This window comes from Paenarthrobacter sp. 10N417, from assembly GCF_056394745.1.
Map to the genome: position 1 here is coordinate 1 of NZ_JBFTIL010000012.1, position 57,154 is coordinate 57,154.

Genomic DNA, 57,154 nt, shown 5'->3' on the forward strand with positions numbered 1-57,154 from the left:
CGCTCGGACACGAAACTCTTTGCCTTCGCGCGGATCTCGTCGGGGCGATGGCTTCCGGTGCTCTGGACGCCGGCTACGGCTTCCCGGAGCCACCCGGCGATCTGTTCTCCGGCGCCGCCATGGTGATCACCGATGGTGAGCATCCCAGCTGCGATTCCTACCTGGATAGGATTCCCGTACGAGGCCATCATTCGCGTGACCGTGGTCGTTGGTGAGATGCCATGCTCCATGACCGAAACCATGATGGCCTCCAGGACGTGGGCCTGGCCATTCGTTGGCCACCGGCCGCTGATGAGGAGGTATGCCAGTTCACCGAAGCTGCGCTTGCCAATCATCGTGGTCAGCAGGTGGCCGCGAATGAGAACGTCGTCGTCGCGCACTTCCGCTATGTCCGTTGACCAGTCGTCAGTTGTCGACGCCATGGGCGCCTTCCTCTCCGCCAATCACACGTCACTCACCACGCGACCAGCTGCATCATCAAGAAACTAATGGAATCGCATCCACGAGCTTGATGGTATCGTATCCAGAACTGAAAATCGAGCTTGTCTTCGCGACGCTGACCCAGATGTCCTGGAGGTGTGATTGCGAAGATCCCATTAGGTCGACTTAGGCCTGAGGAAGCAGCCGAGCTAATCTCGTTCCCTTGGCTTGCTGCATTACGTACCAGTGGCAGTCAACAAGGACGTTGACACGTGAGGACATCGACTGCTGGACCTGATCGAAGTCACCAAAGGAGACTCATGATCTCGACCTGGAGCTGCCTGCCCATCGACCGCTACGGGCGGACACTGATGTGCTGTACGACCGACGGCTTGATGGGTTCCAGCACGATGAACCAGGGGGAAAAGCAGTAGGTCAGCGGGATAGCAGCAGTGCCTCGCCCTGGCCTCCGCCGCCGCACAGCGCCACGGCTGTTTTACCAGCGCCGCGGCGCAGGAGCTCGTGCACGGCGGAGACGACGACCCGGGCACCGGATGCGCCGATGGGATGGCCGAGGGCGATCGCTCCCCCGTTGACGTTGACTTTGTCCATGGTGAGACCTAACTGCTCGGCCGAGTGCAGGGCTACGGAGGCAAAAGCCTCGTTGATCTCCACGAAGTCCAGGTCTTCCACGGTCCAGCCTGCTGTCTCAAGGGCTTTGTTGATAGCGCGGGCAGGTTTGTCTGACAGAGAGGTGTCCGGGCCTGCGCACTGTCCCGGGGCACCGACGGTCGCAAGGATCCTGAGGCTATGGCTCTCTGCATAGCTGCGGGTAGTCAGGACGACGGCGGCGGCACCGTCGTTCAACGGGGAGGCGTTGCCTGCGGTAACCGTGCCGGTTTGGGAGAAGGCCGGCCGCAGACCGGCGAGCGATTCAGGTGTGCTGTCGGCGCGCACGCCCTCGTCGCTTCCTACGAGCTCGACCTCCCCGCCACGCCGGGACACCCGGACCGGGACGATCTCGGCGTCAAAGAGCCCGGCGGCCTGGGCGGCCGCGGCCCGGCGGTGGGAGTCGGCGGCGGTTTGGTCCTGATCGGCACGAAGGATACTCAAGGCATCATTGGCCCGGTCTGTCACCAGTCCCATTGCCTCTTGGTCGAAGGCATCCGTAAGGCCGTCATGGGCCGCGGAGTCGATCAGCGCAGTGTCACCGTAAAGGTGTCCGACGCGGGAACCCCGCAGCAGGTGCGGGGCGTTACTCATGGACTCCTGGCCGCCGGCGACTACCATCTTGACTTCTCCCAGCCGGAGCATCCGGCTAGCATCGATGATGGCGCTCAGCCCGGAGAGGCAGACCTTGTTGACGGTTGCTGCGTGAGCGCTCATCGGGATACCTCCTGCCACGGCAGCCTGCCGGGCAGGGTTCTGTCCGGCTCCCGCCTGGATGACATGTCCCATGATGACCGCGTCAACGGTGTCAGGACGGACCTTCGCCTTGTCCAGCGCCCCTGCTATCGCGGCGCCGCCGAGTTCAACGGCGGACAGCGCAGCGAGCTGGCCCATCAGCCTGCCTTGTGGTGTACGAGCGGCCCCGACGATGACAACATCAGTACTGCGATTCATTTTTCTCCTTGAACGGGTAGCGAGAACGCGTGCGGCGAAACCAGTGACGCTGCCAGGAAGCTGTGTTCCGGGAGTACGGCATCAACCAGGCCAAGCTCTGCTACCGCCTCTGCCGAGAGGTTCTTGCCTGCCAGTGAATCCATGATCACCAAGCAGCCACATAACGTACTTGGCGTCCATCTCGGCCACCGGAGTCCACGCCCCGCCCGCCTTCTGTGCCGCGCCCAGCAGGTGCAGGATGGCGCGGTCAAACCCATAGTTCAGAGAGCTCGATTTTCACTTCTGGATACGATACCATATTTTGGTGGATGCGATTCCAAGATTTTTGTGGCGCCTGGCAATCAAGTCACACAACTGGACCCCAACAATTAAGCACAACCAAATAGAAAACTCATGGATCAAGACGTCGTCGTTGGTGTACAGCTATCGCGAGTGCACTTCCAGGATTGGAACCACATAGAAGGTACAGAACGCCACAAGGGTGGTGGTGCTCATACCTTCTGTGGCGCGACGAGTTCACCGTCCGGGTGATCTTGGTTCTTCACCAAATAACTTTGCGGCGTCGATCCGCGTCGTAATCGGCATCTCTTCATCAGAGTGATCACTAGCAAGGAGAAAAAAGTGCGTATAGGAATTCTGGGTGCCGGCAACATCGGCACGACCCTGGCCCACCGTCTCGCCGCGGCGGGTCACCAGGTCAAGGTCGCCAACTCCCGTGGCCCCGAAACGGTGCCGGCCAACGCGCTGAACAGCGGCGCAACGGCCGTCACAGCGAGCGAGGTCGTCGATGGAGTCGACGTCCTCATCACCTCGGTTCCCTTTGCGCGGATACCTGACCTCAGGCCGCTGATCGAACAGCTTCCCGACGATGCAGTGGTCATCGACACCTCGAACTACTACCCCCATCGCGACGGAAACATCGCCGCGGTCGACGAGGGGCAGGTGCAGAGTCTCTGGGTCAGCGAGCAGTTCGGCCGCAAGGTGAACAAGGCGTGGAACGCCATCAACACTGGCTCGTTCGACTCCAAAGAAGCGCCCGTGGGTCATCCAGACCGTCTTGCCATTCCCGTCGCCAGCGACAGCGACGCCCAGCGCGCCTTGGTCATGTCGCTGGTCGAGGAGACAGGCTTCGATGCATTCGACGCGGGCCAACTCGAGCAATCGTGGCGACAGCAGCCAGGCACTCCCGTCTACTGCACGGACTTCCCCAAGGAGAAGATCGCGGAGGCCCTTGCGGCAGCCGACAAATCGCGGTCTATCCTTCGACGTGACCTGATGATCCAGGTGAACCGTGAAATTCTGAACGACCCTACCTCCGTGAGAGGTGAGGACTACATGGTTCAACTGCACCGCGTCTTCAACACCTAAAGGCGCGGTGGCCTCTTGAAGTGAAGCCATCCGCGGAGTTGCCCTGGACGAGCGCCGGGCTGCTGCCTGACGCGGCTATCTCCGATGCGTTGATTGGATCAGCGAACACTCGAATCGTGATGGCGCTGTTTGAGGGTGTCAGATTACCGGTGGATCCCGCCTGGGGCTTTGTTTGTTGATTTGGCTCTCGAAGGTGATCGTGAAGGCAATGGATGGGGGCTTCCAGCTCGTGACCCAGCGTGCCCACGTAAGCCACGCGCCGAGGCACTTCGCAGTTCTTATCGCCCTGAACCCCGTCTCCTCAAGCAGCGGTGCGGCCTCGCTGACCTTCGCCCGATCGTCCAGCTGGCTCTCGTTGGCCGTGAGTTGCTCATCCAGCGCCAGAACGTCTTTGGCCAGGCCGCACGGCCTCGAAACGGGCCATGGACAAGGAAAGCTCTTCCTCGCGGGAACGCTACTTTGAGACTTCGGTGATCTGGGCGTCTGTAAGCTTTTGGCGGGCATCGATGCCCAAGTCGTTGCCGCGCACCAGCCTTTGAGCGCGTTGTCCGACCGGGTCCGGCCCTTGCTCATGGATCCCAGCGCCGCGACCAGGATCCGCACGCTCTGGGACGCCGTCATGAAGGCGTGGTCGGGGTAGCCAGTCCACCGGCAGGAGCAGAACGGCCATGGCGATCCGGGGAGCGTCCAGGACATCTGACTTGCCCACGCCGCGGCTCCTATTGGCATACATCCCATGGGGCCGCGGCAACTGGGAACTCGTTGGTAGCCACGGTGCAGGTGAGGATCGCACCGCAGGATGCGGCTCCTTCGATGACTCAGAGGGTGTCCGCGTCAGCGTTGGTACGGCGTGCAGCCCAAGTGATGGCCCGATTGATCTCGGCTGCGGTGATCGGGAATGACTGCCTATCCAGTTGTCGCGTCGAGGATGGCGTAGACATGATTTTGGGCATGCGTATCGCCACCCACGACAAATTGATGGGCATGAGCGACGATAGACATAGCGGTCATTCGTGGGTTCACTGGGGTGCCGGCCTTCTGTTGGCCAATAGGTATTCAACAGTGCCTGGGTTGATGGTCCCGGTTTGCGTTTCTGTGAATGCAGGTTTGCGTATTGGGCCTTAAGGTGTTCCAGCGTGCGGGACTTCCACGTCCACGGCCGCCATGAACGCCTCCCTCGCGGCGCTGCGCTTTGCTGAGTTGAAGTCGGGGGCGACGCACATGAAGAGAGTGCGCCCTTCGTCACCGCCCAGGGCAACGGCAAAAACTCCGTTGGGAGCGGTGCTTACCTCATCAACGATTTCCCCGCCCTCAAGGATGCGCAATGCACGCTGATTGACGCAGTCAGCAATCCACACCGCGCCCTCGGCATCGAGTGCCAAACCGTCAGGGACAATCCTCGAAAGTTCGAGTCTTCGGGCTACGCTCGGCTCGCCGCCAAGGTCCCCGAAATTGGCGAAATCCCTGCGCGCGCCCAGAGTTCCGTCATCAAGGATGTCAAATGCCGAGATACGGTTGCCGAAGAGTTCATTCACAATGAGCGTCTGCTCGTCGGCGGAAATGACCATTCCGTTAGGGCACGAAAGATCTTTCCCCACAATTTCGCTCTCGCCATTGGGGCGGACCAGGACCAAAGTCGTGAATTCGTGATCGGCCCCGGCCATAAGATCAAAACCGAAGTTACCGACGTAGGCGTTCCCATTGGGCGCAACCACCATGTCGTTTGCGTGGCCGGGACAAAGGTCAGAAATATCGGCGTGTTCCACCAGTACCCCATCCTCTTCCATTCGCAGGACACGCTTGTCCTTCATCGACACAACGAGCATTCGGCCGTCAGGAAGCCATCCGAGGCCGGAAGGCTGCCCCTCTACCTCGCAGATCTTCTGAGTCGCGCCTGCGGCATCGACGCGATTGACACTATTCGTATAGAAATCGACGAACCACAGCTCGCCGTTGTGCCACCGAGGTCCCTCAAGGTAGGTGAAACCTTCCGCGATGGTGCGGATGGTGCGTTCTGACATGTTTACGGTCCCTTCTGTGCGCCCGATCCTAGCCGGTCAGCATGTGGCGGCGAACGCCGTACGCGCCATCTTAACCGAAACGCAGGGGCATTTGAATTCGTATTGACTAGTCTTTGACATCGTATCCAATCCGTACTACCATTACGTGGTGGAGATCACAGGGGTCGCGGGACTGACCCTGGCCACATTCGGCTCCGGGTCAGCGGTCGTGACCTCGTACCGGTACCTGCTATCAGAATTCGGGTTGAATCCTGAGCGAGACAACATCACCCTATCGCCGATGACCGACGTCGCGTCCCAGCTCGCAGCGCTGTCCCACGGAAGCATGGATGGAATCGCCAGCAGTCTTGGAGGAGCGGCGGCCGGAGCGAAAGCCCAGGGTGTCGGCGTGATCTGGGACCTGCCCGCGATGAAGGGCATCGAGGCCCTCCGGGCCGTTCCTTACCAGAGCATCCTGACCACTGCGGACACCATCAAGAATCACCCAGAGATGATTCAGTCCTTCCTCGACGCCTTCCATGAAACGCAGCAGGCCATGCTCAAGGGCTTGTCGCCCGAGGATGCGGCATCGCTGAAGAAACTTGTCGGACCAAAGATGGACGACAAGGTCTATAACGAAACGATCTCCGGCCTGGAACACCTGTTCCCGGACAGCTATCTAACTTCCGACGCATCGTCGGATGCCTTGCGCAAGGTGGCCCAAGTAAACACCCAAGGAACACTGACTGTCTCTGCCGCTGACGCCGTTGACATCAGCTTCGCCCAGAAAGTCCAGAAATAGGCATTGAATCTAAAATTGGAGACTCAGCGTGATTGAGTCGATCAGGGCATTCATAACTGAAGTAGATAGTGCCGGTATTTCCAGGTTCCGTTCGACCGACACGATAGAGCCCGTATTCGTACGAACTCCAGTCGGGGACCAGGGCAAGGAGCGCACTGGAACGCTGTGGCAGGTCTGGGGTACATCAGACGGTATCCCTGGCTTCCACGATCCCGCGGAACCAGTGGCTTCCCCCAACTTCCCAGGCCCCGGGGGACGCGCTTCCCGGTCTTCTCGCTTCCGCCTGATTCGTCGGTTACCGATGTAGCCGACCGCGAGGGTGAGTCGTCTGGAGACCTTCTCGGTATTGCAGATACGCACGAGACTGATGGTGATGCGTCATTCCACACGTCTTCCACTTATGACTACATTTTCGTCGTCGAGGGTGAGATTGTGCTTGAACTGGACGAGGGAAGGCGCGAGCTGCTCACTCGTGGCGACTGTCTGGTCCAACGAGGGACCCGCCACGCCTGGCGTAATCTATCTTCCCAGCCAGCGGTTCTGGCTTGTGTTGCTGTGGGACTAATGGCGGCCTCAAGACCGCGGTCCTCGAATAAGTATTGAAGGAGCCCGATCTGACGCCTTAGGAACAAGCCCAGGCAGCGAACTAGGTCGAGAGAATCGCGAGTTGAGGACGGAAGGACGATTTCGGGCACCCCTCGATCAGACCCAATCGAGGCTTCAGGCTCCACAACCTTCGTCGTTAGCGACCGCGCCCAACCGCGGGCTAGGGCCATGCTCCGGGTCATCGGTTACGACGCAGGTGACTACCTAAACCACTGGGGCAACCTGTCCGCGAAGGGCAACCTCCAGCGCCTGCCGAAAGATCTTCCAGCAGCAAGGAAGCCGATCAGTGGCAAGCATTCTTCCGCCTGATGAGAGCCGTTTGTCTCCACGGGACCTTCGCCGGCGGCAATGGGTGTCCAAAATTCCAATGGTGCACGTGGGCAACCAATCAATGGAGCGGTCCCTTCCCCGAAGTTACGATGTTCTTGGGTCACTCCGTTTTGAGGATCCCCACAAGCCGGAGAGCGTCGTGGTCGCCGCCGGTGAACCGTGGTTTATGGCACGGTTCGGCTGGGACTCACTATAGGCACTTATGGCATTGCCTGTGGATCCGTCTCTGGCTTTAAGTACCGTTCAGTTGCGGGCGGACCATCAAGGCAGCCTCGTGGATGAGCGGAGCGAGGAGGTGCCAGGGAAGATCCTGCGCGAGGTAAGGCTCGATGTCTCCAACGCGCTGACGCTTGGCGGCAAGTCCGCCTACTACGGCAGCGTTGATGCGACACCGAAGTTTGTCGCGTTGTTCGGTGAAGTAAGCTGCCGGAGATATGCCACCGATACCACCGCGGGCCTCATTCCCCGCGTGCGCTCTGCGAAGTTCAGGGTTACGTCTACGGCGCCTATTTACCTAGCTCCTGGATAGCGTACGACGCCGGTGACAAGGGTCTTGCGGCCGAGTACCGGGAGTTCGGGGCCGCGGCTGAAGAAGCAGTTTAACGAGCAGTTCTGGTTGCCCGACCTCCGGCTACTACGCCATCGCCGTAGACGGAAGAAGCGGCCGGTTGAAGCGAGTGCTTCCAAACATGGGGCAATGCCTGCTGTTAGGCATCATCGATGATGAACAACGCGCAGCTGGCTGAACGGCACATGTCCCCGGTGATGTTCAGCGGCTGCGGCTTACGAACCTTGGCCAGCATGGGACCTATAACGTCGCAAGGTACCACAACGGATCGGTGTGGCCCCACGAGAACGCGATCATCGCGTCCGGACTCCTTCGCTACGGCTACATCGAGCAGGTGCAGTGGATCTCCACAGCCTTGTTTGAGGCGGCCGAATACTCGGAAAGGAGGCTGCCGGAGCTGTGTTGCGGATTCAGCCGCGAGCACTTTGATGAACGCATATCTTACGCCACAGCATGCTCCCCCATGCCTGGGCTACTACCACGCCCATCATGCTGATCAAGGCGCTGATCGGCTATTACGCCGACGTCTCTCGCGGTGGCCTTTGGTTGTGTCCCGCGCTCCCCGAATCCTACGGCGACCTGCAAATCACAAATGTCCGCATGGCAGAAAGCCTGATCACTATTGACATCTCCGGTACCAAGGCAATCATTCAAGGGCTGCCCTAGGGGCATGCAGTTCCACCACGGAACCCAACTGCGGGTAACGGAAAGCGTGGAAACGGCTAACATGCGCGGAAAGGAGTAAGCGTCGAGCATGTGCTGGCCCGGCCGAGCCTTGTCCTGCACAGAATTCTTGAACGGGCCACGCCTTCTAACAAGCGAACTGCGGTTCCCGCTGGTGGCTGTCGGCACCCGGAGGCCTATGTTGTCCTTAATTCCGAGAACCAGCGCGAAAATCGGTTTGCCCCCAACGCTTCCCCGCCGCAGACCGCGTAACTCGCTTCAGCCCCAAACCGCATCCTCCTGGAAGAGTGGGCCTACGCTTGGCCCTTCCTCTCAGAAGGACTTCATCGAGCACAACAATCGGGCCAGGCCTCAAACCGCACTCAAAAGCGCCTCACCCGCCAGCCGCGTCCCAACCAACCGGTTTAGTACACCTAGGCGCCGGCAACCTCGGGCTGCGGTGCTTCCTCACCGGTCTCCAGGACCTTGACCAGATCAGACCACAGCATGTCCATGTACTCACCGCCGAGTTCCGCCGCCCACGAATCCGGAGCGATGTCAGTGATCCACTCGAACCGGCAGCGACCGTCACCGGTGTCGAAGACCCGCATGGACCCATGGTGATAGGTGCCTTTCCAGAATGACGATTCGAGCACCGTGTAAGAAGCGTACATGTGCTCAGGATCGATCGTGATGTTCAGTTCCGGCTGCTCGAGGCCTCCCCCGTTGGAGATTACGGTTCGCACAGGACCCTCGATGCGATTCTCTTCGATGAAGCTGAACACACGGATGTCGGCCCGCATGAAGCGATCCACGATGTCCCAGGCGGCCTCCGGAGAGACGCTCAGGTTTGCTGCTTTAAAAAAGATTGCCACTGGTGGCCCTTTCGATTGGCCCGCTGAGGCGGAATTGACTTGATCTGTGAAGTATTGGCTGGGGACGGACAGGGCTTCGGGTGGCTAGGGTTGGTTCTACCACTCTGCCTCCCAATGTCGTCCTGTTCCGAACGGGTGTGGTTACACTTCAGGGCTTCCCGGTCCGTCACCGCGGCGCACCCCATTTGTCACCGCATCCGGCAGTTGCTTGCCAGGCTCCATCGAGATCGTGCGGCTGTGGAGGTACTCGTCCACGGCGGTCGGGCCGTGTTCGCGTCCTATCCCTGACTTGCCGTACCCACCGAAGGGCGAACCCAGATCGGCGGTGACGGTGTTAACAGAGAAGGTCCCTGTCCGGATGCGCCGTGCCACCTCGAAGCCATGGGCGTCGTCGGCGGTGAACACCGATCCCGCGAGGCCGTAGGGGGTCTCGTTCGCGATGCGGATGGCGTCTTCCTCGCCGTCGTGCGGGATGAGGACGGCGACGGGGCCGAAGACCTCTTCGCGGGCGATTTTCATGTCGTTGTGAGCGTTGGTGATCAGCGTGGGCTCGTAGTACCAGCCCACGGACATGTCGGCGGGGCGACGGCCTCCTGTAGCCACGGTGGCTCCTTCACCACGGGCCTCCTCGACGAAGGACTCGACGCGATCACGCTGCCGAGAGGTTACGAGCGGGCCAACCACCGTGTCCGGGTCCATAGGGTCGCCGATCTTGAGGGACGAGAACGCCTGCGCGAGCGCCTCGGCGTACGCGTTGTACTGCTCGGCCGGCACGATGAACCGGGTCCGCGCAACACAGTGCTGTCCCGAGTTGGCACCGACGCTGCCACCGACCAGCGCAGGTACGACGTCCTCCAGCCGCGCATCGTCCAGAACGATTGCTGCAGACTTGCCTCCGAGCTCCAGAAGGACCGGCCGCACCAGGGCACCACAGGCTGCCGCGATCTTGGCGCCGACCGCATCCGATCCGGTGAAGCTGACCATGTCGACGCCGGGGTGCTCAACCAGGTACGCCGATTCGGCCGCCTCGGCAGCAACGATGTTCACGACGCCGGGCGGCAGACCTGCTTCCTCGAAGATCTCCCCGTAGACGAATGTGGCAAGCGGGGTGGGCTCAGGGACCTTGATCACCACGGTGCAGCCCGCGATCAGTGCTGGACCCAGCTTCTGTCCGATCGCCGGAATCGCGAAGTTGTAGGCGGGGAACGACGCCACCACGCCAACGGGCTCGCGCACGACGAGGCTGTTGCCGGCCATCGGGACCGTGGGGCCGCCTGCTGATCCCCCGGTGAATCTCGTGAGATCACTGATCCGGACTTCCTCGAGCTCTAGCGTCCGCCCCACCTCAGCGTAATAGTTAAAGCTCATCACGGGCGCTACCGTCATGTAGTACTGCGAGAGGAGCATGGAACAACCCAGCTCTTCGGAGATCAGGGGTGCCAGCTCATGCTGACGCTTCTCGATGCCAGTGGCGATGCGAATGAGGTAGTCGGCGCGCTCGGCAGGACTCATCCGGGGCCACGGGCCGTCGTCGAAGGCCCGGCGCGCTGCCGCGACCGCGTCGTCGATGTCTTCCCGTGAGGCGGCAGGGACACGTCCGACGAGCTCTTCTGAGCGCGGCGAGATCACCTCGAAGCTACGGTCTGACTTTGCGGCGCGCCAGGCGCCGTCGATGAAGAAGGAATCGCGCTCGATCATATAGATCAGTTGCCTTTCTTGACGATGTTGCCGGCGTCGACAGGAAGCGCGACGCAGGTGATGAACTTGGCGTGATCCGATGACAACCACCCGACCGCGTCCGACACCTCGTTGGACTCGATCCACGGCAGGTCAGAATGCGTTGAGGGAGGAGAAGGCACCATGCACATCGTCGACGCCAGGATTGTCAATGTACGGCGCGACCACGTTGAACAGCGCCCGGTTCATGATCAACGGCGTCTTGACACATTGCCGACGGCGTGCAAACGCCATTGACTGCGAGCAGCTCCCGTCACAAATGCGACGTCGTTCTTGAGCAAGCCCATGCCTTTTACCTCAGCCCTGTCTTATCATTCGCATCAAGACCCGCATGGCGAACCATTCCTCGAAGCGCGGCGAATAAGTCAACGACTAGTCATCATGGAATCGAATTCAGACAATCGTAACCTGACGTCGGCGCGCAAGCAAGTGTCAAGCCTGCCAGCTGTAGCCGTCAGATGTGAGATCGATGCACCCACGCGGGTATTGCATTGGAGCACCGCCTTTGACTACGATGCCAAAGTCGAGGGAATCTCTCCGGCGCGAACTTCTTCAGCGGTCGCGGTGTACCGAAAGCCGTCCTTGCCCGTGACTACGGGATGAGCCGCGAGACGGCTTGCCAGTACCTGCGTCACGCCGGGCCGGGAAGTGTAAGCGCTCCGAAGTCCGTTGCTCCACTGAACACTTCAAATTGCACGCGCATGGGGTTCGCTTCGTTGCGCAACTGACTCAAAAATGATGACTCCAGAGATTACTGGGTCCAAAAACACGGGTGGTCAAAGATGACACAATTTCTATCGGCCCAGGCTCTTGCCGGTCGATTCACTTCGTTAGTTGCACTAGTATGGCTCGGCGGCGTAACCGTAGACATCCAGTGGGGCACCCTCCCTCCGCTGGTTGGGGTGATAGCGGCAGAGTCCGGCCTTTCGGGGTCGGAAATCGGGTGGGTCTTTAACGCAATGATGGTCGGCAGTGCCATCTCTGTCGGCCTCACTGCACGTATGGGCGACATCTATGGGCATCGCAAGGTCCTTATTGCACTGAGCTTCCTAGCACTGCTGGGATGCGCCTTGGCTGCGACTGGTGATGGTTTTTGGCCCCTCGTGGCGGGCCGATTCCTTTTGGGCTTCGCTGTTACCCTTCCTCTGAGCTGGGGGCTCCTGCGCCCACGGGCTACCGCTCGGCAGATCCGAATTGTTTCGTTAGGACTCTCATTCGTGATGGCGATCTTTTCACCGATCGCACTCGTTGTGGGCGGCTTTGTTGTTGGGTTGGGATTGCCGTGGCAGAGCGTTTTCTGGGTGAGTTTCGCCCTGTACGCGGTGCTGCTGGTGCTTGCCCTTGTCTCATCTGAAACGCCCGCTGCTTCCCGTTATGTCGGTCGCTTGAACTGGTTCGCTTCGCTGGGGCTCGGCATTTGGGTCACGGCGCTGCTGGTCGGAATCAGCGAGGGACCAGCCCTGGGCTGGACTTCACCCACCGTGGTCGGCTCGTTTGGCGTGAGCGCCGTGACGTTGACTCTCTGGTCGATTCAGCAGCGACGCAGCCAGGACCCCCTGATGTCGTTCCGCAACATGGACCGACGTCAGGCCATCATCGGATATTCCGGGATCTTCTTGGTAAGCGTGGTCGGGGTGAGCATTTTTCTCGCGCTGCCGGCTAAGTTGCAGACCCCAATGTCCTCTGGGTACGGCCACAGTCTGTCTGCCCTCGACTCTACGTACGTGCTGCTCGCGATCATTCCCGGCTCCGCGCTGGGATACCTCTGGACTCGATGGGGACTCAACCGGCTGGGTCCGAAGATCGTTCTGATCATTTCCGGAACCGCCTCGATTGGTGTCTTTCTCGGTTTCGCATTCGCTAACGGCCCGGTTTGGATGTCCTGGGTGTGGGTCTTCGGCTATGCCCTCGCAACACTGAGCTGCTTGACCACCGGGTACTCACTCGTCGCGGCCGCCGGGCGCCAGGACAACATGGCGGTGACCATTGGCATGCAAAGCATTATCCAGTACGTCTCCGGAACGATACCGACCGCAATTGTGTTGAACGTACTAGTACCCGGTGCCGATGGATTCGTTCCTAAGGAAACATTTGATGGCATCTTTGTGGGGGCCGCCCTGGTTGTAGCCGTGTTTGTCCTCATTTGGGCCTCCCTTGCCCCGAAGCGCCTCACAGATCGGCACGCAATCGACACAGAAAGCGATCCCACGAAAGTCAGTATTGCCAGTCACTCGTAAGGCCAAGAGCAGTGCCGCAGCACTGGTAGCTGGATGCTTCGTCTTCGGGTTTGGATCCCTCGGCTCAGCGCTCGAACCCTCGCCTTCCGAGTCATGACCGCCAAACTCAGACTGGCCCAGTGGCTAGGTAGGTGACATAGGCGCGATGTCTATGGGTGAGGTACTCGACGTTGAACCCGCGACGACTGAGCCGCGGGACAGAAATTGCTGGTACTAGAAATTGCTGGTATTACTTGGCCAGAAGCGTGTATATCCAGCCGGTTTCCCCCAGCCAAATGAATCCAGCCCCTTGCGGGCGGTGCATTAATAACGCGCGGATACGTTGCCTGATAGTGCTTGTTCAGGCAAGACGGTGGACTGCTGGCTGCCGGTCCTATGCCGCCGCAGTGTCGCGCGAAGGGAACTTCAGCCTTCCCCGCCGATCAGTCGCTCGAGGCCCAGTAGCGCGGACTTGACAGCATCAGTCCCGTGGCGAACGGTATACCAGGATGTCCCGAGAGTAAGCACGTCCAGGAGTACCGGCAAAGGCTCCTGCGCCGGCGCTTTCTCTCCAGAACCCGAGGTGGGCTCACGGCCTCCGGTCACCGAGTGGTAGTGCTGCTCAAGTGCGTCTGCCCACTCGTCCCGCATCTCAACCAATGCGGGATAAAGTTCAGCATCGATCTGAACGCGCAACCCCATCCAGTGGTTGTCGACGAGGTCCTCCACGGTCGCGCCTATCGATTGGAAGTGCTCCTTTACACGCCCGCGCTGGCTGCCCACGCCGCGTACATCGGCCAAGGCTGAAAATGCAGATCGGTCCACCATGCGCTGGATCCCGAGGGCGCCGGCCGCTCGATAGAGGCCTGCTTTCGAGCCGAAGTAATGGAAAATTGCGCCGCTGGTCACGCCGGCCAATGTCGCGATCTCTTTCAGGGACGTCTTCCCGTAGCCGCTCGATGCGAACCGCTGCAGTGCGATCGATGCTAGGCGCTCCCTAAGTGCTGCGTCATCATCGAGTGCTTCGGATGACCTCCGCCTCTCCTCGCGCGTTTCCATGCTCCCCCGCGGCTCGTCCTCGTGGTCAGCCTCGAAGAGGGTCCCGGCAAGGAGGTCCTTGAACGCTTGGACGACAATCGGGAGTCGCTCTACGCCCTGCCTGCGCATCCCAAACAACCAGATGCCGAGGACCAGTAGTTCGATCGCGCCGACGAGCTGGCGCTCACCGTCGTTTTCTGGGCTGTGTTCTTGGAGGCCGGCGACCGCCCAATACAGACGCTGAATGTCTTCACCGATGGTCTCGCGGACTGCGAGCACCTCGGGGATATCCGCTTCAAGATCCCCGGCGAGGATGAGCCGGTGAAGTCCGATGTCGTCGCCTCCGCGATGAGCGAGGACGCTCACGAGCGTGGTCAGGCGCGCCTCCAAGGATCCCTGGTGGGCGACAACGGCAAGGATGGGTGCGATCACCCTCTCTTTGAGTCTCATCCGCGCGGTCTCAACGACAGATTGAAACAACCCACTCTTGGAGCCAAAGTAATAGTAGATGAGCGCAGAGGCGACACCAGCGTCGCCCGCCAGAGCACTCACTGCAGTGTCCCCGAATCCTCCAGTGGAAAAGCGTAAGAGTGAGGTTTCGAGGATATGGCGACGAGTTTCTTCCCAAACCGCGCCCTGTGGGCGGCCAGGTCGTCGTTTACGCGATGCCGTACGAGGGCGTGTCGTCACACCACACCCGCCTGATCCCCGCCAGGCCTGAGAGGAACACAGGAAGTCCGGCAGCGAAGGGAAAGGTGAGGGCGTTTGTCAGCAGTGCGATCCATCTTCTTCTCCAAGATACGAAGCGTTCTGGACGCGGCGGCCTAGTCCGCACGTCGCTGGCCCAATCCAAGCAAAAACCATCGTATCCCATGGCGTCGGACCAAGGGCTCCGGCCAAGTCTTCGTTAGTCGCCCAGGAGATCACCATCGATCCTGAACTCCGCGTAAGTACTGGCGCTTTATTTTGCTCGAGGGGCAACAGGCAGACCGCTGGCCAGGAGGCCGCATGACCATGTTTACCCGTTGTTTGATGCCTACCGGCAAGGGCGGGAGCAAGACGATCTCAGGTGCCATTCCGGTCATTGTTCCCAAGAGAGGAAATTCTCCTTGAGTTCCTGATCCTCACATCAAGCGAAGATACCGTCACGGCGCTTCGGAACCAAGTTGCCCTTCACCCCCCCCGGGTTCCATGGGCTTCACCATGCAGCGAGTTTGACTTCAATCGCTCATAACAGTGCCAACACTGATCGGCCTGACGAGAGCTTCGTTAGCTGCGCAAGTAAGACGCGCGGACCTCACTGTGCATTTGAGCACGTCTCGCTCACCTCCGCAGACTTAAGTCTGACATATTGCGCGTTCAATTAGTGCTGCTTTCCGCCGAGGCCCGACCTGGCTCACACGCCCGGTTGAACATCCCCGGTCCGCGATCGCAGTGCAGGGCGACAGCCAACCCGCTCGCGGGAATCTGGAAGAGTTCTTCTGCTCCACGATGTAATGCTTGTTGTACGGAGGGCGTGAAAAGGATGCGATACTCCGGCCGAAGCCATCGTTGAACATCCACCACGCGGCCAACCTCCACTGCCGCAGGAGTGCTAAGAGACAGCGGCTCCTTCTCGAAAATTGCTACGAGGCAACAAGAAGCCTTGACAAGAGACCTGGGTCACTTTACCGTTTTATATTGAACGCCCAATTGCTCGTCAAAGTGCCAAAGTCGCCTGACTGAGCTTCCGCCCCAATTCCATCTTCGCGGCGATCTATTCGATAGGGGCGACTCAAATTCAGACCAGAGGAGAGGGTTAATGAAGACCCGAAAAGTAATGAATCTACTGACGCTCACGGTCACACTTGCGGCCACGGCGCTCTCGGCTGCCGCATGCGCCCCGAGCAACGATAAGGCGTCGGCAGATGGCCCCACCGCTTTCTCGTTCCAGACATTCCCGCAGACCATGCAGACTATCCCCGTGAAAGTCGCGCAGGACCAAGGATTCTTCGAGAACAACGGCTTGAAGGTCACCGTTAGCGACGGGACTGCTGCCCCGGCAATGCTCGCAGCCCTTGCCTCCGGGAAGATTGACGCAGTCGGAATTCCGATGTTCCTGGGCACACAGTCCGTGGTCTCTGGCGTCAAGGCCAAGGCGGTCGTCGGACTCACCGCAGGAGGCGGCAGCACGGTGCTTGTCAGCAATCGCGTACCGCAATCGAGTGCGCCGTATCCCGAATCGGCCAAAGTACTCAAAGGGAGGACTGCGGCAATTGCGGCCCCTGGCGGTTTCACGGATCGCCTCTTCAAGCGGTATGTCGATGGTGCGGGCGCCCCGATGCAGTACGAGACGCTCCCGGGTGTGCCACCCCAGCGTGCCGCGATGCAGGCCGGGAAGATTGACGTCATGCAGTCCGATCTCGCAGGATCATACGGTCCAGAGAAGCAGGGACTCGGTCACATCCTGTGGGATTTCCAGACAACCGGTCCACAAGAGTTGATTGGCGCGACCACCAGCGAAGCATGGATGTCCGACAAGTTCCTGGAAGAGAAACCCGAAAAGGCCAAGGCCTTCGCCCGGTCGATCGCGCAGGCGGTCGCGTGGATTAAGAATCCGGCGAATAAGGCCGAGGCCGGCAAATACTTCAGCGAAATCGCCGGAGTACAGGTAGCAGAAGGGGACCTCGCTCCCATGATCAAGGCGCTCAGCCCAGTGGTGAGCCCACGAGATGTAGAGGTTTACAACGGCCTCTTCCCCGAAGGAACGCAGCCGCTGACAGCCTCCGCGGTACTTGCGTCGGTGGTGCCGCAGGACGATGCTGCCGTCGAAAAGTTGGTGGCGGAGAAATGAGTCTTGAAGTGGGATCCGCTCAAGCAGAGAATCGGAACATGGACACTCAGACGGTCGAGCCCAGAGCGTCGACGGCGGCCATCAGCGTGGCCAATCTCTTCCACGCCTTCCCTAACGCTCACGGTGCCGCGATGCGGGTGGTCAACGACGTATCGTTCGATATCGCGCCAGGCCAGTTCGTCAGCATTGTGGGTCCGAGCGGGTGTGGAAAGACGACTGTGCTGAACGTCATTTCGGGCTTGGAACAACAGCAATCCGGCACCATCTCGGTGCTGGGCAAGCCACCCGCGGCCGGTCGCCCCGAGATCGCCATGGCATTCGCTCGAGATGCACTGCTCCCATGGCGGGACGCGACCGACAACGTCGCCCTATCGCTGGAACTCCGAGGCGTCAAAAAAGCCGCGCGGCGGGCCCGCGCAGCCGAAATGCTCAAGATAGTCGGGCTCGGGGACTACCTCCATGCCTACCGAGGCCAGTTGTCGCAGGGCATGCGTCAACGCGTAGCCCTGGCCCGGGCACTGGTGACCCGTCCCAAGCTGCTGCTTCTGGACGAACCTTTCGCCGCACTGGACTCACAGACCCGTGTGCTCGTCCAGGAAGAGCTGCTTCGCATGCTGGACGCTCAGGAGGAACCTGTCACGACGGTCATGGTGACTCATGATCTCGCTGAGGCAATTGCCCTTTCAGACGTGATCCTTCTCATGTCGCGCCGACCGGGCACTATCCGTGAAACATATCGGATCGATATTCCGCGCCCGCGCGACGCGGTGGCCCTTCGGGCCAATAGCCATTTCAACGAGCTGCATGAGACTATCTGGCAGACTCTCGCAGAGGAGGTGCGGGAGGCATGAGTATCAGTACTGCTACGCCGACCGAGCAAGTTTCGGCAAAGTCCCCCAATAATTCACGCCCGCTTTGGAAGTCGCCCCTTGCACTCCGCATTCTGATCATCGCCTTGATCCTGGCCGCGTGGGAGTTGAGTGCGGCCAACGGATGGGTCGATCCGCTCTTTGCCAGCCGGCCGACGGACGTCGCCCAGGCACTCCAGCGCATCCTGCCAACGTCACAGGTGTGGACTGATGCCGGCTACACGCTCACTGAAGTTGGGATCGGCTACTCGATCGGCGTCACCTTAGGAGTGCTTATTGGAGTTGCCCTCGGCAGCTCGAAGCTCCTGCGTGAGGCTTGCCAGCCGGTACTCAACGCTCTCAACTCCGTGCCGCGCATCGCACTTGTGCCGCTCTTTGTTGCCTGGCTCGGGCTCGGGATGGGCCCCCGGATTGCTATGGCCGTTACCGTCGTCGTCTTCGTGATGGTGACCACGGTGCTGACGGCAATGTCCCAACCGGACCGCGACTCCATGCTGCTGGCACGGAGCCTTGGAGCTTCAAGGCGGACAAGGCTGGTCAAGTTTGAGCTGCCGCGCGCCGTCCCAGTGATTATCTCCGGGCTTGAGCTGGCACTCATTTATTCCTTCCTCGGCGTCATCGCCGCCGAGATAGTATCCGGCAGCAATGGTCTCGGCTCGCGAATGACCTATTACGCAAACCTGTTCCAGGCAGACAATTTCTTTGCGGTACTGGTGGTCCTAACAGCGTTCACCACGCTGCTGACTGCCGCCATCCGACGCATCGAGAAGCGCCTTCTTCACTGGCATAAGTTCGAAGACCGCTGATATCCGAACAACAAGAACACTTTAGGCAAGTACATCTAGCTCCTGACGTTCGTCTCGAGCTAGATGTACTTGCGCATTGCAATACCGCCCGAACAGATAGGAATGAAGCCAGTGGCTAATCAAATCTCCGACGACATCCGAGCAGGGAGCCTAGACGTACGATGGCCGACCGAAGATGACGCGACCGCGGATGCGGACAGGGGATTCATCGGAACCATCGATCCGCCAATAATTAAGGCGGCCGACGGTCGTGTTGTTTGGAGAGTGGACGATTATGCATTTCTAGAGGGAAAGCCACCAGCGAGTGTCAACCCAAATCTTTGGCGTGTTTCCAAATTGAACACGCGGCATGGGCTGTATCAAGTCGCAGACGGCATATTTCAGGTGCGCGGATTCGATGCAGCGAATATGACGGTTGTGGTTGGAGCCACTGGATTCATCATCATCGACCCACTGATGAGTGTGGAAACAGCTGCAGCTGCACTTGCCCTCACGCGCTCCCACCTCGGGGACCGGCCTGTGACGGCAGTCATCATTTCACACAGCCACGCCGATCATTTCGGTGGTATTAGAGGCGTTGTTAAGGCCGATGAGGTCGAGAGCGGCCAAATCCCCTTAGTGGCTCCCGCAGGCTTCTGGGAGCATGCAGTCGGCGAAAGCCTATATGCAGGCCCAGCCATGTTCCGCCGCGCCGGACATCAGGCTGGTTTTTCTCTGCCGCGCGGTCCGCAGGGGGGTGTGGGCACAGGATTGGGGGCAGGAGCGTCCACAGGGACCATGACGCTCATAGAGCCAACCGTCTTTATTGACGACGTGCGCGAGATGACTCTGGACGGTGTGCCGTTTGAGTTTCATTACACTCCAGACACGGAAGCGCCAGCAGAGATGATCTGCTATCTTCCCCGGCACCGGGCGCTGTGCATGGCCGAGATCGTCAGTCAGTCGATGCACAATATCTATACCCTGCGTGGTACAGAAGTTCGTGACGCTCTGGGCTGGAGTCGGGCCATTGACGACGCCCTAGCCAGCTTCGGGGATCGCTCGGACGTCATGTTCCTCACTCACCAATGGCCGGTGTGGGGAACGGCTAAAGTCGTCCAACACCTTGAGCTGCAGCGTGATCTCTACCGCTATATCCATGATGAAACTCTGAGGCTTGCCAATCACGGCTATGGCATGCTCGATGCAGCAGAGATGATCGAACTGCCGGATTCGCTGGGAGAGTTCTCCCCCAATCGGGGCACTTACGGCGCACTGAATCAGAACGTCAAAGGCGTCTGGCAACGATACTTGGGCTGGTTTGACGGCAATCCGGCAAACTTGCACTCACTACCGCCAGCAGCGATGGGCCAGAAGTATGTCAACGCTATAGGTGGTGCTGCCGTAGTTCTGGAACAGGCGGAGACTGCCCTGGAGGCCGGAGACCTGCGATGGGCCGCAGAGCTGCTGAAACAACTACTAGCTGCCGCCCCTTCGCACTCCGCAGGACGCGCATTACAGGCCAGGGTCTTCGAGAGGTTGGCATACCTGTCGGAAAGTGGCGTCTGGAGGAATTTCTATCTCAGTGGTGYGCGTGAACTGGGAGATCCATTAGCCCGGCAGCGTCCCGTCGCGGGGCACGCCAGGGACGAGCTACTTGCAGCTATTAGTACAAAGATGTCTCTGGACTACATGGCGATTCGCCTCAATGGGCCAAAAGCGCAGGACTTCGCCCTTACTATTGCGTTGTCCCTCACTGATTCCGAGGAAAGCTTCAGAGTGTCTGTCGGGCGCGGCGTGTTGACTTATCGGCAAGTAACAGGTCCCAACGACTGTGATCTGAGCTTGCGCATGGCCAAACTCGACTTCGCCAGACTCGCTTCCGGCGCTACTACCCTGGTGGATCTTCAGGCGCAGGCATCGCTCGAACATCAAGGGGACCTAGCTCGTCTGGAAATCCTTATGTCCCTGATGGATGATTTCAACTGAACGCATTCACGAAGTAGAAGTGTAATAGTAGCCGCCGCGCTGCTGGCTGACGCAGCTCTGGTGGAGTCCGCCGCCAGAGCTGCTCGGTTCCGACGGTCGTAGCTTGAGGCTTGCTCCTCAGCGCGGCGATTGGCTTGACACTGCCCTAACGCACGACTCTGGACGGATATGTAGCGGGAGCCTCTACCTCCCCCCTACATATCGTCTAGGTGTATTGCCCACGGAGGTTGGTGACGCGGCTGGCTGGTGGCTGACCTTTGAGTGAGGTGTGGCCTCGATGATGATTGTAGTGATGGAGCCAGTCCGCGAAGGCGGCAACACGCTCGGTCTCTGATCGGTACGGGCGGGAGTAGGCCCATTCATCGAGCAGGGTGCGGTTGTAGCGCTCGACTTTGCCGTTGGTTTGGGGACGGTAGGGCCGGGTGCGTTTGTGCTTGATCTCCGGGCCCAGGGCGTCCTTGAACGCGTAAGAGCGGTAGCAGGAGCCGTTATCGGTCAGGACGCGTTTGACCGTGATTCCGCAGGATTCGAAGTAGGCGTTGGCGCGTTCCCAGAACCCKGCAGCGGTTTCCTTCTTCTCATCGGCCAGGATCTCCGTGTAGGCCAKCCGGGAGTGGTCATCGACGGCGTTGTGCAGGAACGCGTAGCCCGGTCGCCGGTTCGCCGCGGCACCTGTCTTATTTCGGTTTCCGAGGCTCCTGCCGACGCTGCGGTGGCCGCCGCCGTCAGGGATCCGCCCGAGTTTCTTGATATCGACGTGGACCAGGTCCCCGGGATGGGCATGCTCGTAACGGCGGATCACCYTGCCGGTGGCACGGTCCAGCCACGACAACCTCGCCAGCCCGAACCGGGACAGGACCCGGTGCACGGTGGASGGGTGGATGCCCAGCAGAAAGCCGATCCTGGCTGGTCCCCAGCGGCGGTTGACCCGGATCGCGATGATCCGCCGCTCYCGCCGCGCCGGTGTCCGCTGAGGGGAGTTGACCGGCCGGCTGGAACGATCCTGCATGCCTGCCTCACCGTGCTCACGGTAGCGGGCTGCCCACCGCGCCGCTGTCGTGACCGATACCTGGAAACGTTCAGCGGCCCGCCGCAGCGGCAACTTTCCATCGACAATGCACTGAGCCAGCCGGAGCCGGCCCTTCGGCGTCAAGATCGCGTTAGCATGGGACATTGAAGACCTCCTTGTGAAGCGGACTCTTAGACAAGCCCCACTCCACTCGGAGGTCTTCTTTTTGTCACCTAACCACGCCGAGTGTCCCTAACGTCCATGGTCAATACAGCTAGCCATCGAATCGGGCGACTCGCCACGTTGCAGTAGGCTCGCGGAATGACTCAACTCGAGACGAAGGCCCGGCTCCTCGCAGCCTATGATCAGCAGCTTCGTACCGATGCGGAGACTCCGAGTGCATTGGAGGTCACTAAGCACGGACCCCTCCGTCTGGCGACGTTCCTTGGCGGACGCGGGTTCATCACGTACCGGGACCTGGGCGATTCGGATGAGCAAAGCGTCAGGCGGCTCGTCGAAGAGGCGATCGCGTACTTCCAAGCCAAACCCGAAATCCTCAAAGTCGAATGGAAAACCCGCGGACACGACTTTGCTCCAGGTTTGCACGAGGCTCTGTTGCACAATGGCTTCACTCAAGACGATCCGGAATCGATCATGATCGGCGAAGCCCGGGCGTTGAGCGTCGATGTGCCTCTTCCCGACGGCGTGACGCTGCGGCAAGTGACGGACGAAGCCGATGTCCGGGCAATGAGCGCGATGCAGGACGAAGTGTTCGGCGAACCGGTGTCGGATGAGATGGCCGACGCCCTATTGCGCCGGCTCTCTCTGGACGACAGCATGGAGCTGTGGGTGGCAGAGGCGGACGGTCACATCGTCAGCGCCGGACGTCTGGAGCCCGTCCCCGGCACCGATTTCGCGGGGATCTGGGGTGGCGCGACGCGCGAAGAATGGCGCGGCCGAGGAATCTACCGGGCGCTAACAGCACGCCGTGCCCAGTCCGCGCTCGCCAAGGGTAAGACGCTCATCCACAGCGACTCCACCGAATTTTCGCGCCCAATTCTGGAGCGCTCCGGACTGCTCAAGGTCTCGACGACCACCCCGTACCGCTGGGCGCGTGGCTGACGAATCAGTCTGTGGCCAACACGTTTAAGCACCCCGTGCCTCCTCCGGACGGATCTGGAGGAGGCACGGGTAGTGACAAATCGTGCCTACTTCCGCTCGGCGAAGTAGGTCACGCACTCGCCCTGATCACCGAACACCGGCGATGGACTCGTCTTCCATCCATTGCTCTTGCACGCGTCCTTACCGGTGGAGAACGTCAGCCGGTACTCCTTCGTGGTCCCATTCGGCGCTGTCACGGTGACGACCGCCGTCGGGTTCTCAGCGGTGGGCTGCTGGACCGTAACCTTCGCGTTGGTGTCCAGCGGGTAGCCGACGACGGCGGGAGTCGCCGACGTCGACAACACCCGATAGTCGCTGGTTCCGGCAGCAAAACCCACGACCGAGGCGTGGTTCACGAGGAGCCTGCCGAGATCGGCGAGCCCGGCATCCGCCAAGCGGGAACCGGCGATGGCCACCTCAGCGACCTTCGTGTACGAACCCGTGGTCACGAACGAAACCCTGATCCCACGTGTGGTCACGGGGTCGAAGCGTACGGTGACCGGTGCCGTCGTCGAGAGTCCCGTGATGGTTCCGGCGGACGTGTCCTTCCAGATGCCGGYGGCGTCCTGGTACTGGATCTTGAGGCTCTGTGCAGCTTTTTCCGCAGACGTCACGGCCACGGAGGAATCGGTGTAGTCCCGGCTGAAGGCGTAGCTCAGGCTGTCACCGGCCCGGCCACCGCTTACCCAGTTGGACCAGCGGGTGGAGGCGTTGGCGTCGCACGTGTTCTTGGCGATGTAGGAGCCCTCGGTGTAGCTGGCGGTTGCGCTTGTTGTGGGGTCGTCCTTGCAGATGTTGCTGCTCGGAACACGGTCCACCACCACGACGGTGAGGGTCGCGGACAGGGAGCCGGCCTTACCCGGAACGGTCACTGAACCTGTGGATTGCAGCGCTGAAGCATCAAAGGAAGACCAGTCCCACGCCACGGGCAGTGGATTGCGGGCAGGACCGTCAGCGATCTGGCCGGGGACCGTGCTCGGCGCTGCCGCTTGGACCGAGGCCAAAGTGGAGCCGACACCAACAGTCACAGACGCCGGATCCGTTGCCACGTACTGCCCTACAGTCACAGTCAAGAGAGCATCACTGAATGTCTGGCCGTACGGATCGACACCTGAACCGTGGAGTGCAACCTTCCCTTCCTTCTGCCACGCTGCTGGATCTACAGGGGACCACGTGACTGCAAGCGGTTTGCCCGGGCCGGCTTTGTAGAGCGGAGTCACCGTGCTGGGGAGGACAGGTGCGACGCCGGTGAGCGTGCTGAGCTCCAAAGGCTGAGTGCCCAGAAGTTTCAGGTCCGCGATGTCCGTGAAGGCCCAGGACTGGTGCGGGCTACCTGTTGCTGTAGCTGTGGTTCCTGTTGAGGACGCCAACGCCACAGACGTTCCGGCCGCAGTCTGGTTACCCGACACCTGCAGGGCAATTGCAGCGCCGGCGTTCACCAGCGACCACTGCTTGCCGTTTTCGGTCGTCACTATCCACTGTGCAGCAGGAGTCGCCTTGGCTTGGTCCAAGGTCAGGGAAGCAAGCGAAGCAGCACCGGATTGACTGGCGTTCAGCACACCACCATTGCCTGTGAGCACCTGGCCGTCCTTGTTCGTCAGGACCCAACGGCGATCATTCGCGAACTCATCGTCAGCATTCACTGCGTTGAACGTCCAGATCTGCGGAGCCACGCCCGCAGCGTCCGTACCCAGTTCTTCGATCGAGGAAGAACTGTCCGCACGAGCCGTCAGGTACTTGCCGCTTGCCTCACCGGTGAGGTGATAGCTGTGGCCGTCCTGCACAGGCGCGGCGTCGTCTGAAACTCCGCTGACGCCGTCGACGACGAACGTCACTACTGAGGCGGCAGGAACCTCAAGCGTGGCGGACTTTGACGTGGTGTTGACGGCGACAGGCGCACCTTTCACCAGCGCGTTCTTCTCGATGTCATCCAGCGGGGACTTGGTGGTGACCACCGGCGTGACCGTAGAGCCTGGCGCGATGCTGCTAAAACGGCTCAAATCGATGGTGACCTTTTCCGGCGTCGGGGTGTCATTGAAGTGGACCAGGGTGGCGCCGTTGCCGTCCGCGCGGAGGGCGCTGGCGGTCTTGGCGTTGTCGTTCTGGATGAGGAAGTCGCCCGGGCGGATGTAGTGGGTGAAGTTGCGGGTGGTGTTGTACTTCTGGTTGGTCAGGACCTTGCACTTGGCTTGGTCCTGAGTGGCTCCGTCATTGAGCCGGCGGTTGGAGAAGCCTTCGCGGCCCTCGTAGTTGCAGTCGAAGTCGACGTAGATGGAACCCCAACCCTTGTCCGCCTTTTCCTGTTTGTAGGTGTCCTCCACAGGCTGCCAGAAGACCCACGCGTCCGGTTCGAGTTCGCGGAGGTCGTTCACCATGCGCCCTGCAATGCCCAGGCCGTTGGTGATGTTGGAACGGTCCCAGCCGCTGGTGGAGTCGCCGAGCGCCGGGTTGCCCGTCCAGAATCCGCCCACTTCGCTCATCCACAGCGGCTTGTCCGTGGAGTTGGCGAGGTCGCGGACCCTGCGGCGGTCGTTGGTGCCGTAAGTGTGGACATTAAGCTGCCCGACCGCGTCCTTGGCCTCCTGGCTGTAGCCGTTCCAGTTGGTCATGAACTTGGTGGGATCCGTCTCGTCCATCGCGGAGATGACGGCATCAGTGCTGCCCTTCCCCAGCTCCGCGGCCAGGAGTTTGGTGACGCGATCCTGCGCGGCAGGGTAGATCAGGGCACCCTCCTGCTTTTGCGTGTACGTCGTCGGCGGCTTCCCCGTGACGGCGTTGATGTCCGTGCCCCAGTAGCCCGAGTTCGGCTCGTTGAACGGATCGATAGTGTCCACCTTGATGCCACTGCCCTTTTCGAGAAGCTCGACGGCGTGCCTCATGTAGGCGGCGAACTTACCCTCGGCTTCGGGTAGCAGATTTTCGCCTTTGCTGGTGTTGACCTGGCCGGATACGTACCCGCTCTTGGTCATGAACCAGGGTGGGGAGTTGCTGAAGGCCTCCCAGTGGGTGATTTGCTGGTCGGAGGCGAGGCGCTCCACCCACCACCGTTGGTTCTGATCGGCGTCGGGGTTGTACGACGCGGGGTCGTCCGGGTTCCATTGATTCAGGAACGCGAGCTTGTTGGCCTGTGTTTTGTCGACTGTCCCGTCGGGGTTGTAAAGGTTCGACGGCGCCTGGCCGGCTTGCGCGTCGGTGACCGGCTTCCACCATCCCTCCACAGCGCTGCCGTCGTTGAGATAGTTGGCTACGTCCGAGGCGTTGCCGCCGCCCACGTTGTAACGGGCGATGTTGAGGTTGAGGCCGTCCTCGCCGAAGACCTTCTGGTACAGCTCTTCACGCAGCTCGGGGGAGTAGCCCGCCGTCGCATTCGCAAACCACACCAGACTTGTTCCCCAACCTTCAAAGGCCTTGCCCCGGCTGGCGGGGTTTGGGGTGATGGTTACGGCTGTTGCATCGTCCGCTGTTGCTGTCGTGGCTGTTGCGGGCATGAGTGCAAGGCTCGCGGCCGCAGTGACAGCTGCCGCCAGCACGGCTACTGGCCTTCGGATTCTTCGCGCGGTAAACGCCATGGGTGGACCTCATCGTCGGTTGTCTTGGGTGCTTGGCCCGGCTTTTGGAAGGCTGGGCAATGCGACACTATGAGGCCCTTGAAGTGGCAACAAGGCACTCGAACAGGTTCGAACGGGGTTGGTCAGAAGTGGTCACCTCCATTCAAGCAACGCGGGGTCACATATGGCCCATGTTTCGCCTCGGAAGGGGCCATAAGTGACCCCGGGTTGCTTCTGGTTTGCTCACCATTCCCACGGGTTGTATAGATGTATACAAGTACACACCCACATCCGAGTCGAGCCGAGGCAGCAGCATGGCAGATCCACAACCACGGAACACAGGTGCGCATCTCGTTTATAACGAGCTCAAACGTCGCATCCTCAGCCTGGAGCTCAAACCAGGCGAGCGCATCTACGAGCCGGCGATGGCTACCGAGCTACGCGTCAGCCGCACGCCTCTGCGGGAAGCAATCCGGCGCCTGATTTCCGAGAGCCTCCTGGAGCAGCAAGCTACTGGGGGAGTGGTGGTTCCGATGCTGGATGAGACGGCGATTTCCGAACTGTACGACGTCCGGGCTGCACTGGAATCGCTGATGGCCCGGGAAGCGTGTGCCAAGGCGACCGTGGAGGATATTGAGAAGTTGCAGGGGATTCTTGATCGCAATGCAGCCATGGTGGGATTCGCTGATGAAGCCATGAAGTATGGCGTGACACTGCACGCCACCATCGCAGCTATAGCTGGTAACTCGTGGGCTCAACGGTTCCATGACCAGATCTCAAGCCAGGTTGAGCGCTACCGGCATTTCACCAACAACTCCCCTGACCGCCGGGAAGAAGCCCTTGCGGACCACCGGGTACTTGTGGAAGCCATAGCTTCCAAGAAGCCGGACAAGGCAGCAAAAATCGCGTTCGACCACGTCATCGCCGCCCGGGATGAGACGCTGCGCGCCATTTCAGGCGCCGGTCTCGTGATCGGATGATTGGCGAACTGGGGCGACGCTCGTCCATTGCACTTCTGATCCACTCGGCCCTCATCCAGGCCGTCACCTTTCTGGTCCGGCCAGCCACCAGCTACAGGGCGTTGGAACTGGACGTCCCCGGGTTTGCGCTCGGTCTTCTCGCTGCAAGCTACGCAGTCTTCCCGCTACTCCTCGCGCTGCCCATCGGCGGACTCGTGGATCGCCTTGGTGAGCGTCGGCTCATGGCGATCGGGTCCGCCGTCGTGCTGGGTTGTTCCGCTTTTCTGCTGTTCTTCGGAACGTCGATTCCTGCACTGGTGGCCGGCACTGCGCTTCTTGGCGCCGGGCAGCTCGCTTGTGTTGTGGGGCAGCAGGCGGTGGTTGCGAACAATGCAGAATCGGCGCGCTTGGACTCCGCCTTCGGATATCTGACGTTCGCCGCGTCGCTGGGTCAGGCACTTGGGCCGTTGGCCATTTCCTTGGTGGGCGGCGCCTCTGTCCGACCGGATACGAACGCGATCTTCCTTCTCGCGACGGCCATGAGCCTGGTGCTTTTCGTGACTACTTTTGTGGTCTCGTCGAAGGTCAGCCAGAGAAGACGCATGTCCAAGGGATCCGCTGGTGGCAAGGGCGGCGCCATGGCACTGCTCAAAACCCCTGGTGTGGTCCGGGCGTTGGCAACGAGCGCTACCGTTCTGGCAGTAGTGGACCTGACCGTCGTCTATCTGCCCGCCCTTGGCGCAGAGCGGGGCCTGAGTGCGGCAACTGTTGGCCTGATGCTGACTGTCCGCGCGGTGTTGTCCATGGTTTCCCGGCTGGGGCTTGGCAACATGTCCCGGAAACTGGGACGGATGAGACTGCTGGTCCTGAGCCTTGCGGTTTCCACCGTGTCGCTGGCAGTAGCTGCCATTCCGATGCCCATGTGGTTGCTCTTCGTCGTCATGGCGTTCCTAGGCCTAGGCCTGGGAATCGGCCAGCCGCTGACCATGTCCTGGCTCTCAGCCCAGGCACCCGAAGGCCAACGCGGACGTGCGCTGGCCTTGAGGCTCGCCGGCAACAGGGTGGGCCAAGTTGTCCTGCCGAGCGCGATCGGAGTTGTGGCCGTCGGACTCGGCGCGGCTGGCGTCTTCCTGGCTTCCGCAGTGGCTGTTGGCGGAACGATGCTGTTGCTGCGTGGGGTGCGGCTGGACGACTAGCGCTCCCAACTGACTGGCATTAGTGGTTGTTCCCAGAGCTGGGAACAACCACTAATGCGAGCTAGTTTGGGGAGATTATTCGGCGAACAGCGCCGCCAGGTCATCCGCCGTCAACGAGCCACCAGCCAGCGCGTCGCCTTCCATCACATCCGCGAACAGCTGCGACTTCTTGGCCTTCAGCGCCATGACCTTTTCCTCGATAGTGTCCTTCGCGACCAAGCGGTAGACCATGACGTTGCGGGCCTGTCCGATGCGGTGGGTACGGTCCACAGCCTGCGCCTCGGACGCGGGATTCCACCACGGATCCAGCAGGAACACGTAATCCGCCTCGGTCAGGTTGAGCCCGAAGCCACCGGCCTTCAGTGAAATCAGGAACACCGGAGCAGCACCGTTCTTGAACTCGCTGACCACATCGCCGCGGTTTCGGGTGCTGCCATCGAGGTAGCAGTACTCCACACCCTCGGCGTCCAAACGCTCACGCACCTTGCCCAGGAATCCCGTGAACTGGCTGAAGATCAGCGCCCTGTGGCCCTCGGAGATGAGGTCCTCCAGCTGCTCGAACAGCACATCGAGCTTGGATGACCGCACCCCTGACAGCGACGAATCCACCAACGACGCATCCAAACTAAGCTGTCGCAGCAAGGTCAGTGACTGGAAGATCGTGAAACGGTTCTTGTTCACGTCATCGATCAGCCCCAGGATCTTCTGGCGTTCGCGCTGCAGGTGCGTCTGGTAAACCTTCTGGTGCCGCGGGTTGAGCACCACCTCCAGGACCTGCTCCTGCTTGGGCGGCAGGTCCTTGATGACCTGCTCTTTCGTGCGGCGCATCATGAGCGGACGGACACGACGCCGGAGCTTGGCCAGCTGCGCCGAGTCGCCGTTCTTCTCCACTGGCTTCTGGTAATTTTCCGCGAACCGCTTGGGACTCGGGAACAGGCCGGGCGCCACGATCGATGTCAGCGCCCAGAACTCCATGAGGTTGTTCTCCAGCGGAGTGCCCGTGATGGCCAGTTTGAACCGGGCCGGCAGCTTGCGCGCGCACTGGTATGCCTTGGATTGGTGGTTCTTCACGAACTGCGCCTCGTCCAGCATCAGGCCGGCCCACTGGAATGTTGCGTAGGCATCGTAATCAATGCGGAACAGGGCATAGGACGTAATAACGACGTCGGCACCCGCCAACGCGTCGACGGGTGACAGGCCGCTCTTCGCAAAAGTTTCACCCACGGTCCGCACCACAAGCCCGGGAGCGAAGCGCTGCGCTTCCGCGGCCCAGTTGCTCACCACGCTGGTGGGGGCCACCACCAAGAACGGAGCGCGCGTTGAGGAATCAGCCGTAGCAGCAGCCAACTCCTTGGCCGCACAGATCAGTGCGATCGCCTGCACAGTCTTGCCCAGGCCCATGTCATCGGCCAGCACGCCGCCCAGGCTGTGCTTGAACAGGAAGCTGAGCCAGTTGAAGCCCTCAAGCTGATACGGACGCAGCTCAGCGTTAAGGCCAGCCGGCAGCGGAAGCCCGGTGACGCCGTCGTCGAGCAATCCGCCCACGGCCTCACGCCACGCGGCGGCCTGCTCGTCGACGATCCCCAGCTGTGCGAGCTCGTCCCAGAGTCCGGCCTGGAAGCGGCTGATCTGCAGGGTGCCGTCCTTGTTATCCGGGTTGTCCTGGAGGGACCTGGCTTCGTCGATCAGTGCGCGCAGCTGGTGCAGCTCGGGCAGGTCGAGCGAGAAGTAGGCGCCGCTGGGCAACAGCATGCGGCTCATTCCGGCGGCAAGGGCGGAGAACACGGCGGCGAACGAGACCGGTTCGCCTTCGAGTGTGATGACGATGCCGAGATCGAACCAGTCGCCGCTCGCCGTTTCCTTCGTGGAGATGGAGACAACGGGAGCTTCGGCGGCTTCGCGATAATCTGCGATGTCGCCGGAGGTTTCGACCACGACGTCGGGCAGGTCCTTGAGCGCTGGCAGGATCTCCTCGGTGAAAGCCAGCGTGTCCAGCCCGGAAAGCTCAGCCGAGGCAGCGAGCCGCGGAGCGCCCCAGCCGCCAGTAGCGGATTCCGCCAGCGCAGGCACCACGTCCCACGGCCGGCCGATCGAATCCAGGATCCGGGCTTCCTCGAGGTCATCGCGGTAGCCACGGTCATCCGGATGCCGCCACAAGGGCTGCGCGGTGACCAACGTGCCGGACTTGTAGTGCCACTCCCAGTGCAGCCGGACCTTGTGATCGGTGCCGTAATTGGCGAGCAGGGACAGCGTAGGGACTGCCAGCGTCGGAAGTTCCACCGATTCATCCGCTGCCTTGACGGGCGTCGACTGCCGCAGCTTCGGGTAGAACGAGGTCAGGAACCGGCTCTCGTCCTCGGCCGGAATCTGAAGCGTTTCGCCCTCGGTGACAAACTCGAGCAGCTCGTCACTGATGCCGCCTTCAATCGGCGCGAGCGTGATCAGGTTGTTCTGCTGCGGCACTCCGGGCAGGGCTTCGGCGCCGGAATGCGTGAAGAAAATCCCGTACGCGGGCTTGCCCAAAAAGCCCACAGTTCCGGCATCAATCTGCTCGCCGTCTACCGTCACCGACGGCGCAAGCTGCAGGCCGCCGTCGGGCGTTTGCTTCCCGTCTTTGGCGCCCAGCGCTTCAAGGCGCGCCAAACTGAGTCCGACGACGGCGGGTTGGGTCTCGACGTGGACAGGCTCGCTACCAGCGGCGTGAATGAGGGGAATGCCGGCTTTAGTGGCGTCGGCGAGGAGGGTCCAGAGGTTCTTGGCGGCGAAGTCGTTCAGGCTCAACCACATGGCGCCGGATGGTTGCTGGCGGCCGTTGCTGGAACCATGCGCAGCGAGGAAAGTCTGAAGCCACTCGACGTGGGCCTCATTGAATTCGCGGCGGAAACTGACGTAGCTGAGGTTGTTCCAGGAGACGTCGCCGCGGATCCATTTGCCCTTGGCGCCCATCATCACGGGGCGGGCCTTGAGCTGCCGGACACTGCGCATGGGGTCACGGCGGCCTGTGTAGGAGAAGTGGGCGGCCGGTTCCTCCACCTCGAACTGCAGGGCGAGCGGAATGCCGGCAGTGCTCGGTGCGGTGCCCGGCTTCGCGATCAGCCTGTTGAGGGCTTGCTCCCAAGCCGGCCGCCCGGAACCGCCCTGCTCGGAGGACCCAAGGCGCGAGGTCTGGATCCCCGGTGCCTGGGACAGGAGCTGGGCGCGAATGGTGGGGTGGTCTTCAGCCGTGAAAAGCAACGCGGCCACATGCTTGCAATCCTTGCGGACCGGGCAGCTGCAAATACCTACTGTGCAGCTCCAGCCGCTGGGCTTGCGAACCAGCTTTGCCGACGTCGAATACGGCTGCGGACCGGTGCCGCGGACCTTGCCAAGCAAGAGGCCGGTGGCCGAATCGAAAGAAATTCCGCTCACGCGGCTGCCCATGGCATAGGCCAGTCCGGCCGCCAAAGAGCGGTCGTTAATGGCAGGAGTCTGAATGGCCAGTTCCCAGGTTTCGTCTGTGTGGGACGGCATGCGTCGGGCTACTTTCGGCAGGAGGTTATCTGCTCAATCTTAGTCAGCAGAAAACGGCTCCCAAACTTCGCCCTCCGTTAACCTCTACCTCGATTGCCGCGCCGCTCCCACGCGTACGTTGAAAGGGTCCGGAGCACCAACAGCTTTCAGCAGTGAGGATTTCCCATGACTACCAACGAGTACCCCGTCGTCCTGAACAAAACCAGCTTCGAAGCAGGCAATGCAGACGTAGTGGATTCCAACGTCAATGTCGTGAACCAGATGTACGCGGAGCTCCTCAACAGCGACGAAATCGCGCCCGCTGCGCTCAACAGCTACTTTGTCGATTTCTACCTGACCCAGGCACTGGCTGGTGGATTCGCCCAGTACGTGTTCACCGCCCCGGAGCGTGAAGAAGTGGACGCCTACGTGCGTGCCGGTTTGGAAGGCATGGGCGCCACCCGGCACCTTGACCTGTTCAACCGGACGGCAGCAGCTTTTGATGCGTTGAGTGAGGACGACGCCGAGGCCTACCTCGACGGCGAGCTGGACGAATCCGAAACGCCTCTCGTGGCCGTAGTTGTCCTGGACGAGCTCGACGGCGAATTCGAGGCATTGCTGGAAGAAGAGGACATCATCGACCTCAACGCCGCCTACCTTCGCGGCTCGTCCGAACTGCTGGTCCTCTCGGATGAGGAGCTTGAAGCGCACATTGCTGAGCGCGTCGCCCTGATTCCGGACCTTGCAGAGCGCCAGGCCGAAGCAGACGAAGAAGCCCTCGCCAACGCTCCGGAGTTCGAGGTCATCATCCGGGAACTGTGCGATGTGGCTGGCTACGCGCTGCAGAAGATCACCATGGGAGACCCCAACTACGAGCACGACGGCGTGAAGACCCTCGCCTGGCACTTCGCCACCGACCACGGTGACTACATCATGGTGGAAGACGATGACGAAGCTTTCATGATCCACCCGGAGACCAAGGAAATCATCGCTGCCGTGGAGTTCGAAGAGTCCGAGGAGCTCGCGGACGCGTAATTCGCTCGATCGTTCGGCTGGACGGCCGACATCCTCCGCGTGTACCCCACCGTCCCCCTGGCGGTGTGGGCCCACTTTGCGCTTTGACGCACGCTTCCGGATGCCTGCCGTCCAGCCGTTGCCGCGCTTTTCCGGCGATTTGGCTGCCACCCCTGCGATGGACGTCGCCACTTCGCTCGATCGTAGCCCGGCCGTTCTCCTGACTTCGCTGAAAACGTGCGCGTTAGCGGGCAAAGTTCCGGCGTATTCGCATCGTTCCCGGGGCCTCGGCACTGGATGTCCACATAGCGTGGCGCACCCCTTTAAGGACTGGATGTTTCGTCGGCATGCTAAGTCCATGGATCCAAGATCATCGCTTGAAAGCACCGCCCCGTTAGTCCATCCGCTTCCTGTGCGCGGGTACATGTGGAGAACCGACGAGTTACTCCGTTTCGGCCTGAACAGTCGAAAGGTCAAGGCACTGGTGGACTCCGGTGAGCTGCACCGCTTGAGGTACGGCTGCTACATCAGGGGCAGCAAGTGGAATGCGCTGGGTCCGAGGAGGCAAGCCAAGGAGAGGATCCTGGCACATGCGCATGGGACGCTGACAACGTCAACAGGCGGATTGGTCTACAGCCATTTGTCGGCTGCACGACTCCACGGTCTGTTCGTGTGGGGCGCGGATGACAAGGTTCACGTCCTGCACACGGCACGGCCATCCTCCGACCGCTGGGGCAAGGACGTTCGCGGACACACAGAAAGCTTCACTGAGGACGATGTCATGCAGGTTCAGGGCTTACGGGCGACCACACTCGAACGCACCATCTGCGACAGCGCCAGGATGCTCAGCTATCCCAAAGCACTGGTGATTATGGATCATGGACTGCGCCTCGGCGCTGATAGAAGCAGGCTGACTTCCTTGGCCGCGGTCTCCTCAGGGAAGCGGGGTATCCGCACGCTGCGCAAGGCTTTGGACAACGCAGACCCCCGCTCCGAGTCTGCTGGTGAGACATTGACCCGTGAGTTGATGCAAAGGCTCAGCATCAGGCCTCCACAGCCACAATTCGAGGTGCAGTCCCGCTTGGGTCGCCACCGTATGGATTTCGCTTGGGAAGAGGAAAGACTGGCTCTGGAGTTCGACGGTCGAACCAAATACTTCGACTTCAAATCCGACTGATGAGGTCATCTTTCAAGAACGACGGCGGGAGAAGGCACTCGTCGAGGTGGGGTGGCGGTTCATCCGGATCGAGTGGAAGGACCTGTTTCAAGAACGCGCGTTCAAGGAACGCATCCTTCGGGCACTCAGGTGATGCGGCCTGAACGCGAGTTCGTGGGAACCCTGCCTGTTCGCACGGAACATTTCGGCGATATGGCAGGCTTCCCGCGATCTCGGCGTCACGCTTTAGTAGCCCGCTGCGGCCCCCTTGATCATTTCTCCACTGGGGCTCACCAAGTACCAGACACTTTGGACGCCTTGGCCGGTGACATCGCCCGGAGCCTTGTCCTTTGCGTAGTAGTACAGCGGCATGCCATTGAGGGTGACCTGCTTCTTCCCGTCAGGGGTCGCTATGGTTCCCACGGTGCCCGTGACGCCTTCAACGGTTGGCTTGTCCGACGTCGTCGTGAACACTGGCCAGGCCGTCAGGCAGGCGCCGGTGCACGCGCTGGTTCCCGAATCCTTGACGTCCTTGGTGAAGAAGTACAGGCTCATGCCCTTGCTGTCCACCACGATCTGCCCGGCACTGGACGAGGCAACCTTCATTTCGGCACCGGCCGCGGCAGGGCTGGACATGGCGTCCGTACTCGGTGACATGGAGGTAGGTGCCGTCGAGGAAGTGGCGGTCGTGGGCGCGGCAGAGGACGTGGTGCTTGTCCCGGGGCTTCCGCCGCAACCGGCAAGAGCCACGGCGAAAACCATTGCGCCGATCCCAACGCTGAGTCTATTTCTCATGTTTAGCTCCTTTGACGGGCCGGCCGGGATGGGTCGGCGCTAACCCCTACGACGCCAGCGGGGGAAGAATGGTTCAAGGAGCTGAACCTTTTTCCCACGCGCGCCGTCGTATGGGGGTAGGGCAGCAGGAAACAGTGCGAAGGAGGTGGCTATGCCGCTGGACGAGGACGTGGTGGCGGCAATCTACCGCGATCACGGCACAGCCTTGAAGCGCTTTGTGCTCAGCTGCACTTCGGACACGCACTTGGCCGACGACGTCGTGCAGGAAACCATCCTCAAGGTCTGGCAGCACGCCCCGCAGATTACGGGCAGCCTGCGCAGTTACCTTTTCCGGACCGCCCGCAACGTCATCATCGACAACTACCGGAAGGCTCAGAGGCGTCCCGTCGAGGCAGGCGAGCACGACCTTCCAGACCATGTCGCGACGGAACGTGTTGATGAACTCTTGAACCGCGTCCTCATGGAAGAGGCGCTCCTACGGCTCAGCCACGAACACCGAGAGGTCCTTGTGGCCCTGCATTACCAGCGGTTCACCGTCAGCGAGGCAGCCCTGCAGCTGAACATTCCTGCCGGCACTGTGAAATCCCGGGCTTTCTATGCTGTGAAAGCCCTCCGAACGATCCTTGATGAAATGGGGGTGGAACGATGAACGGCAACCCCGTCCACCAATTGCTGGGCGCCTACTTGCTGGGCGGGCTCGACCCCGAGGAAGCTCGCACTTTTGAAGAGCACCTCACTGGATGTGCTGCCTGCCGCAAGGAACTCGAGGAGTTGGAAAGCCTCCCCGCGCTGCTCGACGCCGTTCCGTCCGCCGACGCCGTCGCGCTCACCGTGACGGGTACCGCCGGTGCACTCTCACCTTTGGAACCGAGCCGGGAAGCATTGCCGCAGAAGATCCTGGTTGACCTTTCGGCACGCAGGAAGAAATCACGACGGCGGTGGGCGGCTTTCGTGGGGGCAGTCGCCGCTGCGTGCCTGGCACTTGGTTTCCTTGGGGGCCCGCTGTTGAATCAACCACCAAAACCCGATGCCAGCTACTCGGTGCAGTCCGAAACAGGCCTGCAACTGACAGTAGGCATGGTCAAGAAGACCTGGGGCACGGAGCTTGAGGTCGAGGGCAAGAGCATGCCGCTCGAAGGAACGCTCTACCTTTGGGTGAAGGGCCGGGACGGGGCGGAAGAGCGCACCTGCGGCTGGACGGCGACCCCGAGTGGTCGCATCAAGATCACTGGCGCTACGCCCGTGCAGCTTGGCGGCATCGCCGGAGTGGAACTCCGGGATGAAGGGGACAAGACAGTGGCCTCAATTTCAGTGCCGTAGATGTCAGCGCCCTAGATTTCAGCGCCCTTGATTTCAGCCTAGGAGGTTTGCCCGCAGCTCTGCGACGAGGACGGGGTCCTCGCAGGCCCGGGCAAATGCTTCGATCCGGCGTTCGATTTCGCGGCCCAACAACCAGCTTCCGATTCTCTCGGCCACGGGCTTGAGCCAAGCCGGGCGGCAGGAAAAGGTGTACTTCCAGACTGCCCGGGTGCCGCCGTCGTCCGGGGTGAACCGCCAGCCACCGCCGAAGTTCTCAAAGAACCACGGCCCGGACACCATAGTCATTCCGACATTGCGGGGCGGGGTGTACGAGACGTACTCACTCACCATCTTCAGGCCCATCCTGGAGACGGTTCGTGTACGAACTCCCTTGCCCGCTCCTTTGGCTCCGTCAACGAAGCTTTGCGCCGAAATGAACGGATCCCATCTGAGCCTGAACTCGCCAGTGGTCTGCGAGAGCGCGAAGGCTGTCTCGGCATCCAGGCGGATGAATCGTTCAGCACGAACCTGGGGCATTCAGGACCCCTGCCCTGAACCGAGCACCAGGAGAACCATGAAGGTGACGCCAAAGACGTTGACCGCCATGATCGCCAGTCCGATGATCCCCGTAAGACGTCCGGCGTTCATGCGCCCAGCCCGAAATACAGCAATCAGCCCACTGACCACAGACACAATGGCAAGTACCACCGCAACCAACGCCAGGATAAGCGCACTGAACCACCAGACGTCGTTGCCCGGGTTGTAGCGGCTCATCGCCGAAGCAACGGCCGCGACGCCCAGGGGAATGCTGACCACAGCAGCGATGGGCGAGAGGACTGCCGAGACAATGCTTGTGATGCCGGCAGCCAACCCAGGCGTCCTGGACCGTTGCTGCTGATGGTAGTACTCAGCCGGTGGCTGATAGCTCATGATTCCCCCAAGTGCTTCGGCTAGATCTTGCGATACGTGAGGTCGAAGATCATACGCCCGGCCTCGTGGGCTTTGTTTTCAAAGCTCGTGCGGATACGGCCCTCGAACCGGGGAGCCCAGCCGCCTTCCTCGTCCACACCCTCGTTCGGACCCGTGTGCTCCGTGCTGACAGGTGCGCGGCCTTCCCGCACCGGCGCGCCTCCCACAACAGACTCGACGCCGGATTGCCACACTTGCGTCAGAGGGCTCTCCTCGCCACTGCGCTCGCCTTCGTGCATGTTCTCAAATTCCGTTGAGCCTGCCAGGACCTCACGGACGTGTACAGCGTAGTTGGACCAGTCGGTGGCAATGCGCCAGTAACCACCCTTTTCCAGCGCCTTGGCAGCCACAGAGGCGAAAGCCGGCTGGATGAGGCGGCGCTTGTGGTGGCGTGCCTTGTGCCATGGATCGGGGAAGAATACCCAGAGTTCACTGACAGAACCGGCAGGAAGCATCGACTCCAAAACCTCGGGCGCATTGGCTTCCACCACCCGAACGTTGGTCAGGCCACGGCTGTTGATCTTGATGATGGTGTTGGCCAAACCGGGCGTGTAAACCTCGACCGCCAGAAAGTCCTTGTCCGGATTCTGTTCGGCGGCGTGCACTACGGCGTCGCCCAACCCGGAGCCGATTTCGACAATCAGCGGAGCTTTGCGCCCAAAGACTGCCTCGGCATCAAAGGTGTAATCGGGGTGCACCGAAGTGTTGGCGACGTGACGCGGAACCTGGACAGCCCACCGCTCGGCATGCTCTTCCCAGGCGGCCTGCCTGCGGCCCTGCAAACGGGTGCCGCGGCGCACGAAACTGACCGGCCGGCCACCGTAGGTTCCAAAGGAAGCCTGGCTGCCTGGCGTGACTGGTCGCGGGGAATCTGGGGTTTCACTCATCCTTTCCAGAATACTTTGGTTCCGGCGGGCAGATGGCTGGCTCAGACGAGGCTGAATCCGTGCTCCGGCGTCAAAACAGGATCATGATGCGACCCGTGGTGAAAATCCAGGCAGCAACAATTGCAACGTCCAGCCCGAGAACGCCCAGACCGGCAATTCCTGTGAACCACGCCTTGGTGTGCCGCCCGGTTGGCGTGGGTCGTCGAGCCAGCGCCACCGATGCCGTGCCGAGTACCAGGGAAACTAGGCCGCACAGGGCCGGGAGGCTCCACAATACGGTCGGGGCAATCCAATCGTAAGGTCCCGCCTCAGAGGGTGACCTGGTGAAAAACGCCGCCAATAACGCCACAGGCAATGTGACTCTCAGGTATAAGAGCGCAGCAACGGCAAAGACGAGGCTGCCAATTCCTGTGTTGAGCCCAGGAGGCTGCTTCGGCGGGACAAGAACATATCCGATCGGCGACTCCGCCTTGTCCGGGTTCGATGACGTAGGCGAGGGCAAAGAAGTTAGGTTCATGCTCTCAACGCTATGGACGCCGATGCGGCACAGACAGGTGCAATCCTGCGTATGTGGACAACCCGCAGACGCCCAGATCCCGGTCACATCACGCCCATGGGCAGCGGATCAGACACGGCTGACAGAATAGGACGTGTGACCTCCTCGAACAGACCCGGCGTCGCAGATGCAAGCGGCCAGGCAGACCCGATCCGCTACAAGGCCGTTCGCCCTGAAATCGCTGTGGATGCCGAGATCGACGACGTCCCGCCCGCCCTACCTACGCAGCTGCGCTCCAAGAGGGCCCTGATCTACCTCGGCATTTGCCTCGTCCTGATCGGCCTGAACCTGCGGACGGTCTTCTCGAGCTTCTCGGCTGTCCTTCCGGAAATAACGTCCGACGCCGGGCTGCCGGGTTGGGCTGTGGTGGTCCTGACCACCGTTCCCGTGACATTGCTGGGCATTTTCGCGCCCCTTGCCCCAATCCTTGCCCGCCGTTTCGGCGCCGAACGGGTCCTGCTGGGCGCGATGGCGGTGCTCACAGCAGGGCTTTTGGTGCGTCCGAGCGAAATCCCGGGAGTAGGCCACCTGCCAACGCTTCTGGCCGGAACGGCAGCATGCGGAGCAGCGATCGCGCTCTGCAACGTCCTCCTGCCAGGCGTGGTCAAAAGGGACTTCCCGCACCGCCTCGGGCTCATGGGCGGCCTCTACACCACTGCGATCTGTGCTTCCGCGGCGCTTGGTGCCGGGTTCACATATCCGGTGTTTACGGCAACCGGCCAGTGGACTTCGGCGCTGTGGTCCTGGGCGCTGCCTGCCGCCGTCGTGCTTTTACTCTTTCTTCCGCTGGCCATCCGCCAGCCATCGGTAAAGCACCAGGCAGTCCGCGGCGGCGTGAACGTGTGGCGATCCGCGGTCGCCTGGCAGGTCACGCTCTTCATGGTGCTGCAGGCCATGATGTCGTTCAGTGTGTTTGCGTGGCTTGCGCCGATCCTGCGGGACCGGGGCATCGAGGGCGGGACGGCTGGCCTGATTGTGTCGGTGTCGATCGTGCTTCAGATGCTGGGTTCACTCTTCGCCCCTGCCCTGGCCACGCGGTTCAAGGATCAGAGGGTGATCAACACGGTGGTAGCCCTGATGACCGGCGGCGGCTTCGCCCTCAGCATCTTCGGGCCCACTGAGCTGATTTGGATCTGGACCGGACTGCTGGGACTGGGACAGGGCTCCCTCACGGCGGTTGCCCTCACGATGATCATGGTCCGCACCCGTGATGCCCACACCGCCGCCCACCTGTCGGGAATGATGCAGGGTGTCGGTTACGGAGTGGGCTCGGTGGGCACTTTGCTCGTGGGCCAACTGCACCAAGCCACGGGTGGATTCACCGCCGCGGGCATCCTGTTCCTGGTGGTCGGAGCGCTGGCTGCGTTCTTCGGCTACCGCGCGGGCCGCAACAAGTTCGTTTAAAAACGGGCCTCACAACGGGAACCTAGACCGTCAGGTCCTTGCCCTTGGTCTCCGGGATCGAGAAGGCGAACGCGATGCCGATCACCAGCAGGATCACTGCGTACACGTTGAACAGGTAGCCCTGGCCAATGGTGCCCAGCCAGGTCTGGAGGTACGGAGCCGTGCCACCGAAGGCTGCTACGCAGATGGAGTACGGGACGCCGACGCCAACGGTGCGGATGTGCGTCGGGAACAGCTCGGCATAGACGGCCGGGACAATCGACGCGCTACCAGCGATGAAGAACAGCATCACAGACATGGACACAGTCAGCTGCCATGGTGAATCCTTCAGCAGCCACGTCATGGGGAAGTGCATGATCATGGCACCGATGGACGAGCCGATCAGCACAGGCTTGCGACCAATGCGGTCGGACAGCTTGCCCCAGAACGGGAGTGCGGCGATGAACACAACATTGGCGATCACGCCAGCCCAAAGTGCTGCTCCGCGGTCCATCTTCAGCGTGGTGGCTGCGTAGCTCGGTGCCACGACACCCCAGATGTAGTAGACCACCGTGAGGCCAACGGTAAGGCCGATAACCTGCAGGGCCTGCTTGCGGTACTTGACGATCTGCGGCCACATCGGCAGGCGCTTTTCCTTGGGCGTCTCAGCCTCGAATGCGTGGGTTTCCTTCATCTTGGCCCGCATGAACAGCGCGTAGATGCCCAGCGCGCCACCGATGAGGAACGGAATACGCCAGCCCCAGGCACTCATGTCGTTCTTTGACAGGACAGCAGTGAGGATCGCGCCAAGCAGTGTTCCGGCCAGAATGCCGGCGGTGCCGGACGTGTAGATGAGTGTGGCCCAGAAGCCGCGCTTTTCCTTGGGTGCCATCTCGGACAGGTACGTTTGCGACGACGGCAGCTCACCACCGTGGGCAAGGCCCTGAATCAGTCGGGCGAGCAGGAGCATCACAGATGCGAACGCGCCAACGGCCTGGAACGTCGGCGCGATGCCGATGAGGAGGCTGCCGAGAGCTCCAAGCGCAACGGCTACCGTCATGGAGGTCTTGCGGCCGATGCGRTCGCCGATCCAGCCGAACACGAAACCGCCGAACGGGCGGGCAACAAACCCGACGGCGAAGATCGCCAAGGTGGACAGCACAGCAGACGTAGGGTCGGCCTGGCTGAACAAAGCACTCGCGATGAACGGCGAGAACGTGGCGTAGATGGCCCAGTCGTACCATTCAACGGCGTTGCCGATGCCGGTCCCGACGAGCGTGCGCAGATGGGACTTGTGGACCTTGACTTCGGTGGACGTTCCAACGGTGGCGGTCATGTGATTCTCCAAGGTGGGATAGGGCTGGGAGTTAGTTGGCGGCGAGGGCCGCGATGCGGGACACGGCGAGTTCTGCGTACAGGGCAGCGCCGTCGGTGAGGACGCCGTCGTCGAAAGTTGCGTACGGCGAGTGGTTGAAGGGCGACGTCGCGTGGTCGGTGCCGGGGGCAACGGCGCTGAGCCCCACGAATGTTCCCGGGACCTCTGCCAGGACACGGGAGAAGTCCTCGGAACCACTCAGGGGAGTGGCCATGCGGGTCAGCCGGGATTCACCGAACATGCCAGCGATGACCTTCTCCGCCGTGTTGGTTTCGTCCTCGTCATTAATGGTGAGCGGGTATTCCTGTTGGTAGTCCACATCAACCTCCAGTCCGTGGGCTGCGGCAATGCCTTGGAGCAGCTTGGGTACTACTTCCATCATCTTCTGCCGTGACTCTTCGGAGAAGGTCCTGATGGTGGCTTCGATACGCGCGGTCTCGGGGATCACGTTCCGTTTGGTTCCTGCGTGCAGCACACCAACGGTGAGGACAACGGGATCGAACATGTTGAACTGGCGGGTCACCATGACCTGAAGGGCGGTGACCATTTCGGCTGCTGCGGTGACGGGGTCCTTGGCTGAGTGCGGTGCGGAGCCGTGTCCGCCGGCGCCAAGCACGGTCACCACGAGCCCATCCGAAGAACTGAGCATCACGCCATTCTTGGTGACGAACTGGCCGTGCGGTTCCAGCGAGGAGAAGACGTGCATTCCGTACGCCGTATCTGCCCGGCGGCCGGCAGCATCCAGGACACCTTCGTTGATCATGTAGCTGGCGCCGTCGAAGCCTTCCTCGCCGGGCTGGAACATGAGGACGACGTCGCCGGCCAGCTTGTCGCGACGCTCTGCCAGCAGGGTGGCGGCTCCGGCCAGCATKGAGGTGTGGAGGTCGTGGCCACAGGCGTGCATTGCTCCATCTACGCGGGAGGTGTAGTCCACTCCGGTGGTCTCCTGGACCGGAAGGCCGTCCATGTCTGCACGCAGCAACACCACGGGCTTCTCAGCCGAGGCGTAAGCCGCGCCCCCACGCAGAACTGCAGTGACCGACGTCGTGTCCTTGCCCAGGGTGATTTCGTATGGGAGTCCGTCGAGTGCCTTCAGCACCTTTTCCTGTGTGCGGGGCAGTTGCAGGCCGATTTCCGGCTCACGGTGGAGGTTGTGGCGGAGGCGGACGATGTCGTCCTGCAGTTCCTTGGCGTCGGCGGCGATGGTCATGTGTACTCCTGGTCTCGCTTGGCTACGGGGTTCTTCCAGCAATTCTGTGGTGACTTAACTCACAATCCTGAAAACATCTACAAAAATGCAGGGAAGCCGCAGAAATGCAGGATTCATGCACAGTTGAGAGAATGTACGCATGGAACTCAGCGAAGAGGATCTACGCCTCGTTAATGCCCTGCAGATTTCTCCCCGCATCAGCTGGTCCGATGCCGGCGAGGTCCTGGGCGTCCATGCCACAACCCTGGCCGCGAGGTGGGACCGCCTGAAAGCCGCAGGGGCGGCCTGGACTACGGCGCATCTCATGGGCGACCCGAAGAACATGTGCCTTGCCATGGTGGACATCGACTGCGAGATGGACCTCCGGCCCGACGTTGTCGCTGCGCTCGCAGAGCTCCCCGAGGTCATCACCGTGGAAGAAGCCGCCAGTAACCGCGACCTCACGCTCACCGTTATCACGCAGGACCTCGATCAGTTCAGCACCAGCCTGTTGCCGCGGCTCAAGGAAATCCGTGGGCTTACCAAGTACCACACGTCGCTCTGCACCCGCATCCATACCAGCGGCTATGCGTGGCGGTTGAATGTGCTCACCAAGGGGGAACAGCAGGCGCTCCGGGCGATGGCCGGGCCCGAATCGGCCAACCCCTCCGCTCCGGACGCCATCGTCGTGCCGCTGCCCGAGAGCCATCTGGCGCTTATCCCGTTTCTGTCCCATGACGGCCGGGCCTCCGCTGCTGAGATAGCGCGGGCTTTGGGGCGGCATCCCGCCACCGTGCAACGCCAGTTGGGGCGGGTGCTGAACAGCAGGATGCTCTCCTTTCGCTGCGAGATCGCCCAAAAATTCTCCGGTTATCCCATCACAGTCCAGTGGTTTGCGAACGTCCCCGCGGGACAGCACGAGGCCGCGGCCACTGAACTGCGTTCCATCCGGAATGTCAGGTTTTCAGCGTCAACCACCGGCCGGACCAACTTCACCATGATCATGTGGCTGCGTTCGCTGGCGCAGGTCATGGAAATGGAACTCGCCATCCAGCAGCGGATCCCGGGCATCGAACTCGTGGAGAGCGTCGTCATGTTGAATACGGCCAAACGGGTTGGCTGGATGCTGAACCCGGACTCAACAGCCACAGGGACAGTGGTGGCACCGTACGGGGAACTGCTGCCGGAAACAGCGTGAGTTTTTCGCCGGAGTTGACGACGACGGCGTCACCCCGCTTGGGCGCGGTTCCCGCCTCTATCAGGCGTGCTTCGTTGCCCGGAGGACCGTGTCCACAACAGTAGCCGGTTCGCCCTCCGGACCCGTGACGGTGCGTTCCCGCGAAGTCAGGACGTTGACGAACCACGGCTCGCGATCCAGGCGGAGCGCGCCAGCCAACTGTTCCGGCGAGAAGAACATGCCCGTTTCACGGTGGTGGCTCCAAGGAGCGAGTCCATGCGGGTGATGTCCGACCACCAGCAACGTGCCGCCCGGGGCTACTGCCGCTGCCGCGGAAGCTACAGAGTCGCGCCACGGCAGGAGGGGGCTGTGGAGGAACTGTGCTGATACGAGGTCAAAGATGGGTTCCGGCTTCCATTCCGCCAAGTCCTGCTGCTGCCACGTGATCCGGTCAGCGTAACCGGAGTCCACGGCATGGGCTGCTGCACGTTCAAGCGCGACGGCGGACACATCCATTGCTGTGACCTTCCAGCCCTGCTCTGCGAGCCAGATCGCGTCTGCACCCTCGCCACAGCCAAGGTCCAAGGCCGTTCCAACACGAACGCCCGCCACTTCGGCGACCAACTGAGGATTCGGGTTCCCGCTCCAGACCTTTGGACGCTCCTTGTACATGCCGTCCCACATGTCGGCGGCGTTGTCAGCGTCCTCGTGGAGATTGAGCCCGCCATGCCTCGGCTCGCTGTGGTGAGTATCGCCGTCGTGCGTGTGTTCAGTCATATGCCAAGCGTGCCGTGAGGCTCGGCGCAAGGCAATCCCTGTTGCTGCTTCGGCAAGTTCCACACATACGAACAAAACAATCTGGTTTTTCCATTTGATGGTGACTAGCGTTTGATCCAAGCGCTGGACACAAGTCACTGGCGTCTGAAACGGGGGATTCATGATGTTCGGGACGTCTATATTCAGTGCGCGTGCTGCCTTTGTGGCCTTGGCTGCGGCCTTTACGCTCGTGGCTTCCGGGTTACCGGCCCAGGCCAATCCATTGAAGCCCGACGCCGTCGCGGCAGGCACTGCACCAACCATCACTGCGCCCATGGCGACTTTCGGGACGCCGTCCAGGATCGAGGTTCCGAGCCCACACTTTGTTGAACCGAGCCCCGACGGGAGCAAGCTGTTCACAGTGTCCGCATCCGGGGCCTTCGCCTCGATCGATGTTGCCACTGATACCGTGACTGCGAGCATCGATGTCCGGGATGTTACTGCCATGGAGGTCAGCCCGGACGGCGCCAAGGTGTTCCTCGCAACAAGCGAGCTCCAGGAGCATTTCCTCACCGTGGTGGACACTGCCGCGATGACGGTCGCGGACATACCCGTGGACGGCCCGGTCTTCAGCCTCGCGTTTACTCCCGACTCGGCCAGTGTTTACGCGGCTGTGTACGGCACCCCCGCAGATACGGGCTCGACGCCGGGATCGGTTGCGGTCATCGATGTGGCGGCGGCGTCCTTGGTCTCCTCGGTTCCCGTTGGTCGCGAGCCAACACAGATTCTTGTGACGCCTGATGGGGCCAAGGCCTTCGCACTGAATCTCCTGGACCAATCGGTCTCCGCCATCGAGACGTCTACGAACACCGTGACCAGCACCATTCCCCTCGGCGGGACGTCAACTGGAGGGTCCATGTCCCCGGATGGATCCAAGCTGTACTATCCCAAGCTGGAAGGCGGCATCGCCATCGCAGGCGTCACCACGAATACCGTAATCGGGGAAGTGATGACCCAAGCCGTGGCCACCGCACCAAGCTTCACTCCAGACGGATCACGAGCGTTCGTCGTTGACCAGAGGCCGAATGACTATTACGTTGCTGAAGTCAATCTGCAAGGGAATTCACTGACGCCGATCAGCCTCTCGGACGGCCCGGTCATGAACATGGGACCTCTCACGGTCCAAGTCAGTCCCGACGGTGGGCGACTCTATGTGTTGGGCCACAGTATCAACGTGCTCAGCCTGCCGACGCTCAAACCAGCAGGTGTAATTCTGTTGGAAGATGGCTTGCTTCCCCGCCAGTTCGTCATGCTCCCGGACGCCTCCAAGGGGTACGTCGTTCCGGGCAACCAGGGCGATTACCTCTTGGCTGTTACCACGGCAGGACTGGAGAACGTGTGGAAGGACTACAACTCCGACGGCGCCACGGACGTTCTGGCACGCGACTCCGCCGGCGCCCTGTGGCTGTATCCCGGAAACGGCAACAAAGGATGGCTGCCCCGTTCACAGGTTGGTTCCGGCTGGAACATCATGAACCTGTTGATGGCGTCGGGCGACTTTGATGGTGACGCCAAACCGGATGTTCTGGCACGCGACGACACTGGTGATTTGTGGCTGTATCCGGGTGATGGCAATTCTGATTGGCTGCCCCGCTCCAAAGTCGGCGTCGGCTGGAACGCGATGACCGCCGTCGTTGCCCCGGGAGACTTTGACGATGATGGCAAAGCCGACGTCCTGGCCCGGGATAGTGCCGGTGACCTCTGGCTGTATCCGGGCAACGGCTCGGGTGGGTGGCTTCCCAGATCGAAGGTGGGTACGAACTGGAACATGATGACAGCCATCATGGGCCCGGGGAATCTTCGCTATCCGGGGCGCGACATCCTTGCCCGCGACACGTGGGGCACGCTGTTTCTCTACGAACCCGACGGCTCGGGAGGTTGGTACCCACCGTTGCTGGTTGGCATCGAATGGAACGTCATGTCAGCCATCGTCACGCCGGGCGACTTCGACAGCGACGATGTGCCGGACATCCTTGCCCGCGACGCGAGCGGCACTCTGTGGCTCTACCCGGGGCAGGGCTTCGGGGGATATTCGCCGCGCGTACAGGTGGGAACGGGCTGGAACGTCATGACGGCGATCATCTGATGGGATTATCCGGGCTGCTTCCAGCGCTGGGCTCCTGCCCCGGTCGCCCCCAGTTCGTCGGCAGGGTTCTGCAGGGTGCACGACTTCAGGCTCAGGCAACCGCAGCCGATGCACCCATCCAGGTCATTCCGCAGGTGTTGCAGCGCGGCAATTCGCTCGTCGAGTTCCCTGCGCCATCGCGACGACAACCGCGTCCAATCCCGTTTGGTGGGCGTTCGCCCATCCGGCAGGGAGTCCAGCGCCTCACGGATGTCCTTTAGAGGAAGGCCAACTCTTTGCGATGTTTTGATGAATGCCACCCGACGCAACGTTTCGCGCCGGTACCGGCGCTGGTTGCCGGCCGTGCGGTCAGCTGTAATGAGCCCGTTGCGTTCGTAGAAGTGAAGGGCCGACGGCGATACTCCGCTGCGCTCGGAAAGCTCACCGATGCTCAGGGGCCGGTGGGCGCTGCCTGGAACTTGTGGCATGGCTGGTCCTCCGGTGGTGGGCGTGGTGGATTGACCTCAACATTAGTTGAGGTTCTAGGGTAACGTCCATGACCTCTGATACTTCAACGGCCGGGATACTCCGCCGCCCTTACCTGCTGGCCACCGTCGGTGCTTGTGCGCTCGTTTTCCTCAGCGCCTTCGAGTCCCTGGCGGTAACCACCATCATGCCGCTCGTCAGCCGGGACCTGGACGGAGCCGGCCTTTACGCGCTCGCCTTCGCCGGCCCCCTGGCGACTGGCGTGATGGGCATGGTGGGGGCAGGTAACTGGTCCGATCGTCGGGGTCCGGCGGCGCCGCTGTACGCATCGGTGGCGCTGTTCGTCACCGGCCTGCTGATCGCAGGAACARCCGGCAGCATGGAGGTCCTGGTGCTGGGAAGGCTCGTGCAGGGACTCGGCGGCGGTGCCATGACCGTTGCCCTGTATGTGTTGGTGGCACGGGTCTACCCGCCGACTCTGCATCCCAAAATCTTTGCCGCCTTTGCCGCATCCTGGGTGATCCCTTCCCTGGTGGGCCCGTTTGCCGCAGGGATCGTGGCACAGCTCAGCAGTTGGCACTGGGTGTTCCTTGGCGTTGTGGGGCTGGTTGTTCCGGCACTGCTGATGGTGGTTCCGGCTGTACGCGGGATGGCACCCGACTCCGAAGCAGATACCCAGCGTGTGCCGTGGGCCTTCGGACGCATGGGCTGGGCGGCGCTGGCCGCGCTGACCGTCCTTGCGCTGAACCTGTCCGCAGAGGTGCCGGGCATGGGCGGGGTGATTGCCGTCGTCGCGCTTGTCCTTGCAGTGGTGGCGGTAAGGCCGTTGGTCCCGCGCGGAACACTGGTTGCCCGTCGAGGCCTTCCCAGTGTGATCCTCACCCGCGGTTTAGCATCGGCAGCGTTTTTCGGCGCGGAGGTTTACCTGCCGTATCTGTTGACGGAGCAGTACGCCTTCACGCCGACGTTTGCCGGGCTCACGCTGACCGGCGCCGCGCTCGCATGGGCAGGAGCGTCCGCTTTACAGGGCCGGTTGGGTTCCAAGCTGGCCGATGCTCTCGCCGTGAAAATTGGTGCTGCGCTGGTGCTGGTGGCCATAATGCTGGCCCTGGTGACCGCGGCCTTGGCGCTGCCGGCGGGTATTGCCATTGGAGGGTGGATCCTTGCGGGCGGTGGCATGGGACTCATGTACCCGCGGCTGTCCGTGATGACGTTGGCGCTGTCCAATGAGGAAAACCAGGGCTTCAACAGCGCAGCGATGTCCATCTCGGACTCTCTGGGCGGCGCCTTGTCCCTCGCCGCCACGGGACTCGTCTTCGCAGCATTTACGACGACGAACCCGTTTGCGGGGGTCTTTGCACTGACGGCGGTGATCGCCGTCGTCGGGGTCCTCATAGCGCCGCGGGTCGCCACCCGGGCGGGTGTCTCCACCACGCGGGAAACCGAACCTGAGGCATCGCTCCACAAGTAGCCCGACGCTCACCAAGCCCAAGTAAGTACCAGTTGAGCGCGTTTTGAGCGTCCAAAACGCGCTCAGCTGCTACCCAGTTGGGGCCCCACAACGCGGGCCCGAACCAGCCCGATGCGGGGCTCGAGGCCGAACACTGCTAGACTGGGAGCACTTGATGTGCGGTGACGCCCTGAAGCAGGTGGCCCAACAGGCTACGTGACGGGGCATTTTTCATGTGAGAGGCACATCCTGCGTCGATGAACGCTTCCATTTGGTCCCGGCCAACGCTCCAGCAGCGAACCGGTAGACCACCTGACTTTTCCTCGGCGAACCCCTGGCCCAACCGGCGTCGGGGGCCGATGTCCGCAACTGGACACCGCCCGAAAGACATAAGTACATGACTACTTTTGCTGCCCTTGGCACGCCCAAGGCTATTGCTGATTCCCTCGCCGCAGACGGCATCGAAGAGGCATTTCCCATCCAGGTGAAGACCCTCCCGGATACGCTCGCAGGCCGCGACGTCCTGGGCCGTGGCCGCACCGGCTCCGGCAAGACCATCGCTTTCGCCATCCCGCTCGTGGCCCGCTTGGCCGAGCGTGAAGCCAAGCACTTCCGCAAGCCGGGCCGCCCCATGGGTCTCGTCCTTGCACCGACGCGTGAACTCGCAACCCAGATCAACGCCACCATCGAGCCGTTGGCCAAGGCCATGGGCCTGAACACCACGGTGATCTACGGCGGCATCTCCCAGGCACGCCAGGAAAAGGCGCTGCGCGCCGGCGTCGACATCGTCATCGCCTGCCCGGGCCGCCTCGAAGACCTGATCCGCCAGCGCATCCTGACCCTCGAAGCCGTTGAGGTCACCGTGCTGGACGAGGCAGACCACATGGCTGACCTCGGCTTCCTCCCGGTGGTCAAGAAGCTCATGGACATGACCCCCACCCAGGGTCAGCGCCTGCTCTTCTCGGCGACGTTGGACAACGGTGTTGACAAGCTGGTCAACCGTTACCTCTCCAACCCGCTAACGCACTCCGTGGATGACCCGCAGGCTGCCGTCACCACCATGGAACACCACGTCCTGGTAGTCAACGATCAGACCGTGAAGAAGCAGCTCATCGTCGAACTGGCCTCCGGCGCCGGCCGCCGCGTCCTCTTCATGCGGACCAAGCACCACGCCCGTAAGCTTGCCAAGACCCTGACGGACGCCGGAATCCCCGCCGTCGACCTTCACGGCAACCTGTCGCAGAACGCCCGCGACCGCAACTTGGCCGAGTTCTCCAACGGTGACGTTCGCGTCCTGGTGGCCACCGACGTCGCAGCCCGCGGCGTGCACGTTGACGACGTCGAACTCGTCATCCACGTCGACCCGCCCACAGAGCACAAGGCGTACCTGCACCGCTCAGGCCGCACGGCCCGCGCCGGTTCCGATGGCACGGTTGTCACCCTGACGCTTCCGGAGCAGCAGAGCGACGTCAAGAAGCTCATGAAGGCTGCGGGCGTCGATGTGTCGTTCGAGCGCGTCACTGCCAACTCGCCGCTGGTCGCCGAGCTCGTGGGCGACATCGCAGACAAGGTTGATCCCCGCACTCGTGCGGCCCTCCTCGCGGCGAAAGCCCCGCAGGGTGGTGGCACGTCAACTGGCGCCAACGCCCAGCGAAAGCGCGCACGCCGTACCGGCGGCCAGGCCGCACCCACCACGGGTGGCCGTGGCGGTCGCGGCGGACGCGGCAAGGTGGCAGCTGAGCCGGTTCGCACCGACATCAACCGCGCTGACCGTCGCGCAGCAATGAACGACGACGTCGCCCGCAGCTCACGCGGCCGCGGCAAGGCTGGTGCCACGCACCGCAACGACGTTCCCGGCTCGCAGGGCCAGGGCGCCCGCAGTGGCCGTCCGGCTTCGGGCCAGCGTGCCGCTACCGGTGGCCAGCGCTCTGCTTCGGCTCCGCGCACCGCGTCCACCACGAGCACCCGCACTGGCGGAAACAAGGCTGTTTGGTCTTCCGCGACGGGCGCTACATCCGGCGGATCCTACGGTTCGGGCTCCGGTGCTTCCGGCAACTCCGGTCGCGGGGGCTCCGGCGCCGGTCGTCCGGCACGCAGTGGCCCGCGCCGCGCATCGGCACCGGCTTCAAACGAGCGTCGCGGCCGCTAATACCCCACCGGCACCCTCGCCTCGCAAGCTCGGCCAGGGAACCCTGCCGGCGTGGGCCCGGGTTGGAAGGCCCGCTCTGCGCACTGTCCCCAAGGAATAGAGCTCAGAGCAGGCCCCGCAACGCATGGGTTACCAGCCGCGGGCGCGCCACTCCTCAAGGTGTGGCCGCTCGGCTCCGAGGGTCGTGGGCAATCCATGGCCCGGGTGCACCACGGTCTCGTCCGGGTAGGCGTCGAACAGCCGCTCTTTCACGTCGTTCAACAGTGAAGTGAAACGTGAAGGATCGCCCTGTGTGTTGCCGACGCCTCCTGGAAACAACGAGTCCCCACTGAAAATGTGGGCAGGCCCGTCCGGATCCTGGTAAACGAAAGCGATCGAGCCAGGGGTGTGTCCACGCAGGTGGACCGCCGTGATCTCGAAGTCGCCGAACCGCTCGACGTCGCCGTGACCAAGCCGGACATCCACCGGTACGGGCAGCGCATCGGCGTCGTCCGCTCCTGCAGAAGTGCTCGCGCCGGTAGCTGACACCAGCTCACCCAAGGCGCGGATGTGGTCCCAATGCTGGTGCGTGGTGGCGATTCGGACGAGCTTCGGCACCTCGGAAGTATCCGTTTCGCTGTCCTTCAGGAGTTGCTGAATGGCTGGAAGGTCGTCGGCGGCGTCGATCAACAGCTGCACGCCTGTCGACTTCGAGGTGAGCAGATACACATTGTTGTTCATCTCGCTGACCGAGATGCTCCGGATGGTGACGTCCCGCGATGAGTGAATAAGCGAATCCATCGGCTCAGTCTATGCAGTGGTCGTGTTGGCTTCGCGGCCTTGCGACACCCAGTTGGGGTCGGCAGAACGTGAACCCACGACGGCGTCCGCGGTCTGGTCGAGCACCTCAAGTTGCGCTGTTCCCAGTTGCAGGGACAACGCGCCAAGGTTCTCGTCGATGCGGTGCGTTTTGCGCGTGCCGGGGATGGGGACCACCGGCAGTCCAAGGCGCTTGCCTTGGGCGAACAGCCAAGCCAGTGCTACCTGGGCTGGAGTTGCACCCAGGTCATCGGCTACCTTGCGAACCGCGGCCACTACGGCCTGGTTTGCATCGAGGGCCTCGCCACCAAAGCGGGGAATCTTGTGGCGGAAGTCGTTTTCGCCCAAGTCGCTCGCGCTAATGGTTCCCGTGAGGAACCCGCGGCCGAGCGGCGAATAAGGCACAAAGCCAACACCGAGTTCCTTCGCTGCGGGAACAACGTTTTGCTCAACATCCCTGCTCCAGATTGACCATTCACTCTGGACCGCGGCAATGGGATGGACGGTGTTGGCCTGCCGGAGCTCCTCGGCTGTCACCTCAGACAGTCCAAGGTGCCGAACCTTGCCCTCACGGACCAGCTCCGCCATGGCCTCCACGGTTTCCACTATCGGAACGCGGAGGTCCCGGCGGTGCAGGTAGTAGAGGTCAATCACGTCAGTGTCCAGGCGGCGGAGGCTAGCTTCTGCCGCCTGCCTGACGTAGGGCGCATCGCCGCGAACTCCCGTGTACCCGTTCGCGGCGTTGCCCTCTATCCCGAACTTTGTTGCCAACTGGACCTCGTCGCGCCGGCCCTTCAGGAGCTTGCCTACCAACTCCTCATTGCTTCCCGCGCCGTAAACATCTGCGGTGTCGATGAACGTAATTCCCGCATCCACCGCATGCCTAAGTGTCTGCAGGGCTTCCTCGGGGTCGATTCCCCCATACACCGGCGTCAGGGCCATGCCGCCAAAGCCGAGGGGGCTAACAGAAAGGCCATCGCCGAGTTGAACTGCAGTCATGAACTTCTCCCATGCGTGTTGGTATTCGAAGTGCCCTTTGTTGGCGTGAACTCCATGGACGCGATGGGTATTCCTGCGCGAGGCTGCGGTCCTTCCCAGTTGCTCGGGTCCTGACGAACTCCAAAGCCCGCACAGCCCCCGTGTTTCCGGGGTTTTGCCGGCACTGGGGCAGGTGCGAGTGGAGGTAACTGGGAAGGAGCGTGGCTACTCGGCTTTGGCTACAGGTTTCTCAGCCGGCAACGCCTTCAAACCGGCAGCACAACCCACGATTCCGGCGATGAAGAGCAGCTTCAGCGGGCTGGCGGGTTCCACCCCTGTGACCATGGCCCACCCAACAGTCAGCGCGGCGCCGATTCCAACCCACACCGCGTAGGCGGTGCCCAAGGGGATCCGCTTTACGGCGATCCCGAGTCCGAGCATGCTCAATGCTGCCGTCACCGCGAAAACCACAGTGGGTAACAGTTGGCTGAAACCGTTGGAGAGACCCAGCGCGGTGGCCCACACGGCTTCGAGGACGGCGGAGGCGAGGAGAACCAGCCAGAAGACGCCGTTCTTCGCAGACTTCTGGGTATTGGTGGTTGTTGCAGCCATGGCTACGCCACCACCTTCAGGCCGACCACGCACGCGCCGATTCCTGCGAGCAGCAGCAGCCGGGCCGTCGTCGCGCGTTCCACCTTGGTGACCATGGCGTAGGCCGAGGTCAGGACGACGCCGACACCCACCCACAGTGCATACGCCGTACCGGTAGGAATGGATTGCATGGCGATCGCCAGGCCGCCGGTGCTGGCGATGACGCTCACCAGGAAGACGACTGTGGGGACGGGCTTGCGGAAGCCCTTTGAGCGGTGCAGGGCTGCAGCCCAAACGGCCTCGAGCGCGCCGGAGAGAATGAGAATTAACCACGACATGACAGATCCTTTGGCCAGTCTTGTCGCGTGCCGGGTACTGAACCGTCGTCCGGAGGTTCCAGAGCGGAACCTTGATTTCAGGCTAGCAACTCCTGCAGAGGGTGGCCACTTCTGGTGGCCAAAGTCACCAGCTCAGGCGTTTGCGGGGTCCACTTTGTCGATGGAGATCACAGCAACAAAACCCCGGCCCGAGATCTCGGGACTCCGCGTATCCGAGCCCACCACGGCGTCGTAGCGATTCAGCTCAACCGGTTCGGTCTCGGTGGGAGCCGGGCTGGCGCCGTCGGACTCTTCCCCCACAGCGGCGCCTTCCTCCGGAGCCGCGCCGGGCGCGACCGTCGCCTTGCCTTCCAGGAGGACCGCCAACTGGCCCTCGAAGACGGGGTGCGCGCGTTTCTTGGAGATCTCGACGATGGACGTGTACCCCTTGAACGCGCTGGCGCGAGCGATGACGTTGAGGTCGCGGATGTCCCCGGTGGGCAGAGTGGCCGACGAAGCTGCCTCGCCGGAGAAACGGAACGGGCGATACTTCTCCAGCGGGTGCTCCTCGCCGTCGACGGTCAGCAGCAGCAACTCACCGTCAATGATGGTGATGACCCGTTCCATGCCCGGAAAATTGGAGAAGTCCCCAGCCTTGGAGACGTCGGCGATGCTGACGCGCCAATCCCATGCCCCATCCTGGGCCGAGGCGGCCTTAGGGTGGCTGGCGAGTTCGCGCGTCACCCCGCCTCCGTTGCGCCACGGTTCGGGGTGGATGTCGGCAAAGCGGATGATCTCCATCCGACCAGCCTAGTGGTGGACACAGCTTCTGCGTTGTCAGCGTGGCTTTGCTAACGTCATATGTGGAAAACGTTGTGAGTACGGCTGGAGGCGCGGAATGTTCGTCAAAGTGTGCGGCTTGAGCACGCCCGAATCCGTGCGCACCGCCGTTGACGCCGGCGCGGACGCCGTCGGCTTCGTGTTGACTTCCAGCCCACGTGAAGTCAGTCCTGACCAGGTGCGTATCCTGCTGCCGCTGGTGCCCGCAGGCGTTCATGCTGTGGCTGTGTTCCGGCATGAGCCTGCCTCCGACGCCGTTTCTGTTGCGCGAGCCGCGGGACTCACCTGGGTTCAACTGCACGGCACCCGGGCTGCTGAGGACGTCAAAACAGTGCACGACGCCGGGATGCGGCTCATCCGAGCCGTCACCATGGGTGCCGCGCCGGACGAGTTCAGTGATCTGGGCGAGGATCTGCTCTTGATCGATGCAGCCGTGCCGGGCTCGGGGGAGTCCTGGGACTATGCGTCCGTGCGGGCCAAGGGACTGGGCGACCGGGAGTGGTTGCTCGCAGGCGGTCTCGAACCCGGCAACGTCGCCTTTGCTGCCGCTGCGGCGGATGCCTGGGGCGTGGACGTTTCCTCAGGTGTGGAGTCGTCTCGGGGAGTGAAGGACCTGGCGAAGATCCGCGCGTTCGTGGAAGCTGCAAAGGCCTGACGTTCTCTCACGTCCTGCTGCTTTTGGCGCGTTCCTCTCTCACGTCCTGCTGCTTTTGGGGCGTTCCTCTCTCACGTCCTGCCGTGTTCGGCGCGTTCCTCTGTCACGTCCTGCCGTGTTCGGCGCGTTCCTCTGTCACGTCCTGCCGTGTTCGGCGCGTTCCTCTGTCACGTCCTGCCGCTTTTCGGGCGTTCTTCTCTCACGTCCTGCCGCTTTTGGGGCGTTCCTCTGTCACGTCCTGCCGCTTTTCGGGCGTTCTTCTCTCACGTCCTGCGGCTTTTGGGGCGTTCCTCTGTCACGTCGTGCTGCTTTTCGTTCGTTCCTCTGTCACGTCCTGCCGGCGGACACCCCCGAACGGTTCATGATGTGAGAGAACGTTGGGGAATTCGGGTGATGATGTGAGAGAGCATCCGACTTAGCGCTGGCACACCCTAGACTCGCTCACGACGACAGGATTCACTGGAACACGCCACTGGACTTACACGCGGAACCAAACACGGAACCAAACACGGAACCAAACACGGAACCAAACAATCGGACCAAACGAGGAGCCCAAGCAATGAGCACGGAACAGCACACCCTGACCCTGATCCGCGAGTTCGACGCCCCGCGTGATCGGATCTTCGATGCCTGGATGGACCCGGATCAGCTCACCAAGTGGTTCGGGCCCGTGGAAGTGGATGCTCCACGCGACAAGATCATCGTGGAGCCGCGCGTGGGCGGAATCTGGCAAGTGGTCATGGCATGGACGGACGACGAGGGGGAGCAGGAAGCACCCATCGAAGCTGTCATCACGGAGCTGGATGCACCCGCGCTCCTCGTAGCAAGGGCAAAGGCTGCTCCCGATGCCGATCATGAGTACGAGGAAATGCACCTCGAATTCGAAGACCTCAACGGACGCACCCGGATGCATCTCACCCAGGGCCCCTTCGCATCGGAAGAATGGGTGGAAATGACGCGGGACGGCTGGGGAACATCGTTCGACAAGCTGGACGCGTTGCTGGACTGAGCTCCTCCAACACCGTCGTCAAACTCAGGGCCGATTCAGGGCAGACCCTGAGGCTTAATGTCTGTCCGGCAAGGGAGAATTGAGACTATGAAAACGCTGCTCAACATCATTTGGCTGGTCTTCGGTGGTTTCTGGTTGGCACTGGGCTATTTCGCAGCAGGCATTATCTGCTGCGTGCTCATTGTGACCATTCCTTGGGGCATCGCTTCGTTCCGGATAGGCGCTTATTGCCTATGGCCGTTTGGCCGGATGGTGGTGGAGAAGCCCGGCGGAACGGGTGTCTTCGCACTTCTGGGCAACGTGATTTGGTTGCTGGTGGCGGGTATTTGGATTGCGATCGGCCACGTGGTTACGGCTTTCGCAATGGCCATCACCATCATCGGTATCCCACTGGCCATCGCGAACCTGAAGCTGATCCCGGTATCGCTGATGCCTCTCGGCAAGCAGATTGTGCCGACAAACCAGCCGTTCGTCAGCACCTATCGCTAGCTCGCCGGTCTAATCGGTGGCACCGACGCCCTGAAAAGCCCCATCCGTCAGCAATGCAACCACAGTGCTGCCATCCAACTCGGCGGCAATTGCCACGTCTTCAATGAAGCCCCCATCGATTAGTTCCCGCCCGCTGGAGCAACCGCGCAGCACCGAGGCCAGCTTGGGCTCGGCGGCGTCGAAGGCCGCCGCCGCAGATCCGGCTTCAGGTGAGAAATTCCGGCGCCCCGATCCTGCCAATCCGGCGATGAACGCTCCCGCTCCGAGCTCGTCCTCCAACGCTGGCCGCAGCGAGCCATTGGTCCACTTCTCACCTGCGGCGATCACAGCAATCACCGCATCCGCAGGCAGTGTGGCATGGACCCAGTCGGCGGTCGCCGCGGCGTTGCGTAAGCACACAGCCACTACTTGTCGTGCGGAGTTGGCGAGCTCATGACTCAGCGTCGAGCCGTTGGGTGACGGCAGGACTACACGCTCAAGATGCGGCGCATGACGCAGGCTCGCCGGAGACAAACTCAACCCCTCCCCGCCACGCGGTCCGGCCAGCGCAGCCTGATGATGAGCGGCGAACTCACTCGCCGCAGCATCGCGCATCGGGTAGGGAAAAACGGCCGCCCCACGATCCAC

Annotated in this window: 50 protein-coding genes, 1 pseudogene and 1 riboswitch (1 of these 52 cut by a window edge); of the genes and pseudogenes, 25 read left to right on the plus strand and 26 right to left on the minus strand. The window is 61.8% G+C overall.

Annotation, left to right across the window (positions count from 1 at the left end):
* The 3 genes from AC1DCM_RS15145 to AC1DCM_RS15155 form a co-directional block, all read right to left on the minus strand.
* A partial coding sequence (locus AC1DCM_RS15145) for a citrate/2-methylcitrate synthase (RefSeq protein WP_477518836.1) occupies positions 1 to 422 on the minus strand: 422 nt, incomplete at its 3' end.
* Between the two features lie 433 nt (positions 423 to 855).
* Entirely contained in the window at positions 856 to 2,043 is a 1,188-nt protein-coding gene (locus tag AC1DCM_RS15150) for an acetyl-CoA C-acetyltransferase (protein WP_477518837.1), read from the minus strand.
* Positions 2,040 to 2,186 carry a hypothetical protein gene (locus AC1DCM_RS15155; protein WP_477518838.1) on the minus strand — a complete coding sequence of 49 codons (147 nt, stop codon included), beginning with the start codon at positions 2,184 to 2,186 and terminating at the stop codon, positions 2,040 to 2,042. The genes AC1DCM_RS15150 and AC1DCM_RS15155 overlap by 4 nt, the downstream gene beginning before the upstream one ends.
* Before the next feature lie 478 nt (positions 2,187 to 2,664).
* Here AC1DCM_RS15155 and AC1DCM_RS15160 point away from each other — a divergent pair, with 478 nt between their 5' ends.
* On the plus strand, positions 2,665 to 3,411 hold the full coding sequence (locus AC1DCM_RS15160) for an NADPH-dependent F420 reductase (RefSeq protein WP_477518839.1): 747 nt from the start codon (positions 2,665 to 2,667) through the stop codon (positions 3,409 to 3,411).
* A gap of 454 nt (positions 3,412 to 3,865) precedes the next feature.
* Here the strand turns inward: AC1DCM_RS15160 and AC1DCM_RS15165 are convergent, their stop codons facing one another.
* Complete coding sequence (locus AC1DCM_RS15165; RefSeq protein ID WP_477518840.1) at positions 3,866 to 4,120, minus strand: hypothetical protein; 255 nt, start codon at positions 4,118 to 4,120, stop codon at positions 3,866 to 3,868.
* 412 nt (positions 4,121 to 4,532) lie between these two features.
* Entirely contained in the window at positions 4,533 to 5,432 is a 900-nt protein-coding gene (locus AC1DCM_RS15170) for an SMP-30/gluconolactonase/LRE family protein (protein ID WP_477518841.1), read from the minus strand.
* Positions 5,433 to 5,676: 244 nt separating this feature from the next.
* Here AC1DCM_RS15170 and AC1DCM_RS15175 point away from each other — a divergent pair, with 244 nt between their 5' ends.
* The 4 genes from AC1DCM_RS15175 (at position 5,677) to AC1DCM_RS15190 (ending at position 8,383) form a co-directional block, all read left to right on the plus strand.
* A complete protein-coding gene (locus tag AC1DCM_RS15175) occupies positions 5,677 to 6,213 on the plus strand; it encodes a substrate-binding domain-containing protein (RefSeq protein ID WP_477518842.1) in 537 nt (178 codons plus the stop codon).
* 165 nt (positions 6,214 to 6,378) lie between these two features.
* Positions 6,379 to 6,816 carry a cupin domain-containing protein gene (locus AC1DCM_RS15180; protein WP_477518843.1) on the plus strand — a complete coding sequence of 146 codons (438 nt, stop codon included), beginning with the start codon at positions 6,379 to 6,381 and terminating at the stop codon, positions 6,814 to 6,816.
* A 535-nt stretch (positions 6,817 to 7,351) separates the two neighbouring features.
* On the plus strand, positions 7,352 to 7,678 hold the full coding sequence (locus AC1DCM_RS15185; RefSeq protein WP_477518844.1) for a hypothetical protein: 327 nt from the start codon (positions 7,352 to 7,354) through the stop codon (positions 7,676 to 7,678).
* 492 nt (positions 7,679 to 8,170) lie between these two features.
* Positions 8,171 to 8,383, plus strand: a complete 213-nt coding sequence (locus AC1DCM_RS15190) for a hypothetical protein (protein WP_477518845.1) — start codon at positions 8,171 to 8,173, stop codon at positions 8,381 to 8,383.
* Positions 8,384 to 8,814: 431 nt separating this feature from the next.
* Here AC1DCM_RS15190 and AC1DCM_RS15195 read toward each other — a convergent pair whose 3' ends face one another.
* Both AC1DCM_RS15195 and AC1DCM_RS15200 read right to left on the minus strand, forming a co-directional pair.
* Positions 8,815 to 9,255, minus strand: coding sequence for an SRPBCC family protein (locus tag AC1DCM_RS15195; RefSeq protein WP_477518846.1), 441 nt, complete (start codon positions 9,253 to 9,255; stop codon positions 8,815 to 8,817).
* A gap of 141 nt (positions 9,256 to 9,396) precedes the next feature.
* Positions 9,397 to 10,953, minus strand: a complete 1,557-nt coding sequence (locus AC1DCM_RS15200; RefSeq protein ID WP_477518847.1) for an aldehyde dehydrogenase — start codon at positions 10,951 to 10,953, stop codon at positions 9,397 to 9,399.
* Between the two features lie 821 nt (positions 10,954 to 11,774).
* On the opposite strand from AC1DCM_RS15200, the gene AC1DCM_RS15205 reads away from it, so the two are divergent.
* Entirely contained in the window at positions 11,775 to 13,229 is a 1,455-nt protein-coding gene (locus tag AC1DCM_RS15205; RefSeq protein ID WP_477518848.1) for an MFS transporter, read from the plus strand.
* Positions 13,230 to 13,634: 405 nt separating this feature from the next.
* On the opposite strand, the gene AC1DCM_RS15210 is transcribed toward AC1DCM_RS15205, so the two are convergent.
* Entirely contained in the window at positions 13,635 to 14,936 is a 1,302-nt protein-coding gene (locus AC1DCM_RS15210; RefSeq protein ID WP_477518849.1) for a TetR/AcrR family transcriptional regulator, read from the minus strand.
* Positions 14,937 to 16,047: 1,111 nt separating this feature from the next.
* Between AC1DCM_RS15210 and AC1DCM_RS15215 the strand changes: the two genes are divergently transcribed.
* The 4 genes from AC1DCM_RS15215 to AC1DCM_RS15230 all read left to right on the plus strand — a co-directional run bounded on the left by AC1DCM_RS15215 (position 16,048) and on the right by AC1DCM_RS15230 (position 20,722).
* On the plus strand, positions 16,048 to 17,079 hold the full coding sequence (locus tag AC1DCM_RS15215) for an ABC transporter substrate-binding protein (RefSeq protein ID WP_477518850.1): 1,032 nt from the start codon (positions 16,048 to 16,050) through the stop codon (positions 17,077 to 17,079).
* 38 nt (positions 17,080 to 17,117) lie between these two features.
* Entirely contained in the window at positions 17,118 to 17,930 is an 813-nt protein-coding gene (locus tag AC1DCM_RS15220) for an ABC transporter ATP-binding protein (RefSeq protein WP_477518851.1), read from the plus strand.
* Complete coding sequence (locus AC1DCM_RS15225; RefSeq protein ID WP_477518852.1) at positions 17,927 to 18,754, plus strand: ABC transporter permease; 828 nt, start codon at positions 17,927 to 17,929, stop codon at positions 18,752 to 18,754. Before AC1DCM_RS15220 ends, AC1DCM_RS15225 begins: the two co-directional genes overlap by 4 nt.
* 111 nt (positions 18,755 to 18,865) lie before the next feature.
* Positions 18,866 to 20,722: an alkyl/aryl-sulfatase gene (locus AC1DCM_RS15230; RefSeq protein ID WP_477518853.1), complete on the plus strand. Its 1,857-nt coding sequence runs from the start codon at positions 18,866 to 18,868 to the stop codon at positions 20,720 to 20,722.
* A 205-nt stretch (positions 20,723 to 20,927) separates the two neighbouring features.
* Here AC1DCM_RS15230 and AC1DCM_RS15235 read toward each other — a convergent pair whose 3' ends face one another.
* Positions 20,928 to 21,896, minus strand: coding sequence for an IS481 family transposase (locus AC1DCM_RS15235; protein ID WP_477518854.1), 969 nt, complete (start codon positions 21,894 to 21,896; stop codon positions 20,928 to 20,930).
* Positions 21,897 to 22,052: 156 nt separating this feature from the next.
* Between AC1DCM_RS15235 and AC1DCM_RS15240 the strand changes: the two genes are divergently transcribed.
* Positions 22,053 to 22,853, plus strand: coding sequence for a GNAT family N-acetyltransferase (locus AC1DCM_RS15240; RefSeq protein WP_477518855.1), 801 nt, complete (start codon positions 22,053 to 22,055; stop codon positions 22,851 to 22,853).
* A gap of 86 nt (positions 22,854 to 22,939) precedes the next feature.
* On the opposite strand, the gene AC1DCM_RS15245 is transcribed toward AC1DCM_RS15240, so the two are convergent.
* Entirely contained in the window at positions 22,940 to 26,461 is a 3,522-nt protein-coding gene (locus AC1DCM_RS15245) for a discoidin domain-containing protein (RefSeq protein ID WP_477518856.1), read from the minus strand.
* 293 nt (positions 26,462 to 26,754) lie between these two features.
* Here AC1DCM_RS15245 and AC1DCM_RS15250 point away from each other — a divergent pair, with 293 nt between their 5' ends.
* Together AC1DCM_RS15250 and AC1DCM_RS15255 are read left to right on the plus strand one after the other, a co-directional pair.
* Complete coding sequence (locus AC1DCM_RS15250) at positions 26,755 to 27,420, plus strand: GntR family transcriptional regulator (RefSeq protein WP_477518857.1); 666 nt, start codon at positions 26,755 to 26,757, stop codon at positions 27,418 to 27,420.
* Positions 27,417 to 28,595: an MFS transporter gene (locus AC1DCM_RS15255; protein WP_477518858.1), complete on the plus strand. Its 1,179-nt coding sequence runs from the start codon at positions 27,417 to 27,419 to the stop codon at positions 28,593 to 28,595. Before AC1DCM_RS15250 ends, AC1DCM_RS15255 begins: the two co-directional genes overlap by 4 nt.
* 75 nt (positions 28,596 to 28,670) lie before the next feature.
* Here the strand turns inward: AC1DCM_RS15255 and AC1DCM_RS15260 are convergent, their stop codons facing one another.
* Positions 28,671 to 32,105, minus strand: coding sequence for a DEAD/DEAH box helicase (locus AC1DCM_RS15260; protein ID WP_477518859.1), 3,435 nt, complete (start codon positions 32,103 to 32,105; stop codon positions 28,671 to 28,673).
* 165 nt (positions 32,106 to 32,270) lie between these two features.
* Here AC1DCM_RS15260 and AC1DCM_RS15265 point away from each other — a divergent pair, with 165 nt between their 5' ends.
* Together AC1DCM_RS15265 and AC1DCM_RS15270 are read left to right on the plus strand one after the other, a co-directional pair.
* Positions 32,271 to 33,119 (plus strand): DMP19 family protein, encoded by an 849-nt coding sequence (locus tag AC1DCM_RS15265; protein ID WP_477518860.1) that lies wholly within the window; start codon positions 32,271 to 32,273, stop codon positions 33,117 to 33,119.
* A 337-nt stretch (positions 33,120 to 33,456) separates the two neighbouring features.
* Positions 33,457 to 34,408: pseudogene (locus AC1DCM_RS15270) on the plus strand (type IV toxin-antitoxin system AbiEi family antitoxin domain-containing protein).
* A 92-nt stretch (positions 34,409 to 34,500) separates the two neighbouring features.
* Here the strand turns inward: AC1DCM_RS15270 and AC1DCM_RS15275 are convergent.
* Complete coding sequence (locus AC1DCM_RS15275) at positions 34,501 to 35,049, minus strand: COG4315 family predicted lipoprotein (RefSeq protein WP_477518861.1); 549 nt, start codon at positions 35,047 to 35,049, stop codon at positions 34,501 to 34,503.
* Between the two features lie 151 nt (positions 35,050 to 35,200).
* On the opposite strand from AC1DCM_RS15275, the gene AC1DCM_RS15280 reads away from it, so the two are divergent.
* Complete coding sequence (locus AC1DCM_RS15280) at positions 35,201 to 35,698, plus strand: sigma-70 family RNA polymerase sigma factor (RefSeq protein WP_223934624.1); 498 nt, start codon at positions 35,201 to 35,203, stop codon at positions 35,696 to 35,698.
* Positions 35,695 to 36,369, plus strand: coding sequence for an anti-sigma factor family protein (locus AC1DCM_RS15285; protein WP_477518862.1), 675 nt, complete (start codon positions 35,695 to 35,697; stop codon positions 36,367 to 36,369). The genes AC1DCM_RS15280 and AC1DCM_RS15285 overlap by 4 nt, the downstream gene beginning before the upstream one ends.
* A 33-nt stretch (positions 36,370 to 36,402) precedes the next feature.
* Here AC1DCM_RS15285 and AC1DCM_RS15290 read toward each other — a convergent pair whose 3' ends face one another.
* The 4 genes from AC1DCM_RS15290 to AC1DCM_RS15305 form a co-directional block, all read right to left on the minus strand.
* The gene (locus AC1DCM_RS15290; protein WP_477518863.1) at positions 36,403 to 36,885 is read right to left on the minus strand and encodes a type II toxin-antitoxin system RatA family toxin; all 483 of its coding nucleotides are present in this window, start codon (positions 36,883 to 36,885) and stop codon (positions 36,403 to 36,405) included.
* Positions 36,886 to 37,278: a hypothetical protein gene (locus tag AC1DCM_RS15295; protein WP_477518864.1), complete on the minus strand. Its 393-nt coding sequence runs from the start codon at positions 37,276 to 37,278 to the stop codon at positions 36,886 to 36,888.
* A gap of 20 nt (positions 37,279 to 37,298) precedes the next feature.
* A complete protein-coding gene (gene trmB, locus AC1DCM_RS15300) occupies positions 37,299 to 38,204 on the minus strand; it encodes a tRNA (guanosine(46)-N7)-methyltransferase TrmB (protein ID WP_223946999.1) in 906 nt (301 codons plus the stop codon).
* 70 nt (positions 38,205 to 38,274) lie between these two features.
* Positions 38,275 to 38,721, minus strand: a complete 447-nt coding sequence (locus tag AC1DCM_RS15305; protein WP_477518865.1) for a hypothetical protein — start codon at positions 38,719 to 38,721, stop codon at positions 38,275 to 38,277.
* Between the two features lie 135 nt (positions 38,722 to 38,856).
* Between AC1DCM_RS15305 and AC1DCM_RS15310 the strand changes: the two genes are divergently transcribed.
* Positions 38,857 to 40,164 (plus strand): MFS transporter, encoded by a 1,308-nt coding sequence (locus AC1DCM_RS15310; protein ID WP_477518866.1) that lies wholly within the window; start codon positions 38,857 to 38,859, stop codon positions 40,162 to 40,164.
* 22 nt (positions 40,165 to 40,186) lie between these two features.
* Here AC1DCM_RS15310 and AC1DCM_RS15315 read toward each other — a convergent pair whose 3' ends face one another.
* Entirely contained in the window at positions 40,187 to 41,479 is a 1,293-nt protein-coding gene (locus AC1DCM_RS15315; protein ID WP_442003303.1) for an MFS transporter, read from the minus strand.
* Between the two features lie 31 nt (positions 41,480 to 41,510).
* Positions 41,511 to 42,728, minus strand: coding sequence for a M20 metallopeptidase family protein (locus AC1DCM_RS15320; RefSeq protein WP_477518867.1), 1,218 nt, complete (start codon positions 42,726 to 42,728; stop codon positions 41,511 to 41,513).
* Between the two features lie 139 nt (positions 42,729 to 42,867).
* On the opposite strand from AC1DCM_RS15320, the gene AC1DCM_RS15325 reads away from it, so the two are divergent.
* On the plus strand, positions 42,868 to 43,905 hold the full coding sequence (locus tag AC1DCM_RS15325; protein WP_477518868.1) for an Lrp/AsnC family transcriptional regulator: 1,038 nt from the start codon (positions 42,868 to 42,870) through the stop codon (positions 43,903 to 43,905).
* Positions 43,906 to 43,965: 60 nt separating this feature from the next.
* On the opposite strand, the gene AC1DCM_RS15330 is transcribed toward AC1DCM_RS15325, so the two are convergent.
* Complete coding sequence (locus tag AC1DCM_RS15330; RefSeq protein WP_477518869.1) at positions 43,966 to 44,661, minus strand: SAM-dependent methyltransferase; 696 nt, start codon at positions 44,659 to 44,661, stop codon at positions 43,966 to 43,968.
* 160 nt (positions 44,662 to 44,821) lie between these two features.
* Between AC1DCM_RS15330 and AC1DCM_RS15335 the strand changes: the two genes are divergently transcribed.
* The gene (locus tag AC1DCM_RS15335; RefSeq protein WP_477518870.1) at positions 44,822 to 46,786 is read left to right on the plus strand and encodes an FG-GAP-like repeat-containing protein; all 1,965 of its coding nucleotides are present in this window, start codon (positions 44,822 to 44,824) and stop codon (positions 46,784 to 46,786) included.
* A gap of 5 nt (positions 46,787 to 46,791) precedes the next feature.
* Here the strand turns inward: AC1DCM_RS15335 and soxR are convergent, their stop codons facing one another.
* On the minus strand, positions 46,792 to 47,253 hold the full coding sequence (gene soxR / locus AC1DCM_RS15340) for a redox-sensitive transcriptional activator SoxR (RefSeq protein ID WP_477518871.1): 462 nt from the start codon (positions 47,251 to 47,253) through the stop codon (positions 46,792 to 46,794).
* Positions 47,254 to 47,321: 68 nt separating this feature from the next.
* Between soxR and AC1DCM_RS15345 the strand changes: the two genes are divergently transcribed.
* Positions 47,322 to 48,722: an MFS transporter gene (locus tag AC1DCM_RS15345; RefSeq protein ID WP_477518872.1), complete on the plus strand. Its 1,401-nt coding sequence runs from the start codon at positions 47,322 to 47,324 to the stop codon at positions 48,720 to 48,722.
* A gap of 376 nt (positions 48,723 to 49,098) precedes the next feature.
* A complete protein-coding gene (locus AC1DCM_RS15350) occupies positions 49,099 to 50,850 on the plus strand; it encodes a DEAD/DEAH box helicase (protein ID WP_442016065.1) in 1,752 nt (583 codons plus the stop codon).
* Between the two features lie 129 nt (positions 50,851 to 50,979).
* On the opposite strand, the gene AC1DCM_RS15355 is transcribed toward AC1DCM_RS15350, so the two are convergent.
* The 5 genes from AC1DCM_RS15355 to AC1DCM_RS15375 all read right to left on the minus strand — a co-directional run bounded on the left by AC1DCM_RS15355 (position 50,980) and on the right by AC1DCM_RS15375 (position 54,335).
* The gene (locus AC1DCM_RS15355; RefSeq protein ID WP_477518873.1) at positions 50,980 to 51,630 is read right to left on the minus strand and encodes an MBL fold metallo-hydrolase; all 651 of its coding nucleotides are present in this window, start codon (positions 51,628 to 51,630) and stop codon (positions 50,980 to 50,982) included.
* Between the two features lie 9 nt (positions 51,631 to 51,639).
* Positions 51,640 to 52,647, minus strand: a complete 1,008-nt coding sequence (locus tag AC1DCM_RS15360) for an aldo/keto reductase (protein WP_477518874.1) — start codon at positions 52,645 to 52,647, stop codon at positions 51,640 to 51,642.
* Between the two features lie 204 nt (positions 52,648 to 52,851).
* Complete coding sequence (locus tag AC1DCM_RS15365) at positions 52,852 to 53,238, minus strand: DMT family transporter (protein WP_477518875.1); 387 nt, start codon at positions 53,236 to 53,238, stop codon at positions 52,852 to 52,854.
* A 2-nt stretch (positions 53,239 to 53,240) separates the two neighbouring features.
* Positions 53,241 to 53,555, minus strand: a complete 315-nt coding sequence (locus tag AC1DCM_RS15370; RefSeq protein WP_477518876.1) for a DMT family transporter — start codon at positions 53,553 to 53,555, stop codon at positions 53,241 to 53,243.
* 9 nt (positions 53,556 to 53,564) lie between these two features.
* Positions 53,565 to 53,630, minus strand: a riboswitch (guanidine-III (ykkC-III) riboswitch).
* 57 nt (positions 53,631 to 53,687) lie between these two features.
* Positions 53,688 to 54,335 (minus strand): HutD/Ves family protein, encoded by a 648-nt coding sequence (locus AC1DCM_RS15375; protein ID WP_477518877.1) that lies wholly within the window; start codon positions 54,333 to 54,335, stop codon positions 53,688 to 53,690.
* 97 nt (positions 54,336 to 54,432) lie between these two features.
* On the opposite strand from AC1DCM_RS15375, the gene AC1DCM_RS15380 reads away from it, so the two are divergent.
* From AC1DCM_RS15380 to AC1DCM_RS15390, 3 genes are all read left to right on the plus strand, one after another.
* On the plus strand, positions 54,433 to 55,029 hold the full coding sequence (locus tag AC1DCM_RS15380; protein WP_477518878.1) for a phosphoribosylanthranilate isomerase: 597 nt from the start codon (positions 54,433 to 54,435) through the stop codon (positions 55,027 to 55,029).
* Positions 55,030 to 55,588: 559 nt separating this feature from the next.
* Positions 55,589 to 56,038, plus strand: coding sequence for an SRPBCC family protein (locus AC1DCM_RS15385; RefSeq protein WP_442003289.1), 450 nt, complete (start codon positions 55,589 to 55,591; stop codon positions 56,036 to 56,038).
* An 87-nt stretch (positions 56,039 to 56,125) separates the two neighbouring features.
* Positions 56,126 to 56,527: a YccF domain-containing protein gene (locus AC1DCM_RS15390; protein WP_216926600.1), complete on the plus strand. Its 402-nt coding sequence runs from the start codon at positions 56,126 to 56,128 to the stop codon at positions 56,525 to 56,527.
* 9 nt (positions 56,528 to 56,536) lie between these two features.
* On the opposite strand, the gene AC1DCM_RS15395 is transcribed toward AC1DCM_RS15390, so the two are convergent.
* Positions 56,537 to 57,154, minus strand: partial view of a 2-phosphosulfolactate phosphatase gene (locus tag AC1DCM_RS15395; protein WP_477518879.1) — the 3' portion only. Its footprint extends 147 nt past the window's final position; only the last 618 of its 765 coding nucleotides appear in the window; its start codon lies off the right edge, out of view; it ends in the stop codon at positions 56,537 to 56,539.

Bases quoted from the DNA above. Each gene is read 5' to 3' on its own strand.
- AC1DCM_RS15150 (WP_477518837.1), bottom strand. From the start codon at position 2,043: ATGAATCGCAGTACTGATGTTGTCATCGTCGGGGCCGCTCGTACACCA.
- AC1DCM_RS15155 (WP_477518838.1), bottom strand. From the start codon at position 2,186: ATGGATTCACTGGCAGGCAAGAACCTCTCGGCAGAGGCGGTAGCAGAG.
- AC1DCM_RS15170 (WP_477518841.1), bottom strand. From the start codon at position 5,432: ATGTCAGAACGCACCATCCGCACCATCGCGGAAGGTTTCACCTACCTT.
- AC1DCM_RS15185 (WP_477518844.1), top strand. From the start codon at position 7,352: ATGGCATTGCCTGTGGATCCGTCTCTGGCTTTAAGTACCGTTCAGTTG.
- AC1DCM_RS15190 (WP_477518845.1), top strand. From the start codon at position 8,171: ATGCTCCCCCATGCCTGGGCTACTACCACGCCCATCATGCTGATCAAG.
- AC1DCM_RS15200 (WP_477518847.1), bottom strand. From the start codon at position 10,953: ATGATCGAGCGCGATTCCTTCTTCATCGACGGCGCCTGGCGCGCCGCA.
- AC1DCM_RS15205 (WP_477518848.1), top strand. From the start codon at position 11,775: ATGACACAATTTCTATCGGCCCAGGCTCTTGCCGGTCGATTCACTTCG.
- AC1DCM_RS15215 (WP_477518850.1), top strand. From the start codon at position 16,048: ATGAAGACCCGAAAAGTAATGAATCTACTGACGCTCACGGTCACACTT.
- AC1DCM_RS15220 (WP_477518851.1), top strand. From the start codon at position 17,118: ATGGACACTCAGACGGTCGAGCCCAGAGCGTCGACGGCGGCCATCAGC.
- AC1DCM_RS15225 (WP_477518852.1), top strand. From the start codon at position 17,927: ATGAGTATCAGTACTGCTACGCCGACCGAGCAAGTTTCGGCAAAGTCC.
- AC1DCM_RS15240 (WP_477518855.1), top strand. From the start codon at position 22,053: ATGACTCAACTCGAGACGAAGGCCCGGCTCCTCGCAGCCTATGATCAG.
- AC1DCM_RS15250 (WP_477518857.1), top strand. From the start codon at position 26,755: ATGGCAGATCCACAACCACGGAACACAGGTGCGCATCTCGTTTATAAC.
- AC1DCM_RS15255 (WP_477518858.1), top strand. From the start codon at position 27,417: ATGATTGGCGAACTGGGGCGACGCTCGTCCATTGCACTTCTGATCCAC.
- AC1DCM_RS15260 (WP_477518859.1), bottom strand. From the start codon at position 32,105: ATGCCGTCCCACACAGACGAAACCTGGGAACTGGCCATTCAGACTCCT.
- AC1DCM_RS15265 (WP_477518860.1), top strand. From the start codon at position 32,271: ATGACTACCAACGAGTACCCCGTCGTCCTGAACAAAACCAGCTTCGAA.
- AC1DCM_RS15275 (WP_477518861.1), bottom strand. From the start codon at position 35,049: ATGAGAAATAGACTCAGCGTTGGGATCGGCGCAATGGTTTTCGCCGTG.
- AC1DCM_RS15280 (WP_223934624.1), top strand. From the start codon at position 35,201: ATGCCGCTGGACGAGGACGTGGTGGCGGCAATCTACCGCGATCACGGC.
- AC1DCM_RS15285 (WP_477518862.1), top strand. From the start codon at position 35,695: ATGAACGGCAACCCCGTCCACCAATTGCTGGGCGCCTACTTGCTGGGC.
- AC1DCM_RS15290 (WP_477518863.1), bottom strand. From the start codon at position 36,885: ATGCCCCAGGTTCGTGCTGAACGATTCATCCGCCTGGATGCCGAGACA.
- AC1DCM_RS15295 (WP_477518864.1), bottom strand. From the start codon at position 37,278: ATGAGCTATCAGCCACCGGCTGAGTACTACCATCAGCAGCAACGGTCC.
- trmB (WP_223946999.1), bottom strand. From the start codon at position 38,204: ATGAGTGAAACCCCAGATTCCCCGCGACCAGTCACGCCAGGCAGCCAG.
- AC1DCM_RS15305 (WP_477518865.1), bottom strand. From the start codon at position 38,721: ATGAACCTAACTTCTTTGCCCTCGCCTACGTCATCGAACCCGGACAAG.
- AC1DCM_RS15325 (WP_477518868.1), top strand. From the start codon at position 42,868: ATGGAACTCAGCGAAGAGGATCTACGCCTCGTTAATGCCCTGCAGATT.
- AC1DCM_RS15330 (WP_477518869.1), bottom strand. From the start codon at position 44,661: ATGACTGAACACACGCACGACGGCGATACTCACCACAGCGAGCCGAGG.
- AC1DCM_RS15335 (WP_477518870.1), top strand. From the start codon at position 44,822: ATGATGTTCGGGACGTCTATATTCAGTGCGCGTGCTGCCTTTGTGGCC.
- soxR (WP_477518871.1), bottom strand. From the start codon at position 47,253: ATGCCACAAGTTCCAGGCAGCGCCCACCGGCCCCTGAGCATCGGTGAG.
- AC1DCM_RS15350 (WP_442016065.1), top strand. From the start codon at position 49,099: ATGACTACTTTTGCTGCCCTTGGCACGCCCAAGGCTATTGCTGATTCC.
- AC1DCM_RS15355 (WP_477518873.1), bottom strand. From the start codon at position 51,630: ATGGATTCGCTTATTCACTCATCGCGGGACGTCACCATCCGGAGCATC.
- AC1DCM_RS15360 (WP_477518874.1), bottom strand. From the start codon at position 52,647: ATGACTGCAGTTCAACTCGGCGATGGCCTTTCTGTTAGCCCCCTCGGC.
- AC1DCM_RS15365 (WP_477518875.1), bottom strand. From the start codon at position 53,238: ATGGCTGCAACAACCACCAATACCCAGAAGTCTGCGAAGAACGGCGTC.
- AC1DCM_RS15370 (WP_477518876.1), bottom strand. From the start codon at position 53,555: ATGTCGTGGTTAATTCTCATTCTCTCCGGCGCGCTCGAGGCCGTTTGG.
- AC1DCM_RS15375 (WP_477518877.1), bottom strand. From the start codon at position 54,335: ATGGAGATCATCCGCTTTGCCGACATCCACCCCGAACCGTGGCGCAAC.
- AC1DCM_RS15380 (WP_477518878.1), top strand. From the start codon at position 54,433: ATGTTCGTCAAAGTGTGCGGCTTGAGCACGCCCGAATCCGTGCGCACC.
- AC1DCM_RS15385 (WP_442003289.1), top strand. From the start codon at position 55,589: ATGAGCACGGAACAGCACACCCTGACCCTGATCCGCGAGTTCGACGCC.
- AC1DCM_RS15390 (WP_216926600.1), top strand. From the start codon at position 56,126: ATGAAAACGCTGCTCAACATCATTTGGCTGGTCTTCGGTGGTTTCTGG.